General features: G+C 60.9%; 54 protein-coding genes and 3 pseudogenes (1 of these 57 only partly in view). 30 read left to right on the top strand and 27 right to left on the bottom strand.

Translation table 11 applies throughout. The annotated features are described in order from the left end of the window. On the bottom strand, positions 1 to 2168 hold the 5' portion of the coding sequence (locus ABIC03_RS36540) for a DUF3141 domain-containing protein (RefSeq protein WP_354065439.1). 58 nt of this gene lie to the left of the window's left edge; only the first 2168 of its 2226 coding nucleotides appear in the window; the start codon lies at positions 2166 to 2168; its stop codon lies off the left edge, out of view. Positions 2169 to 2639: 471 nt separating this feature from the next. Between ABIC03_RS36540 and ABIC03_RS39340 the strand changes: the two are divergent. After that, positions 2640 to 2726: pseudogene (locus ABIC03_RS39340) on the top strand (integrase); the annotation flags it as partial. Between the two features lie 67 nt (positions 2727 to 2793). Here ABIC03_RS39340 and ABIC03_RS36535 read toward each other — a convergent pair. Continuing rightward, positions 2794 to 3582, bottom strand: a complete 789-nt coding sequence (locus ABIC03_RS36535; protein ID WP_354065651.1) for a ferritin-like domain-containing protein — start codon at positions 3580 to 3582, stop codon at positions 2794 to 2796. Positions 3583 to 3701: 119 nt separating this feature from the next. On the opposite strand from ABIC03_RS36535, the gene ABIC03_RS36530 reads away from it, so the two are divergent. Then, positions 3702 to 4208: a site-specific integrase gene (locus ABIC03_RS36530; RefSeq protein WP_502916870.1), complete on the top strand. Its 507-nt coding sequence runs from the start codon at positions 3702 to 3704 to the stop codon at positions 4206 to 4208. A gap of 468 nt (positions 4209 to 4676) precedes the next feature. Next, entirely contained in the window at positions 4677 to 6329 is a 1653-nt protein-coding gene (locus ABIC03_RS36525) for a sensor histidine kinase (RefSeq protein WP_354065437.1), read from the top strand. 488 nt (positions 6330 to 6817) lie between these two features. Here ABIC03_RS36525 and ABIC03_RS36520 read toward each other — a convergent pair whose 3' ends face one another. Together ABIC03_RS36520 and ABIC03_RS39335 are read right to left on the bottom strand one after the other, a co-directional pair. After that, entirely contained in the window at positions 6818 to 7246 is a 429-nt protein-coding gene (locus ABIC03_RS36520; RefSeq protein ID WP_275173375.1) for a DUF992 domain-containing protein, read from the bottom strand. A gap of 409 nt (positions 7247 to 7655) precedes the next feature. Next, positions 7656 to 7850: pseudogene (locus tag ABIC03_RS39335) on the bottom strand (IS66 family transposase); the annotation flags it as partial. Positions 7851 to 8050: 200 nt separating this feature from the next. On the opposite strand from ABIC03_RS39335, the gene ABIC03_RS36515 reads away from it, so the two are divergent. Together ABIC03_RS36515 and ABIC03_RS36510 are read left to right on the top strand one after the other, a co-directional pair. Next, on the top strand, positions 8051 to 8260 hold the full coding sequence (locus ABIC03_RS36515) for a hypothetical protein (RefSeq protein ID WP_354065435.1): 210 nt from the start codon (positions 8051 to 8053) through the stop codon (positions 8258 to 8260). 122 nt (positions 8261 to 8382) lie between these two features. Then, positions 8383 to 8604 carry a hypothetical protein gene (locus ABIC03_RS36510; RefSeq protein WP_354065433.1) on the top strand — a complete coding sequence of 74 codons (222 nt, stop codon included), beginning with the start codon at positions 8383 to 8385 and terminating at the stop codon, positions 8602 to 8604. 184 nt (positions 8605 to 8788) lie between these two features. Here the strand turns inward: ABIC03_RS36510 and ABIC03_RS36505 are convergent, their stop codons facing one another. From ABIC03_RS36505 to ABIC03_RS36480, 6 genes are all read right to left on the bottom strand, one after another. Further along, positions 8789 to 9424: a response regulator gene (locus ABIC03_RS36505; protein ID WP_354065431.1), complete on the bottom strand. Its 636-nt coding sequence runs from the start codon at positions 9422 to 9424 to the stop codon at positions 8789 to 8791. A gap of 156 nt (positions 9425 to 9580) precedes the next feature. After that, complete coding sequence (locus tag ABIC03_RS36500; protein WP_354065429.1) at positions 9581 to 10207, bottom strand: response regulator; 627 nt, start codon at positions 10205 to 10207, stop codon at positions 9581 to 9583. Positions 10208 to 10272: 65 nt separating this feature from the next. After that, positions 10273 to 11466 carry a sensor histidine kinase gene (locus ABIC03_RS36495; protein WP_354065427.1) on the bottom strand — a complete coding sequence of 398 codons (1194 nt, stop codon included), beginning with the start codon at positions 11464 to 11466 and terminating at the stop codon, positions 10273 to 10275. A gap of 671 nt (positions 11467 to 12137) precedes the next feature. Beyond that, positions 12138 to 12950 carry an outer membrane beta-barrel protein gene (locus ABIC03_RS36490; RefSeq protein WP_354065425.1) on the bottom strand — a complete coding sequence of 271 codons (813 nt, stop codon included), beginning with the start codon at positions 12948 to 12950 and terminating at the stop codon, positions 12138 to 12140. A gap of 202 nt (positions 12951 to 13152) precedes the next feature. Then, the gene (gene arcA / locus ABIC03_RS36485; RefSeq protein ID WP_354065649.1) at positions 13153 to 14415 is read right to left on the bottom strand and encodes an arginine deiminase; all 1263 of its coding nucleotides are present in this window, start codon (positions 14413 to 14415) and stop codon (positions 13153 to 13155) included. A gap of 25 nt (positions 14416 to 14440) precedes the next feature. Next, a complete protein-coding gene (locus ABIC03_RS36480; protein ID WP_354065423.1) occupies positions 14441 to 15874 on the bottom strand; it encodes a basic amino acid/polyamine antiporter in 1434 nt (477 codons plus the stop codon). 491 nt (positions 15875 to 16365) lie between these two features. On the opposite strand from ABIC03_RS36480, the gene ABIC03_RS36475 reads away from it, so the two are divergent. Then, on the top strand, positions 16366 to 16869 hold the full coding sequence (locus ABIC03_RS36475; protein WP_007601211.1) for a DUF1269 domain-containing protein: 504 nt from the start codon (positions 16366 to 16368) through the stop codon (positions 16867 to 16869). 6 nt (positions 16870 to 16875) lie between these two features. On the opposite strand, the gene ABIC03_RS36470 is transcribed toward ABIC03_RS36475, so the two are convergent. Then, positions 16876 to 17589 carry a Bax inhibitor-1/YccA family protein gene (locus ABIC03_RS36470; protein WP_354065421.1) on the bottom strand — a complete coding sequence of 238 codons (714 nt, stop codon included), beginning with the start codon at positions 17587 to 17589 and terminating at the stop codon, positions 16876 to 16878. A 219-nt stretch (positions 17590 to 17808) separates the two neighbouring features. On the opposite strand from ABIC03_RS36470, the gene ABIC03_RS39330 reads away from it, so the two are divergent. The 13 genes from ABIC03_RS39330 to ABIC03_RS36410 all read left to right on the top strand — a co-directional run bounded on the left by ABIC03_RS39330 (position 17809) and on the right by ABIC03_RS36410 (position 32041). Continuing rightward, positions 17809 to 18063 carry a DUF6894 family protein gene (locus ABIC03_RS39330; RefSeq protein ID WP_502916921.1) on the top strand — a complete coding sequence of 85 codons (255 nt, stop codon included), beginning with the start codon at positions 17809 to 17811 and terminating at the stop codon, positions 18061 to 18063. A 152-nt stretch (positions 18064 to 18215) separates the two neighbouring features. Beyond that, the gene (locus tag ABIC03_RS36465) at positions 18216 to 19655 is read left to right on the top strand and encodes a basic amino acid/polyamine antiporter (RefSeq protein WP_354065419.1); all 1440 of its coding nucleotides are present in this window, start codon (positions 18216 to 18218) and stop codon (positions 19653 to 19655) included. Positions 19656 to 19685: 30 nt separating this feature from the next. After that, entirely contained in the window at positions 19686 to 19925 is a 240-nt protein-coding gene (locus ABIC03_RS36460) for a hypothetical protein (protein ID WP_354065417.1), read from the top strand. Between the two features lie 31 nt (positions 19926 to 19956). Next, positions 19957 to 21081 carry an AI-2E family transporter gene (locus ABIC03_RS36455; RefSeq protein WP_354065415.1) on the top strand — a complete coding sequence of 375 codons (1125 nt, stop codon included), beginning with the start codon at positions 19957 to 19959 and terminating at the stop codon, positions 21079 to 21081. 107 nt (positions 21082 to 21188) lie between these two features. Next, positions 21189 to 21692 carry a hypothetical protein gene (locus ABIC03_RS36450; protein ID WP_502917358.1) on the top strand — a complete coding sequence of 168 codons (504 nt, stop codon included), beginning with the start codon at positions 21189 to 21191 and terminating at the stop codon, positions 21690 to 21692. Further along, the gene (locus ABIC03_RS36445; protein WP_275173349.1) at positions 21693 to 22178 is read left to right on the top strand and encodes a DUF992 domain-containing protein; all 486 of its coding nucleotides are present in this window, start codon (positions 21693 to 21695) and stop codon (positions 22176 to 22178) included. Positions 22179 to 22328: 150 nt separating this feature from the next. After that, complete coding sequence (locus tag ABIC03_RS36440) at positions 22329 to 22886, top strand: HdeD family acid-resistance protein (RefSeq protein WP_354065411.1); 558 nt, start codon at positions 22329 to 22331, stop codon at positions 22884 to 22886. A 332-nt stretch (positions 22887 to 23218) separates the two neighbouring features. Then, positions 23219 to 23509, top strand: a complete 291-nt coding sequence (locus ABIC03_RS36435) for a hypothetical protein (protein ID WP_275173353.1) — start codon at positions 23219 to 23221, stop codon at positions 23507 to 23509. A gap of 54 nt (positions 23510 to 23563) precedes the next feature. Next, positions 23564 to 24808, top strand: a complete 1245-nt coding sequence (locus tag ABIC03_RS36430) for an efflux RND transporter periplasmic adaptor subunit (RefSeq protein ID WP_354065408.1) — start codon at positions 23564 to 23566, stop codon at positions 24806 to 24808. Further along, positions 24805 to 27957 (top strand): efflux RND transporter permease subunit, encoded by a 3153-nt coding sequence (locus ABIC03_RS36425; RefSeq protein WP_354065406.1) that lies wholly within the window; start codon positions 24805 to 24807, stop codon positions 27955 to 27957. The genes ABIC03_RS36430 and ABIC03_RS36425 overlap by 4 nt, the downstream gene beginning before the upstream one ends. A 160-nt stretch (positions 27958 to 28117) precedes the next feature. After that, entirely contained in the window at positions 28118 to 29482 is a 1365-nt protein-coding gene (locus ABIC03_RS36420) for a metal-dependent hydrolase family protein (RefSeq protein ID WP_354065404.1), read from the top strand. A gap of 129 nt (positions 29483 to 29611) precedes the next feature. Beyond that, positions 29612 to 31327 (top strand): alpha/beta hydrolase, encoded by a 1716-nt coding sequence (locus ABIC03_RS36415; RefSeq protein ID WP_354065402.1) that lies wholly within the window; start codon positions 29612 to 29614, stop codon positions 31325 to 31327. A 282-nt stretch (positions 31328 to 31609) separates the two neighbouring features. Then, positions 31610 to 32041 (top strand): integrase arm-type DNA-binding domain-containing protein, encoded by a 432-nt coding sequence (locus ABIC03_RS36410; protein ID WP_354065400.1) that lies wholly within the window; start codon positions 31610 to 31612, stop codon positions 32039 to 32041. Between the two features lie 192 nt (positions 32042 to 32233). Here ABIC03_RS36410 and ABIC03_RS36405 read toward each other — a convergent pair whose 3' ends face one another. From ABIC03_RS36405 to ABIC03_RS36360, 10 genes are all read right to left on the bottom strand, one after another. Beyond that, entirely contained in the window at positions 32234 to 32398 is a 165-nt protein-coding gene (locus ABIC03_RS36405; RefSeq protein ID WP_354065398.1) for a hypothetical protein, read from the bottom strand. 188 nt (positions 32399 to 32586) lie between these two features. Next, positions 32587 to 32949: a hypothetical protein gene (locus tag ABIC03_RS36400; protein ID WP_085401384.1), complete on the bottom strand. Its 363-nt coding sequence runs from the start codon at positions 32947 to 32949 to the stop codon at positions 32587 to 32589. Between the two features lie 134 nt (positions 32950 to 33083). After that, a complete protein-coding gene (locus tag ABIC03_RS36395; protein WP_354065396.1) occupies positions 33084 to 33872 on the bottom strand; it encodes a 3-hydroxybutyrate dehydrogenase in 789 nt (262 codons plus the stop codon). A gap of 79 nt (positions 33873 to 33951) precedes the next feature. Beyond that, positions 33952 to 34743, bottom strand: coding sequence for an acetoacetate decarboxylase (locus ABIC03_RS36390; protein ID WP_354065394.1), 792 nt, complete (start codon positions 34741 to 34743; stop codon positions 33952 to 33954). 31 nt (positions 34744 to 34774) lie between these two features. Then, entirely contained in the window at positions 34775 to 35926 is a 1152-nt protein-coding gene (locus ABIC03_RS36385; protein ID WP_354065392.1) for a DUF3734 domain-containing protein, read from the bottom strand. Between the two features lie 218 nt (positions 35927 to 36144). Continuing rightward, a complete protein-coding gene (locus tag ABIC03_RS36380) occupies positions 36145 to 36645 on the bottom strand; it encodes a hypothetical protein (protein WP_354065390.1) in 501 nt (166 codons plus the stop codon). A gap of 14 nt (positions 36646 to 36659) precedes the next feature. After that, on the bottom strand, positions 36660 to 39824 hold the full coding sequence (locus tag ABIC03_RS36375; RefSeq protein ID WP_354065388.1) for an efflux RND transporter permease subunit: 3165 nt from the start codon (positions 39822 to 39824) through the stop codon (positions 36660 to 36662). Beyond that, positions 39821 to 40894: an efflux RND transporter periplasmic adaptor subunit gene (locus tag ABIC03_RS36370; protein WP_354065386.1), complete on the bottom strand. Its 1074-nt coding sequence runs from the start codon at positions 40892 to 40894 to the stop codon at positions 39821 to 39823. The genes ABIC03_RS36375 and ABIC03_RS36370 overlap by 4 nt, the downstream gene beginning before the upstream one ends. Beyond that, positions 40891 to 41967: an efflux RND transporter periplasmic adaptor subunit gene (locus ABIC03_RS36365; RefSeq protein WP_354065384.1), complete on the bottom strand. Its 1077-nt coding sequence runs from the start codon at positions 41965 to 41967 to the stop codon at positions 40891 to 40893. The genes ABIC03_RS36370 and ABIC03_RS36365 overlap by 4 nt, the downstream gene beginning before the upstream one ends. Before the next feature lie 38 nt (positions 41968 to 42005). After that, entirely contained in the window at positions 42006 to 42836 is an 831-nt protein-coding gene (locus tag ABIC03_RS36360; RefSeq protein ID WP_354065382.1) for a sensor histidine kinase family protein, read from the bottom strand. A gap of 184 nt (positions 42837 to 43020) precedes the next feature. On the opposite strand from ABIC03_RS36360, the gene ABIC03_RS36355 reads away from it, so the two are divergent. Beyond that, the gene (locus tag ABIC03_RS36355; RefSeq protein ID WP_162479041.1) at positions 43021 to 43683 is read left to right on the top strand and encodes a TetR/AcrR family transcriptional regulator; all 663 of its coding nucleotides are present in this window, start codon (positions 43021 to 43023) and stop codon (positions 43681 to 43683) included. A 19-nt stretch (positions 43684 to 43702) separates the two neighbouring features. Here ABIC03_RS36355 and ABIC03_RS36350 read toward each other — a convergent pair whose 3' ends face one another. Further along, positions 43703 to 44353 carry a TetR/AcrR family transcriptional regulator gene (locus ABIC03_RS36350; protein WP_354065379.1) on the bottom strand — a complete coding sequence of 217 codons (651 nt, stop codon included), beginning with the start codon at positions 44351 to 44353 and terminating at the stop codon, positions 43703 to 43705. 8 nt (positions 44354 to 44361) lie between these two features. Beyond that, positions 44362 to 44799, bottom strand: a complete 438-nt coding sequence (locus ABIC03_RS36345) for a hypothetical protein (protein ID WP_245289054.1) — start codon at positions 44797 to 44799, stop codon at positions 44362 to 44364. Positions 44800 to 45260: 461 nt separating this feature from the next. Between ABIC03_RS36345 and ABIC03_RS36340 the strand changes: the two genes are divergently transcribed. Beyond that, on the top strand, positions 45261 to 45515 hold the full coding sequence (locus ABIC03_RS36340) for a hypothetical protein (protein WP_354065377.1): 255 nt from the start codon (positions 45261 to 45263) through the stop codon (positions 45513 to 45515). Between the two features lies 1 nt (position 45516). After that, positions 45517 to 45735 (top strand): hypothetical protein, encoded by a 219-nt coding sequence (locus tag ABIC03_RS36335; protein WP_354065375.1) that lies wholly within the window; start codon positions 45517 to 45519, stop codon positions 45733 to 45735. A 406-nt stretch (positions 45736 to 46141) separates the two neighbouring features. Here ABIC03_RS36335 and ABIC03_RS36330 read toward each other — a convergent pair whose 3' ends face one another. Next, on the bottom strand, positions 46142 to 46264 hold the full coding sequence (locus tag ABIC03_RS36330) for a hypothetical protein (RefSeq protein WP_283814490.1): 123 nt from the start codon (positions 46262 to 46264) through the stop codon (positions 46142 to 46144). A gap of 187 nt (positions 46265 to 46451) precedes the next feature. On the opposite strand from ABIC03_RS36330, the gene ABIC03_RS36325 reads away from it, so the two are divergent. Further along, positions 46452 to 46991 (top strand): PepSY domain-containing protein, encoded by a 540-nt coding sequence (locus ABIC03_RS36325; RefSeq protein ID WP_354065373.1) that lies wholly within the window; start codon positions 46452 to 46454, stop codon positions 46989 to 46991. A gap of 60 nt (positions 46992 to 47051) precedes the next feature. Then, entirely contained in the window at positions 47052 to 47243 is a 192-nt protein-coding gene (locus ABIC03_RS36320; RefSeq protein WP_354065371.1) for a hypothetical protein, read from the top strand. 569 nt (positions 47244 to 47812) lie between these two features. Here the strand turns inward: ABIC03_RS36320 and ABIC03_RS39325 are convergent. Beyond that, positions 47813 to 48151, bottom strand: a pseudogene (locus tag ABIC03_RS39325) (hypothetical protein); the annotation flags it as partial. Positions 48152 to 48405: 254 nt separating this feature from the next. On the opposite strand from ABIC03_RS39325, the gene ABIC03_RS36310 reads away from it, so the two are divergent. After that, on the top strand, positions 48406 to 48678 hold the full coding sequence (locus tag ABIC03_RS36310) for a hypothetical protein (protein WP_166517484.1): 273 nt from the start codon (positions 48406 to 48408) through the stop codon (positions 48676 to 48678). Positions 48679 to 48690: 12 nt separating this feature from the next. Here ABIC03_RS36310 and ABIC03_RS36305 read toward each other — a convergent pair whose 3' ends face one another. Next, on the bottom strand, positions 48691 to 49434 hold the full coding sequence (locus tag ABIC03_RS36305) for a LuxR C-terminal-related transcriptional regulator (RefSeq protein WP_354065367.1): 744 nt from the start codon (positions 49432 to 49434) through the stop codon (positions 48691 to 48693). A 967-nt stretch (positions 49435 to 50401) separates the two neighbouring features. Here ABIC03_RS36305 and ABIC03_RS36300 point away from each other — a divergent pair. Then, positions 50402 to 50743 carry an H-NS histone family protein gene (locus tag ABIC03_RS36300; RefSeq protein WP_354065365.1) on the top strand — a complete coding sequence of 114 codons (342 nt, stop codon included), beginning with the start codon at positions 50402 to 50404 and terminating at the stop codon, positions 50741 to 50743. A 614-nt stretch (positions 50744 to 51357) separates the two neighbouring features. Beyond that, entirely contained in the window at positions 51358 to 52458 is a 1101-nt protein-coding gene (locus ABIC03_RS36295; RefSeq protein ID WP_354065363.1) for a hypothetical protein, read from the top strand. Between the two features lie 218 nt (positions 52459 to 52676). On the opposite strand, the gene ABIC03_RS36290 is transcribed toward ABIC03_RS36295, so the two are convergent. Beyond that, complete coding sequence (locus ABIC03_RS36290; RefSeq protein WP_354065361.1) at positions 52677 to 53300, bottom strand: GNAT family N-acetyltransferase; 624 nt, start codon at positions 53298 to 53300, stop codon at positions 52677 to 52679. A 136-nt stretch (positions 53301 to 53436) separates the two neighbouring features. Here ABIC03_RS36290 and ABIC03_RS36285 point away from each other — a divergent pair, with 136 nt between their 5' ends. The 3 genes from ABIC03_RS36285 to ABIC03_RS36275 form a co-directional block, all read left to right on the top strand. Next, the gene (locus ABIC03_RS36285) at positions 53437 to 55311 is read left to right on the top strand and encodes an HAD-IIIC family phosphatase (protein ID WP_354065359.1); all 1875 of its coding nucleotides are present in this window, start codon (positions 53437 to 53439) and stop codon (positions 55309 to 55311) included. Further along, on the top strand, positions 55298 to 55540 hold the full coding sequence (locus ABIC03_RS36280; protein WP_354065357.1) for an acyl carrier protein: 243 nt from the start codon (positions 55298 to 55300) through the stop codon (positions 55538 to 55540). The genes ABIC03_RS36285 and ABIC03_RS36280 overlap by 14 nt, the downstream gene beginning before the upstream one ends. 324 nt (positions 55541 to 55864) lie before the next feature. After that, positions 55865 to 56526 (top strand): DUF4082 domain-containing protein (locus ABIC03_RS36275; RefSeq protein ID WP_354065355.1); only part of this gene is annotated, 662 nt, incomplete at its 3' end.

The raw sequence follows: 56526 nt of genomic DNA, 5'->3' as shown, positions 1-56526 counted from the left end.
TCGGCGTCGAGACCGAACAGCTGTGCGACACGCTGCAGGCGGCTGGCGCGCTCGCCTGTGATGTCCTCGCTGGCCGACAGCACCTCGCTCATCGTCGTGAAAGCCGCGCGACGTTGATTGACATCGTCGGGAAGCAACTTCGGGATAACGGCCAGCGCCGCCTCGCGATCGAGCAGCAGCATGAAGAACTGCTCGCGAACCAGCATCTTAAACTCGGCAAGCGTTAATCGCGCTCCGCTGTCGTCGCGACGAGCCTGACGCAACGCCTCGATGCTGCGTTCATCCACCATTCCTCTCGCCGAGCCGATATAAAGCAGGGCACGGATGGCCGCCTCGCGAAGCCCCCCTTCGCCAATCCTGGATCGGAGCTCGGCGATCCGTTTGTCGAGCATGGCACGGTGTTCGGCCGTCATCTCGCGCCGGTGCGACGGTTCAGCTTTCGGATCTATGCCGACCGCCGCCTGTAGCGCCGGCGAGCCGTAGACGTTGAGGAAGATCGCCTCGCTCATCGCTTCCTGCGAATCGCGCCAGCTGTCCAGCGCATGAACGATCTGCTTGGAGACCTGCTCCTGAAATGCCAGGAACGGATTGTCGTTCGAAACCGGCTTGCGGCTCTCTTCTAGCCCTTCCGCTGCCGACTTCACTGCTTTCATCCACGGATTTTGGCTGCTGAACGCCTCATACTGCGTCCGTAGCGGATGCAGATTGCGCATCATCTCCGCCGTCTGCGGCGCCACCATGCCCTTGATCCAGGGCTGCACGAACTTGCGGTAGGCAGCAAGATTGAGCTCCGAGACGCGTTTTGCCGCGGCAAAGCGCCGCTCGTCCTCAGGCGAATTGCCACCCATGGCCCGAATATCGTCTAGCGTCCGGGCCTCACAGCGCATCACCCACTGGCCCACAACGAGATCGGAACTAGTGGTTTCTTCGTCCTTGGCTTCGAACGTCGCTTCGTAAAGGCCGGGCGGGAGTACATCGATCAGATCGATGTTGCTGGAAAATTCAGCATGCTCCTTCTTGGCGACGCCACCTGAAACGAAGATGCCGAGATGGCCGACGTTCTCGTGAACTGTATAGACGATCGTCTGCCCATAGGCCCTGATGTCATCCACATCGGCATAGCATTCGAGGATCCAACCAAGCGCCTGCTGTGGCGGAGTGATGTTGTCGCCCTTGGAGCAGAACACCACGATCGGCGAACTGATGTTGCGCAGATCTACCTTCTGCCCGTCGGACAAGGTGATATTGCCGGCGGCCAAGTTGTTGCCGACGAAGAGTTCGTCGACAATGAACTGAATCTCTTCGGCGTTGAGATTGACGTGCCCACCCCACCAGCGCTCGAACTCGAGGTAGCGATCGGCTTCAGTATCGACCTTCGAATAGACATTGTACTGCTTGGTCCAGAGCGTGTTCGACGGGTTCTGGCCTTCGAAATTCTGGACCAGCCAGGCACCATCGAACTTCCCGCCGCCGAGATCGCTAACGAGCGCAGTTAGCCAGCTTCCGCCCAGCAGGCCGCCCGAATATCGCATCGGATTTTTGCCATGCACGCCCGCCCAGTACGCGAGCGGGGCTCCGGCGATGACCAATGGGCCGAACAGTTCGGGCCGCACCGAAGCCAGGATCATGACCGCCCAGCCGGCTTGACAATTGCCTATGACGCAGGGTTTCCCGTCAGCTTCCGGGTGACGACTGATCACTTTTTCGATGAACAGTGCCTCGGCACGCGCGATACGCTCGATCGTCTGGCCCGGCACCGGCTCCGGCAGGAAGCCGATGAAGTAGCAGGAATGCCCCGCCTTCATCGCGACGCCGATCTCGCTGTCGGCCTTGAACCCGCCGATGCCTGGACCGTGCCCGGCGCGTGGATCAATCACGATGAACGGCCGCCGCGTGGAATCGATCTCGACGCCGGCTGGCGGGACGATGCGGACAAGCGCGTAATTGACGGGTTCGTCCAGCTTGCGGCCATCCATGATCAGTTCGGCCGCATATTGCAGAACGTGCGGCGCGGTTTGGGCGACGTGCTCCCGATATTGGTCGCCGCGCCGGCGCATCACATCGAGGAAGAGTATGCTCCGTTGCCCGGCATCGACCATGTATTCAACCGCCGAGGCGACGAGACCGGACATCGGACCACCGGGCAATCCAGGTACTTCCATCTGCATGCTCCGACCTCAGTGTCGTATGAATGCATCCAAAGCCTGCCGCAGCTGCAGGCCCTTGATATAGGTCAATACTTGACGGCCGGTACGCCGGCCTAGTCGTGTCACGTCCGTCATCCCGCCCGAATGTGTCGAGTTGACTGCCCAGATTCAGGCCGCCCGCCTTTTGCGGTGCCCTTGATACAGATCAAACGGGCAGCCGACCGCCCCGTTCATAGACGAGCCTCAGGCCGACGCGTTCTCCGGCCTCCGAACCGAGACCTCGCATGTCGGACATCGCTAAATACAGCGTGATGGAGCGCTTGCGGGACGGCAGCACGGCCCGAATCCGAGCGCTGCGGCCGGCCGACGCGGCCGCTGTCCTCGACGCGCTGGATCAGACCAGCGACAAGGAACGCGCCTTCTTCATGGATGTCGACTTTAGAAATCACGTCGCGCTAGTGTCCGAAGTCAGGCAACCCGGGGCGGTTCACTTGCGAACGCGCCGGTATCGACGGCCTGACGTTTCACGATCTGCGCGGCACGGCCGTGGTTCGCCTTGCGATCGCGGGCGCCAGCGTGCGTGATTCATCTCGCTGCCGTCTTCTCGTTCTGCTCAGAGTCCTGCGGGCTGGCCGACAATCGCCCCTCAGGCGACATACTTGAAGCGCGGGCCTCCGTGCAGTCCCTGGTGTGGACCTGACTCGATCGGCGCGCCCAGGACGTCCTTGATCGCCTGTTCAAGTTCGTCGCGCATCAGACCGATGGCGTCCTCGATTTGCCCGGGAGCGCCATCAAAGACGCCTTGCAATGCGCGCAGCAGCTTGGAATAGGCTGCGTCGCAAGCATCCGCCAATCCGCCGACTTTCCCATCGAACTGCTGAAGCGGGGGGTCATCGACCATCTGGATGACGTCTCTCGCATCATCAATGGCGATGGTTTGCGCGGGATCAAAGCTGAATTTGAGTGGAGATGCCGGATCCGGCATGATCTTCATCCCCTTCGCCAGTTCCTCGAATCTGTAATAATGGGCAACGCCGGTTGCGCTGGCCGGCGAGGTCGGCGTGCCCTCCCCTTGCTCCACGATCGTGTTGATTGCCACCACGGCACTATCGACGTCGGTGACTGCCACCGCTCCGAGTGGCCCGGCCACCTGCCTGCTGGGGTTTCCCGTGAAGATGGAATTACCTTGCCGCACGATCTCCGCGCGGATCGCTGCATAGAATTGTCCAATCGTCCTGATCTGCGGCGGGAACCCAAACAGTACGGTTTTGACCGGAATCTTCAGGGGAGTCTCCGGCTCTTCGATCACCATGAAGGTCTGCTCGACCAGATTCCTGGAATAGCGCTTGAGGTGCACCACCAAGCTCGACTCGATTCCCATCGGCAGATGGTCCGTATAGCTTGGGACGAATGATGCGTTCGCAATTTGCGGCACCCCGCCGATTGCATTGAGGATGTTGCAGGCGAAACCAAGGCAAGAAGAAGGCCTTCGATATTCCGCTGTCGCGACAGATGATCCTTTGCCTCGTCCGCGCAATCCGGTTCGGCAGACAGATGTATCCTGGGCAAGCACAGGAATTGGTCTTTCCGGCCGACAGCGGATCGGGGCATTTAGCGGAAACAAAAGAACACCGGGACATGCTATCGAAGTGGGGCAACGACCTCCGCCAAGCCTTCCGTACGATCGCAGCATCGGCAGGTGTCTCGGAAATCGACGCCAAGCTGCTGATGAACCATGCCATTCCCGGAGTAAACGGAGGCTACATTACGCGGCACAAGCTTCTCGAAGATCATCTGCGAAGCCAGCAGCGGGCGATCAGCAGCGCCGTATTTTCTGCGTTGGGCGCATCGATGATTCAAGAACGTTCGTTGCAGGCATGGCTCGGAAGAGGTGGCAGCCGACTGGGACTCAACGGGCCCCTTCCGATAGAAAACAAGGTGCAGCTGTACCGGCTGCTCGAATTGAACAGGGATCAATCTGGATCTCTGCGCGCTGAAATTTCGACGGTTCTGCGCTGGCGTATGGATCGGTCCAATCCATCATGGGCAAGTTTGAGCTAGCTCCAGCTAATACGGTCCATGCTCACAGTGCCGACAACCACGCCTGCGCACCTTCGGCCCACACTGGCCGATCGGCACCTGAGAATCGCTGGTTAATCGCAGACAAGACGAGGACTCCCTGCCCGCCAGCTTCAGCTTCTGGAGACGTGCTCCAGCTTGGGACGCCCCAGTGCTTTTCCAGATCCGACTTTCCGGTAGCCCTCTTTCGTCTGTCAATCGTCTGGTCGAGCCGTTACGGTTCCTATTCAATCGGAGAACGGAGCACTATGCGCTTGGCGGTACCATGGCGACCTTTTTTTGCGCGGACCTTCACTGCTGCGCTGGCCATTGCATGGTTGCTGGCGACCCCGTGTCAAAGTCAAGCGGCTGGTCCAACGCCGAAACGCATTCTGATGCTGCATTCATAGCTTCCAGCCGTGGACCGACTATTCCGAGGCCCTTCGCGCCGGAATAAGCCAACGTCCTTTCGTGACCTTTCAGGACCATTCGCTTCTGAATGCCCGGACGGCCAGCGACAAATCAGACGCAGCATTTGTCGACTACCTTCGTGCGCTCAACCATGATCAGCAGCCCGACCTTATCATCGCTATCGGCTCGCCCGCCGCGAATTTCGTGCAGGCGCACCGGAAGGATCTTTTTCCGACAACCCCTATGCTCTTCACGTTGGTAGAGCGTCGCCGGGTGGACCTCGACAAGCTGACCGAATACGACACGGTGGTGGCGGTTGCCAACAACGACGTCGCTTTTTTTGATAACGTCGTGCGCGTCCTGCCCCAAACAAAGACCATCGCCATTGTTGTGGGAGCTTCGCCGGGCGAAACATTTTGGCGGAACGAATTGGCCAAATCCACCGCGCTGTTTGCCGACCGCGTGCAGTTCCGGTGGTACGATGAGCTTTCCTTTGAGGATATGCTCAAAGACGCGGCCAACCTCCCGCCACACAGCGCTATTTTTTGGCTTGGCTTGACTATCGATGCGGCGGGAGTGGCCTATGAAGGCAATAGCGCGTTCTCACGGCTTTTTGACGCCGCCAACGCACCGATCTTTTTCCACGATTCGATCTTTTTCGGTAAGGGCATCGTCGGCGGTCCAATGCAGGTCATTGCCGGGCAGGGCAAGAAGGCCGCGGAGGTCGCCCTCCGCATTCTTGACGGTGAAAGGGCCGGCGACATCAAGCCGACATTCGTCGTCCCGGCAGCGCCTATGTTCGACTGGCGACAAATGCAGCGCTGGGGAATTTCCGAGAGCCGTCTGCCGCCTGGCAGCACCATCTACTTCCGCGAGCCGTCGGTGTGGGAACGGTATTGGTGGCAGATCTCGTTGGTCACCGGCGTTATACTTTTGCAAGGCGGGCTTATATCGACCCTGCTTCGCGAGCATCATCGACGTCATTTGGCGGAAGTGCAGTCCCGGCAACGCATGGCCGAACTGGCCCATGTTAATCGCTTCTCGACGGCGGGCGAATTGACCGCAACAATCGCGCACGAAATCAACCAGCCGCTCGGGTCCATTCTGACTAATGCCGAGACAGCGCAGTTAATCTTAAAATCTCAGAACCCTGACATTTCGGGGCTGGCCGAGATTGTTGACGATATCTTGCGGGATGACCGGCGTGCCAGCGAAGTCATCCGGAGGATGAGGAGCCTCCTTAAGAAGGCACCTTTCGAGCTGAAAAAACTGGATCTCAATGATCTTGTTCGTGAGACCATCGAATTTCTTTCGATGCTGGCCGTTGGACGAAAAGTGGAGCTGATTGGACAGATCATGCCGGAGGCGCTTCCGATCCTGGGCGACCGCATCCAACTTCAGCAAGTCATTCTGAACCTTGTCGTGAACGCGATCGAGGCGATGAAGGACACTCCTAGCGAAAGCCGCATCATCAGCATCGAGACCTCGCGCGCCGAGGGCTCTGCCGAGCTGTCCGTGTCGGATCGCGGATCGGGCATTCCAAAAGACGAATTAAAGGAAGTCTTCGAACCCTTCTTTACCAGCAAAGCGGAAGGCATGGGCATGGGCCTGTCCATCGCCCACACTATCGTTGAAGCGCACCAAGGGGTGATAGCCGCAAAAAATCGAGATCACGGCGGTGCAACGTTCACGATCAGACTTCCTCTTGTTTAATCGGGCAGGACGGTCGGAATCAACACAAAGGCCCTCCTTGCGGACGGCACTTAGATGCCCAAGGCTCCAGTTGCCGAATTCACTAACCATTGGACTGGCGTGGAAATGAAACGCGAGGACTTATTGGCGAGGTTACAAAAGTTGGCCGTCGCGGCTGCTTTGGGGATGCTTGGATCCGAATTGGTGATCACAGCCGTCTCCGCCCAATCATCGGCAAATTGCCGTGCCTAGGCCGAGGACTACTCTCTGCGCTACTCGATGCACGCAAGGTCCAATTTCAGAATCGGGGACCGTCGCGCTGGCGTTAGCACGTTGGCCGCCCATAGGTCCCGCGCCGCTCAACGGTCCACGCTCTTTGACAACGCCTATGCACGTTGCAAGCGCGGCCGATGGCGTAATGGGCATCGGCACGGCAGTCGATCCGGGGGACTCGGTGCAGCAGGCTATTCTCTCTTCGAGCGATCCAGGTGGAAGAACGAAAGTGAAGCCTAGTAGAGCCTTAGGCCCGCTACGCCCAACGCCAGATTGATGCCGAATACGCCCTCGACCGACAGCGGTTGCAGCGAGATCGTGCGGTTGGATCCTCCTATAAGCACATTAGCGCCGAGTCCGATACCGAGCGACGCGTTTCCGCCTGCCCCTACGAAGGTCCCTTGCAACGCGCCTGGACCGATATGGCTCGTCGGCGCAAAGACTCTCCAGAATAATCTTCCCGCGCCGGTGACGCCTACATCCAAGCCAAGGCGAGTTATCCTGCCCCTATAGCGATACAACTGGCCTGCATCTGCGCGGAAGACACAATTCATCCGCTGTCGTGAGCCAATCAGCAATCCAACTCTCGGCCTAGTCTCGCAAGTAAGTCCACCCACTCGGACCGGCTGTCTTTGCGCATGCGCCGGCGTGGCGAATTCGAACATGCATATCGCCAGCAAGAGAAGACTTTTTATCATCAATCTCTCCAAAAGCAGGGTCGCGGTGACGCGGCACGCAACTTCTGTCGTGGTCTGTCGTTAATCTGGTTGATTGGAGCTCAATGTTGTCGTCCCAGATCGACGCAGTAAAAGAGCCTTGAATGTAGCGCCTTGCCTGGCTCGGTCCATTCGGCAAAACCCTGAACAAGTATGTGGGTCTTCACAAGCTTACGCATGCGGCGAAGACTGTCTGACTGACGCATGCGCGCGGGGGCCCGGTTGGCGATGACGCGCTGCGTGAACGTTAGGCAGCTTGGTGATCGTTGGGTTTGACGCGGGAGCTTCCATTCGCAGGGCAGGACTTTCTGCAGACGCGAATCGGGAAGATCTGCGATCCGGGCGAGGACGCCGACTGAAAGAGGGGCACGACGGCGAAGGTTCCGTGGCCGACCTGCTCAGCGAGCGTCGACAATGGGGTCGCTGATTTCGCTCTTAAGCGCGCCGTCTGGCGCTTGCCGCGCGGCATGATATGGAACGGCGCCGGCGGCTGGGTGATCTTGTCGTGGAAATTGAACTTCCCGCGCACGGTCTCGATGACCTTGAACCGGCGCGGATAGCGAGCCTTCCGGCATGTCCCACTCCAAACGGGCGGACCGCGCTCCCGAGGATGGCATTTCAGGGCAGGTGCACGCGCTATCGAGTTGATCTGACCACGGCAAGCCTACAGCACCGACAAGGGTAAATACCGATTTCGCGGCACACCTGGCGCGTTAACGTAACACGGACAGGTACCGACGCAGGAAGTCCATCATGGCTGCCAACACTGCTAACGGCCCGCTACTTCTCGTGAAGAAGCTCGGGGGCGTCATGCTCATCCTTTTCGGCATCATCGGCATTGCCGTTGGTCTTGAATATCGTACCACCGGATTCTCGACCGGAATAACTGGAGCAGGTATTGTAGCTCTTCTCTTGGGCATGGCGCTTCTCGCGCTCAAGATCATCCGTCGTAACGCCAGTTAGTCGGTCATCTCGTACCCGGTGTGGCGCCCCGCGATCCGCCATGATCGCCGCGACGCGCATCGCGTCGATATGACGGTCCAGGAGCAGAGCGACCGGTGGATCTCTCGAAGGGGAGGAAAAGGATGGATCAACGCCAAGTGGACGCGTCCGCGATCATGATCGCACTCACGTGTTTTACAGCCCCCATGGCTGCTGCGATGCTCGGATATACCGCTCATTACAATTTTGGGCTGACTAGACAGGAAATCCGCACCTTAGCGATAATCGGCGCAATCAGCATTGCAATTGCTGTTGCCACGCTAGTGGCGATCGATTTTTTCTATCGAAGGCTGCGCAAACCATGATCCATCCCATGAGGTTAGGCATCCCTGATCGCGCTGGTGATTTTGGTTCCCAGCCCAGTGAGACGGTTCGACGCCTGTGAACAGCCGCTTCACATTGGATTTGCCTGCGAACGGAACAGCACAAAGCAGCCCAAGCGGACAGCCACCCACCGGACTCGGGCATTCAGGACAACGGCGGAGTCCCTTAGGGCGCCACGAGTTTCTTCCGAATGGCATAGCGGACTAGTTCGGCCGTGGAGGACATCCCTAGCTTGCGCATGGCCGATGCACGATGGGTCTCGACGGTCTTTACGCTCAGCTGCAACAGGTCACTTATGGATCTGTTGGTGTGCCCTTCCGCAATCAACTGGACCACGCTCTGCTCGCGCGACGTTAGTAGGGTGTCTGACCTGCCCTGCCTGTTGAGCTGATAGTCGTGGAGCAACTTCTCCACCAGAGCACTGGTGAAGTAGGGCCTGCCGTCGAGCAGCGCTTCGATTGCGGAAATCAGATGCTTCTTAGCATCCGACTTGAACAAAAAACCGCGGACGCCTGCCAGAATAGCTTCGGTCAGCAGTTCCTCGTCCTCATGCATCGTCAAGATCAGCACTTCCGTATGCAGATCGAGTGCCTTCAGCCGGCGGCTGACCTCTAAACCGTTCATGAGCGGCATCGAGTAATCGACGATCACGGCGTCCGATCTCGTCTCGACAGCCAAACTGACTGCTTGTTCACCGTTCGTCGCTTCGCCGGTGACAATCCAGTTGGATTGCGTTTCAACAATCGCGCGAAGTCCCGAACGTACGACCGCATGATCATCCGCAATCAAGATGCGTTTCATGGCGCCGTTCTCGATTCCGGCCGCACCCCTGGAGACGCTCAGTGCGGCAAGGTCAGACGATCATGCCGCTCATGGTTCTAAGCGCCATCCTGCAAAACCCTGAGCCTGCCACCGCGAATGTACCGACGTGGCGGTCCTCAAGAACATCATACGCAGTCATGCCTCGACCAGATGCGAACGAACAGCGTACCGAACCAAACCTGCGGCTGAGTTCACCTCCAGCTTGCGCATCGCGGCCGCTCGATGAGCTTCAGTCGTCTTGACGCTGAGGTTCAGGATCGCGCTAATGCCTTTGTTGCTGTAACCCTCCGCCACCAGTTTGACCACAAGCTGCTCGCGTGGCGTAAGCCTCCGGCGCCCATCTACGCCCTCGCCGCCGTGATCGAGCTCGTCTCGACAGCTTTCGCTGCAGAACCGCTTGTGCGCCAGAAGTGCGTCGACGGCCGCCAACAGCAATCTGTTGGCATCCGACTTCGCGAGAAACGCGTGGGCGCCTGCCTCAAACGCCTGCTGCGCCAGCAGACCCGACTTGTGGACCGTGAAGATCAACACCTCCGTCTGCAACGGATAATCCCTGATCCGCCGTGCGACCTCCACGCCGGTCATCCGCGGCATGGAGAAGTCGATGATGGCCACATGCGGCCGGCTTTCGATTGCCGCCGTCAATGCCTTGCTACCGTCGTTCGCCTCGGCAACGACTTCCCAATCGGCCCGCTGTTCGAGCACCGCTCGCAAGCCCGATCGCACCGCTTCGTGATCATCCGCGATAAGAATGCGTTTCATGGCAGAGCACTCCAATGTCGTTACGCAGTAGCCACCCGCCACCGGTAACCCTTCTTCTTCTTCTCTCAGTGGGCCCCTGCGCGGACCCTCACGGAGGTCGTTGCCCTTCGCCGGCTATCCGCATTCGTCGCGAGCTCACGCGGAAGTACCGCGCGCAAGATGGTGCCGGGGCGCCGTGATGCCGGATCGGATCTGATGTCCAGCGTCCCTCCAATCTGCTCGAGCCTTGCCCTCATCGCCGGAATCCCGACGCCGATTGAAGTCGCCCTTGCTCGTTGCTTGCCGTAGTCTGCGCCAAACCCTTGCCCGTTGTCGCTGACCGTCAATCGAAATTGGTTATCGACCGCGTCGATGACGATGCTCACTTCTGTCGCTTGCGCATGGCGAAATATGTTCGTGAGCGCTTCCTGGACGATCCGCAGCAATGTCCGCTGCTTCTCGTACGGGAGACGATCGACCTCGGGCACGATCCTGCTCGTGACCCGCAATGAGGTCCGAACCGCAAATCCATCGGCGTAGTTTTCTATCGCGGCTTTAAGCTTGTCGACCGTCAGAGTTCGGGGGTGCAGCAGATACGAGAAGGCACGAATTTCTCTGAGGGCCTCGTCGATTGACGCATCGATGTCATCGCAAAGCCGTTCGGCGTCGACCGTATCGCTGATGCTTCGCCGGATCCGCATCAGGCCGAGGCTCGCGGCAATTAAATGCTGACAAGTCGAATCGTGGAGATCGGAAGCAATCCGTTGCTGGATTCCCTCCTGGATGGACGCCAAATCGAGGTCGACATGCGCGTTGTCCGATCCGTGGGTCGCGGCGTCGGGTGCGCTATTGTGCACGCGACGATGGCTCCCGATCAGCCGGTTCGCGCCACTGCCGGCCGGATCCACGACGGGAACAATCGTCGTTTCCATATTTTGCAGCGGGCCCGCAAATGCGAGACGGTGGCGAATCTTCACTTCCGCTCCTTCTGCGAGACAGGCGCGGAGAGCTTCGCGGGTAGATCTGGCGTCGTCCCTGCTCATGCACTTGGACACGTCCATCTCCCGGACGTCGTCGGCCGAAATGCCAAGACGCGACTCGAAGGCCGGATTGATCCCCTCATAGACGAAGCGTCCGCCAGGCAAAGGGCGCACGACGAAAAGAAAATCCGGTGAATACATCCAGTACAGGCGGTCGCTGGCTTCTTCAAACCCGAGCGGCAACCACCCTGTACTGCTGGTTCGAACTGATTCGCGGGCGGGAAAGCTACGGAGCTTCACGGTACGCACTCACTTTGCTGCGGCAACATCCGACATTGCAGATCAACATCGAGACGCGCCGTCCTGCGCGCGCGAGGCGTCCATTGTTAATCAGAGTACGGACGCCCTTGCGGGCCCGCCGGATTATACACCGTCTGGTCGACTGTACCAGAGGTAGTAATTGTCATAGATTAAAATCGCGGATCCATGAGGTGGAACCTGGAGGTGGTCGAATATGAAACTCATTCCAGACTAGGCAGCACTGGATTCAAATGAAGTGCAACAGATGCTAAAGTATCGCAGAAAGCCTTCACGAACTTCTTGTGGCGACAACAGCTCCCCGATGCGCAATCAGCGGCTACCGAGCCTCGTGAAGTCGTTCTCGGGTACCGCCACGGCAATCCGACCGCACCTGGGTCCGTGCGCTACCGGGCTCCAACTCCGCTCGCGCTGGATTTCTTTTTCTTTCCCGCCTTCGCGCTCGGAGCGGGTTGTTGAGGCGGCGAAAGCACCAGCGGATGAGACGGCACCTGGAGGCGGTTAACGCCGACATCATCCCTCAGTGCATCGGTATCCAGGCGCTGGCTCCGGTCAGCAGAATCGCGGGGATCCGCGGAAGCCACGGAGGCGGCCGTTAGACCAACGATGATTCCCACCAATACACACCCGCATCTCGTCATCTTCCCAGCCCTTCAAAACGCGAAATCAAGTCGGGGACCAACCCTGAGATCCCTGTACCGCCGCTCCGGAACGTTCGATGTTCGCGCCTCGTACAATACACTGGTGGTGATCGACACGTTGCTGGCGAAACTATACCTCAGTCCGACGTCCGCTGAGTAGATCTGATCCTGTCGGCCCCTGTTAAGCCCGTCCGTGAACCAAAAGGCTTCGAACAATGGCGTGCTCACAATCGACCATTTCGGGTCCAGCTTGACTTCGATACCCAGCACCGCGTCAAAGCGCCAGCGGCGGGTTTCCGCAAGATCGGAAAACCGGTAGGTCAGGAGCAACAGTGGCGACAGCGTGACATTGTTCACGCGGAAGTCGCGCGCTACCGATCCCATCACGTCGTGGGACGTGAAAGCAAGATCGCGATAGACACCGTCGAAATCGTACCGGTTCTCATAAATAGCGGAGAAGCGCCAGCCGTCCCAATTCTCGGTCAAGCGCGCTCCCATTCGCGCCACTGCGGCGTTGCCGTCCTTCTCGGTCGCAAAGGCCTCGTATTGGGCGCGAGCATAAAGCCGGTACGAGAGGTCGTTTGTAAGGTTCCCATCCAGCCTGAGGCTGACGTCGGGCTCATAATAGAGATCCGACCTGCGGTGGCTCCGGCTGAACAAGGCATTGTCAGTGAAGGTTGGCGCAACGGAGCCAACGACGCTCCATGACGGAGCGGAATAATACGGCACAGGACCGCTCGCCCTCAGTTCGGTGAGATCAACATCCGCCGCCCGAGCGGCTCCAAACAACCCAACAACCAGACAAAGAACCGTCAGCGCGCGCATGGTGTCCCCCGATGGCTTCCGCGTACACCAGGAATCACGGCAGCGTGGGCGGTGATTGTGGCGTGTTAATGATCAGTAACTAAATCTGTGATTGAGGCGGCTGATGCCGTCTGCGGAAGCTCTCCGGAGACTACCCGGCAACAGCCAAATGCCACGCGGCTTCGACGCCCTGCCTTCAGAGCCGGAGCACCCGCAAGGTCGGCTAATAATCCACCGCGTCCCTGGTGATCGGACAGGTCATGCAATGACCGCCTCCCCGGCCGCGTCCCAGTTCTGCACCGACTATGGTGATCACCTCGATCCCCTCCTTGCGCAGCAAGGTGTTGGTGTATGTGTTGCGGTCATAGGCGAACACCACGCCCGGAGAGGCGCAGACCAGGTTCGTACCACTATCCCACTGGGTCCGCTCGCGCATATACGCGTTGCCGCCGGTTTCAATCACGCGCAACTTCTTCAGGCCGAGCGCTTCCGCCACGACATCCACGAACGGCTTTTCATCCCTGCGTAGATCGAGGCCCGCGGAATTGTCGGCGGGCCGGTAAGAAAAGGCCGCGATGCTGTTGACGATATCCGGATAGAGCAGGACGCAATCCCGATCTGCGAACGTGAAGACAGTATCGAGATGCATCGCCGCGCGCAGCTTCGGCATGGCCGCCACAATCACACGTTCGGCCGCTTTTCTCTTGAACAAGGCTGCGGCAACCTGGCTGATCGCCTGCCGCGAGGTGCGCTCACTCAATCCGATCAGAACGTTGCCCTTGCCGATCGGCATCACGTCGCCGCCTTCCAGCGTCGCGAGGCCGTGATCGCGCGTCGGATCGCCCCACCAGACGTTGACCTTGCCGGCGAAATCCGGATGGAACTTGTAGATGGCTGTGGCGAGGATCGGCTCTTCGTGTCGCGCTGGCCAGTAGAGCGAATTCAGCGTGACGCCGCCATAGATCCAGCATGTGGTGTCCCGCGTGTACAAGGTGTTGGGAAGCGGCGGTAGCAAATACTCGGTCATCCCGGCTGCTTCGCGCACCAGCTTGAGCATCTCGCCGCCATGGGCATCCGGAAAGTCGTGAGTCGATACTCCGCCGATCAGAGTTTCCGCCAACTCGCGCGGATTGAGACTTTCCAAATAGCCGCGCAGCTCGTCGATCAGACCGAGACCGACCTGATCGGCAACAACTTGGTTGTCCAGGATCCACTTCCTGGCCTCGGGGATCGCGACCGTCTCGGCGAGCAGATTGTGCATCTCGACGACTTCGATCCCGCGGTCACGCATTTTCTGAACAAAGTCGAAATGGTCGCGCTTGGCATTGTCCACCCACAGCACGTCATCGAACAGCAGAGTATCGCAATTGGAGGGCGTAAGGCGCTGATGGGCCCGCCCTGGCGAGCAGACCATCACCTTCCTCAGCTGGCCGACCTCTGAATGGACGCCGAAGGGAGCCGAGGTGTCCGATGTCTGCTTTGCCATGGGAGTTCTCCCGGGAGTTGCCTGCCTAGATGGTGATGTAGCCGGTGGCCAGTCCGTGTATTCCAACAGCAGCGCCGAGGGCGGCTGCAATGAAGAGGCCCCACTCGATGGCTGTAAAGACCCGCGCCTTCTGTTCCAGGCGCGCCCAGAAATAGAGTGCAGTGCCTGGCGCGTAGAGGATCAAGGACAGCAGCAGGAACTTCATCCCGGCGGCATAGATCAGGAACAGCGTATAGACCAAGGCGGCGCCGGCAAAGATCATGTCGCGCTTGCGATCACGGCTGCTTTTCTCATAGGTCTCGCCGCCACGGACGAGCAGGAGCCCGTAGGCTGCGACGAGGAAGAACGGAATGAGTGACATCACGCTCGTGAGATTGAGCATAAGCGCAAATGCATCCTGCGACCAATAGGTGCTGATGACGAAGAGCTGAACGATCACATTGGTGAGCCAGAGCGCCGCAGCCGGCACCTTGTTCGCATTTTCGGTGCCGAACAAAGCCGGCATATCCTTCGTTCGTCCGGCGGCGGAGAGCACCTCAGCGCAGATTAGCGACCATGCAAGATAGGCCCCCAATACCGAAACCAGGAGCCCGATGCTGACGAAGATCGCGCCCCAATGCCCGACCACCGCCTCCAATACCGTTGCCATGGACGGCTGTCGCATGCCGGCGATCTCGGCGCGGGGCAGCGCGGCATATGGCAGCATGGTCACGAGCACCATCAGGGTCGTAACGATCGCAAACCCTAAAATGGTCGCCGCGCCGACATGCGCCCGTTCCTTGGCATAGCGTGAATAGACGCTCGCGCCCTCGATGCCGAGAAAGACAAACACCGTCACCAGCATGGTCGCGCGAATCTGGTCGAACAGACTCTTGTCCGGCATCCCCTCGCCGCCCCAGAAATTGGCGCGGAAAAGATCGGCTTTGAACGCAAAGACCAGGATAGCAATGAAGACCAGGATCGGCACGATCTTCGCAATCGTGACGATGGTGTTGATCGCCGCGGCCTGCTGCACGCCGCGAAGAATCATGAAGTGAAACAGCCAGATTCCTATCGAGGCGACGATGATAGCGGTGACCGTATTGCCGTCTCCAAAGACAGGAAAGAAGGCGCCCAAGGTCGACTTGATAAGGACCCAATAGGATACGTTGCCGATGCAGCTGCCGATCCAGTATCCGAACGCCGATAGGAAACCAGGATAATCACCAAATCCCTCTTTCGCATAGGCATAGACACCAGCATCGAGCTCTGGCTTTCGTTCAGCCAGCGTTTGGAACACCCGCGCGAGCGTGTACATGCCGCCTCCGGCTATACACCAGGCGAGGACCGCTCCGAACGGACCAGTGGCGATGCCGAATGTTCTCGGGAGCGAGAAGATGCCCGAGCCAACCATCGATCCGACCACCATCGCGGTCAACGCGAACAGGGAGAGCTTCTGGACTGACGGCGTCCCAGTCATGTGAAGACCTCGCGATAGTGCGGGTGCGCAACATCCTGGCCGATCGACTTGCCGGCACTTCACCATGCACCTCGGGCGGAGCCTGGAATATCAGGTGAACTCCTAATCCCGGGACAGGATTCCCCTCGCCGGAGACCAGCGGCTTAGCCGACCGATTGAGCGGAAGTCCCTACCCGCCCCTTCTCTCCGAACCAGCTCACATACAATGTCGGCAGCAAGACCAGCGTCAAAACGGTTGCAACCAGCAGACCGCCCATGATTGCGACGGCCATCGGGCCCCAGAACACTTTTCGGCCGGGATAAGGTCAGCCTCAGGCGCCCCTCCAGCAACAGCGATCAGGAACATTCATCCCCACGCCTCAGGGTTTTCTCCGATCCCAAGCCGACCGATCGAAAGCTAGTGTTCGAAAGCGCGTTCCGCCAGTGGCACGGTTGCACCGGGTGGCGCATCGTGTTGGCCGCGGCGGAGCTTGATCCAGCAGGAGGTTTGCATGTCCGATCTAGTAGCGATCGTGTATCCATCCGAGGCGAAGGCCGAGGAAGTGCGTCAGCGGCTGCTCAAGCTGCAGAAGGAATACCTGATCACCATCAGCGACGCAGTGATCGCCGTGAAGACGGATTCAGGCGGCATCAAGCTCAATCAGCTCGTCAACACGACGTCGATGGGCGCGGTGACCGGCGGTTTCTGGGGACTTCTGATCGGCATGATCTTCCTCAATCCGATCCTCGGTGTCGCCGTCGGCGCAGCTTCCGGCGCACTTGGCGGCGCACTGTCCGATTTCGGCATCGACGACTCCTTCATGAAGGAATTATCAGTATCACTTCACACGGGCAACGCCGCCTTGTTCGTGCTGATCAAGAATATGACTGCGGACAAGGTCTTGAAGGAGATCAAGGACGCCGGAGGGACCGTGCTGAAGACGTCCCTCGACGATGCCAAAGAACAGGCTCTGCGCGACGCACTCGCAAGCGCCGCGGAGCGGCCGGCGGCCTGAAGCCACTTAGCGGCGGTTTCCGGCCAGACGCAGCAGCATCATGAACAGGTTGATAAAGTTGAGATACAACGACAGCGCTGAAATTACCGACTTGCGGCCTCTGGTTGTTTCGTCGTCCCGACTGTCATGCATCGCCTTGATCCGTTGCGTGTCGTAGGCCGTCAGCCCGGCAAACACGCCGACGCCCACAATGGAGATCAGCCAGTCAAGCCCGCTGGATTGCAGGAACAGATTCACCAGGGTGGCGATGATGATTCCGACAAGGCCCATGAACAGGAAGATGCCGAGACCGGATAAGTCGCGCCTTGTGGTATAGCCAAAGACGCTGAGCGCCCCGAACGCCGCCGCGGTGATGAAGAAGACGCGCGCAATCGAGGCGCTGGTGTAGATGTGGAGCAGCGTCGAGAGCGACACGCCGACCAGCGCCGCATAGATGAAGAACAGCAGACGCGCGATCGACACCGACAGCGTATTGATCCGTGAGCCGATGAAGAAAACCAAACCCAGCGGCGCCAGTATGAAGACCCACATCAACGGGCTCTGCAGCAATGCAGGACTGGTGAGCTGATAGGTGAGCCACGCGACAACAGCCGTTAGGCCGACGCCGGCAGCCATATAGTTGTAGATGCGCAGCATGTAGCTACGCAGTCCAGCATCGACCGCGATAGCATCGCCGCCGCCCGCTCCCGCCATCGTCACGTTCGGATCATAGTTCGACATTGCCTGTCTCCTGCCAGAGCTCGCTAATCAGGTCATGCTATCTCTGGGTATCAGTAGACGGCATCGGACAATCACCCGAGAGCTGGCAAGGACAATCACCCTATCGCACAGCTTTTTCGGTACTGCGCACCTGAGCACGGTGATTGCGAACCGGTAATCGAAATCGCCGGAAGTGTCCTCCTTTGGTCGGAGAGGCATTACGTGTTTGTCACTTGGAAAATGGCCGCGATCCGGCCTAATCCGGCCGGTATGCGCTTCTACTTTCATATCGTCGACAAATACGGTCTCTCGCCCGATGGGACCGGATGCGAGCTCGCCAATCAAGATGCAGCGTCCCTGCATGCCCGATGCATAGCAGCTGAACTCGCGAAGGCGGGCGAGTTCTGCCGTTTCAGCGTCGTGCTTTTGGCGACCGCTTCCGGGCCATCATCCAGTCCCGGTCAAATCGCGACTGCCCCTCCCCCAAAACCTTGAGGGCGATGCCCAGCCTTATAGTACGTCAATTTCCTGCCCTCGCTCCCTACAGAGAATCCCGGATGTGCGAAGGGGAAAGCCACGTCTAAGGTCCTCTCCAATGCGGCGGGCATCAATGCCCGTCGCATCCCGGATTGGAAGGCCATCCCGTCATGGCTCCCCCGCCGAATGCGGCCGACCAGAAACTCTCGCGGAATGCTCTCATCGCGCTCGTGATCGGCTCGATGGTGGGGTCCGGCATTTTCGCACTACCTGCGGCGTTCGGACGAGCCACGGGCGCGCTTGGAGCAATGATTGCCTGGGTTATCGCGGGCAGCGGCATGCTGATGCTGGCTTTCGTGTTCCAGACGTTGTCACACCGCAAGCCCGACCTCGATGCCGGGATCTATGCCTATGCCAGAGCCGGATTTGGCGACTACATCGGCTTTGCTTCAGCCGTCGGGTACTGGATCGGTTGCTGTCTTGCGGACGTCGCCTGTCTCGTCTTGATCAAGGCAACGCTCGGGCAGTTTTTTCCCATGTTCGGCGACGGGACAACTCCGGTGGCGATCGCTTCGGCGTCTGTCCTGCTGTGGGGAGTACACATCTTGCTGCTGCGCGGCATCAAGAGTGCAGCCACGCTCAATACGATTGCGACCTACACAAAGATCATCCCGATTTTGCTGTTCATTGGCACTGCCGTCATTGCTTTTAATGGCGATCTGTTCGGCGTTAATTTCCACGGAGCGGAGCAGTCGGATGCGTCGAGTGTGTCTTCTCAGGTTCGCGGCACGATGCTGCTGACCGTGTTCGTTTTCGTCGGCATTGAAGGCGCGAGCGTCTACTCCCGCTACGCTCGGCGTCGTGCCGACGTCGGGTTCGCAACCCTCGCCGGGTTTCTGACGGTGCTGGGCCTGCTCGTTCTCGTGACGCTCTTGTCCTACGGCGTGTTGCCGAGGGCTGAACTGGCCGATCTTCCGACGCCATCCATGGCTGGCGTGATGGAAGCAATCGTCGGCCGCTGGGGCGGCGTATTCATCAGCCTGGCGCTCCTGATCTCGGTTCTCGGCAACTACCTATCTTGGTCACTGCTGGCGGCCGAGATCCTGCATTCCGCGGCGATCCACCGCACCATGCCTTCCTTTCTTGCCAGGGTGAATGCGCACAAGGTCCCTGCCGGCGCGCTCTGGCTCACAAATTGCGTCATCCAGATCTTTCTGCTGGTCGCCTGGTTTGCGGAGTACGCGTTCACACTCGCGTTGAAGATGACGAGCGCGATGACGCTAATCCCGTATTTCTTTGTCGCGGCGTACGGCTTAAAGCTTGCCTGGTCGGGCGAGACCTACCGCGCGGGCGAGCGCGCTCGCACCACCGACTGGATCCGATCGGCTATAGCAACGATCTATGCAGCTGGCATGATCTACGCAGGCGGACCGAAATTTCTCTTGCTGTCGTCCATCCTGTATGCACCCGGCACTCTGCTGTTCCTGCTTGCGAAACGCGAGCGCAAGGAAGCAATCTTCAAGCCATTCGAAGCTATGCTTTTTGCAGCGATCACGATTGCCGCGTGCGCCGGCGTTTACGCACTCGCAACCGGAGCCATATCGATTTGAATCTTTGTCCCTAGTTGCATGGAGGCGAATATGAGCACACGAGCCATCTGTGGCGCCTTGATCATGTGCGGATCGATGGCGGTCTGCGCCTTTCCAACCGTGTCGCTGGCCCAGTTGACTGAGACCGGCGTGTCTGCCCAAAGCGGCGCCGGCGCGTCGCCACCGGAGAAGGCAGCTCACAGCACCAATACGAACCCGACGAAGCACCGCTACTGGCGTCATCGCGGCGGAAAGCATCCGCACTTTGGCAGCCGGCGCATCCGGACCTAGGTGTCAAGGCGACGGCGATTGAACCGATACCATGAACGAGTCCAGGACAGCACCGGAGAGACTCTGCGAGATCGCTCCACGCGATGAGGCCGCCGTCGTGCCGGAGAACGGCACACGGCGCGGCATTCTCGCAACCGGGCTCGGCCTGGTGGCCGCCTGCGTCTTGCTGTTTCTGGTGTGGCAGACGGTCTCCAGTCTCCTGCTGATCTTTGCAGGCGTGTTGTTCGCCGCGTTTCTGGATGCTTGCGCAAGAGCCCTGGCGGCCGTCCTCCCGCTCAATCGCGCCGCACGGCTGACGCTGGTTCTGTTGCTGTTCTCCGCTCTGTCGGGATTTGGACTGATCTGGGGCGCGGGAAAGCTGCCGGAGCAGACGCGTCTCTTGCTGAAGGTCATGGACAACCAACTCGACATCCTGCAGCAGCATCTTCTGTCATACGGCGTGGATCTGCTCGGTCCGGAATGGGGCCGCGACTTTGCGCAGTGGCTGTTCACGGATCAAGGCCGGTTTCTCAACCATGCTCAGTTCCTGCTTGGCGGAGCGTCGAGCCTTCTGACCAGTGTCCTGGTGGTCCTGTTCCTCGGGATCCTCTTTGGTTTCGACCCAACCAGCCACCGTGAAAGCCTGATCATGCTGGTGAAGCCCTCCCAGCGCCAACGGACGAGAGCGATCATGGACGAGATGGGTAATGTCATGCGGCTGTGGCTCGTCGGGCAGTTCATCCGCGTCATACTCATGACGGTGTTGGTCTGGGCCGCACTCTATCTCATCGGATTGCCCGGACCCTTCGTGCTCGGACTGCAGGCGGGCCTGTCGAATTTCATTCCCTATGTCGGACCAATCGTAGCCGCAATACCGATCGCGCTGGTCGCAATGCCGCTCGGCAGTTCCCTGCTGATCTGGGCCGTCCTCATTTACTCGATCATCCAGTCGGTCGAAGGCTATGTGATCGGTCCGCTGATCCAGCGTCAGGCCGTCGAGATCCCTCCTGCCTGGACGTTGGTCGCCATCGTCCTGCTCGGTGCGCTGTTCGGCGTCCTGGGCATCGCGCTCGCCATGCCCCTGGTGGCGATCGGCCGTGTCGCAATCATCCGATTCTATGTCGAGGACTACCTCGGCGACGAGTTCAAGCAGACGTTCAACAGCGGTGAATCGTGAGTGAGGAGCCTATGAACCAGAGCGGTGCGCCACGGCAGGAGGGTACCGATCCTCCCTCGCCTCAATCGACAATGGCTCGATTCCTGTGGCAGCAGCTTCCTTGTGTCGTGGCGCTGGTGCTTGCCATCGCGGGCGTCGCCTATACCAACGTTTCCCACCAACCTCTCGTCGGCTACTGGGAATTCCTGGCGCTTGCCATCTGCATCGTGTGCGTCGTCACCAAATGGCCGGAAACCCAAGGCAAGGAGGCCCGGCTCCGCTTGATCTGGACCCAGGCGCTGCATTGGGTCGCCGTGCTGGTCACGATGAACATCATTCTGATCTCGGGCGTTCAGCAATTGCTTCCGACCCCGGCGACCGGCCTTGTCCTGCTGACTTTGCTTGCGCTCGGCACGTTCCTCGCTGGCGTCAGCCTTCTATCGCTGCAGATCTCTTTCCTCGGCCTTGCCATGGGCATTGCCGTCCCGGCGATATCCTGGCTGAAGCAGTCCGTCTTTTTCTTCCTGCTGGGCGCAGTGCTGCTGATCGGACTCGGCATCACATTCTGGCTCCGCCAGGACAGCCGACCGAGGAGCGCGCTCTCCGATACCAACAGTCAAGTGGAGGCCTGAATGCGAATGATCCGGTTTATGGCAGTCTTCGGCGCGTCCGCGTTGCTATGCGGCGCAGCCCTGCCGGCGCGCGCCGAAACGTTCAGGGTCGGCCGGCTCCTGTGCTTCAGCAACCCGCGCGTCGGGCTTGTGCTCGGATCGGTGCAGTCGTTGCGCTGCACATTCTTTGCGAGAAATCCGCCGAGGCAGTTCATCTATGAGGGACGAATCCGGCGTGTCGGCCTTGATATCGGCGTGACCAGCGCAGGCACCTTGTCTTGGGCCGTGCTCGCCAAAAACTCGCGGATCGGATCCGCCACCTTGCGCGGCAACTATGTCGGCGCGAGCGGCAGCTTTGCGTTCGGCCCCGGGCTCGGCGCGAACGTCCTGATCGGTGGCTCGCGACGGAGCGTGATGTTGCAACCCCTGTCGATCGAGCGATCGATCGGGATCAACCTAGCGGCTGGCGTCACTAACCTGACGCTGGGTCCGCGCGGCCAGCGATAGCTTGCAAAGGCGATCGAGCACACAATCGCTCCGCTCGGGCCCACGAGAACATTCCCGCCCCATCGCTCAGGGTTTCGTCGGATGTCGACAGCGCGGGTTCGACGCTAGCATCCCAGGCGTGCCGATCATCACGCAGACCAGGAGGATGGGATGACAGTCTATGACGACCGCTCCGACATCGAAGCTTTGGGCGCTCCTCCGCTGTGGGTCTGCGCCCTTCTCGGAATCGTGATGATCGCCGCCGGTTTCGCAGCTCTCAGCGACGTGGCGTTCGCAACCATCATCAGCGTGAAGTTCATCGGACTGACGGCCATCGCGGCCGGCGCGTTCGAGATCATCCATGCATTCTGGACCAAGGGATGGGGTGGGTTCCTGTGGCAGATCCTGCTCGGCGCACTCTACGCCGCGTTCGGCCTTGTGCTGCTTACCCAGCCCGCCTCGGGTGCCTTGATCCTCACCTACCTCCTCGGCGCGGTGCTGTTCGCCTCAGGCGTCATTCGATGCGTGCTGAGCTTCGCCCATTGGCGGCAAAACGGATGGATGATGCTGATCTCGGGCATTTTTGGGCTGCTCGCCGGCGTGCTGATCTTATTCGGCTTTCCGACCATCAGCGTCTGGGCCCTCGGATTTCTGCTTGGCGTCGATCTGATTTCGCACGGCCTCGCCTGGCTGCTTTACGCTCTTCAGGCGGCGCGGCGAACCGCCTAACAAAGGAGAAGAAACATGATGGACACACCGAGCCGTCGGGCTTTCCTTGGCCTTGCTCAGAATGCCGTCGCTGCCGTGGCGATCGGCGCCATCGGCGTTCGTTTCATTGAGGCCGCGGACGCAATGCCTATTGCTCACGATCTCGGCCAGACCAGCGAGCGATCGAATCACCTGACGCAAGCACAATGGGGACCACCCCCTCGCCCAGGCTGGGGTCCGCCGCGATCGCCGCGGCGCCGGCGTCGCTGGGTGTGCTGGTGGCATCGCGGTCGTCGCCGTTGCGGATGGCGGTGGCGCTAACAACGCGTCCTCGCGCAATCCGCGGTCGACAGATGCGCCGCGAAGCCGGCACCAGTCCCAATCAGACGAAGGAGGCAGCCTTGCGCATCACGAATAGATGGGTCGTTGGGACCTTTCTGGCAGCTCTTCTCGTTGCGGCAACCTGGTATTGCGTGGCGGTATGGCAGGCAACGCCGTCCATGCCGCTTTACCGCAACGTCATCCTGGGAGGCGCTGCAATCCTGATGCTGGTCACCGGCTGCGGCCTGATCGCGCTGATGTTCTACAGCCGCCGCAAGGGCTACGACGAACCCGCGCGCAGCAATCGCATGCGGCGGGAGTAGCGAGGCGCCGGTGAAGCACTGACCCGGCTCCAGATCCGTTGCAAGGAGCGGACAATGAACTTTGCTGGCGTCTCGATCAGCCTGCCGGGGGCAACTCTCCTGATGATCATCGCCGGCGGATCGGCCCAAACCCAGTCGACTTCGGCCGCGCCACCCGCGGTCGGCATCGTGGAAGCGGCCAGGCGGCCGATCACCGAGAGCAGTGAATTTCTCGGGCGGATCGAGGCGATCAATCGGGTCAACCTCGTTGCTCGCGTCACTGCATTTCTGGAACGGCGCCTGTTCGAGGAAGGCGCCGAGATCAGCAAAGGCGATGAGCTCTATCGGCTTGAGCGCGGCCCCTTCGAATCGGATCTCGCATCGAAACAGGCGCAGGTGTCCCAGCTTGAGGCCACACTCGAAAATGCCAAGCTGACAACCGAACGCGCGCGGACCTTGCTCGGAGGCCCTGCCGGGCAACAGTCCACCTACGACGCAGCAATCGCGAACCAGCGCAGCCTCGAAGCCCAGGTGCGAGCCGCGCAAGCAGGGGTCCAGGCCTCTCAGATCAATCTCGATTACACAGTGATCAGCGCGCCGATCGCCGGCAAGATCGGACGAACGGCGGTGACGGTGGGCAACGTCGTCAGTCCAAGCTCGGGGGTACTGACCAGCATCGTCAGCCAAGACCCGATGTATGTCACCTTTCCCGTGCCGGTGCGTCAGGGACTGGAGCTGCGCGAACGATACGCGCCGCAAGGCGGTTTGGAAGCCGTGGTCATCAGGCTGCGACTGCCGAACGGGCGAATGTACGGAAAAACCGGCAAGCTGAACTTCGTCGACAATACCATCGCCCAGAGCACTGATACGATCACCGTGCGTGGCGAGATCGCCAATCCGATCCTGCGGGCGCCCTCGGCGGCCGGTGTCTCCGTTCACGAGTTGACCGATGGCGAGTTCGTGACCGTTGTGCTTGAGGGCGTTCAGCCGGTCGAGGTGCTGGTGATCCCTCGCTCGGCCGTGCTCTCCGATCAGCAGGGCAACTATGTTCTCGCTGTCGGCGCCGACAACGAAGCCGAACAGCGTCGCATCCAGCTCGGGCAATCGACCCCGACTGTCGCGGCGGTGATCGCCGGACTTGCGGCCGGCGATAAGGTGATTGTCGAGGGCCTGCAGCGGGTTCGTCCCGGCCAGACCGTGTCGCCAGGACCAGCCAGCGCGCTGATCCTGTCGAGCATGAAAGCCGCCGCAGATGGCACGGCTCCGCAAACGGATCACGGCCCCTCCGGCAAGGCTCGTCCGGCGGATAACAAACCATGATGTCCGCCGTCTTCATCGATCGTCCGCGGCTTTCGATGGTGATCGCATTCATCATCACGATTGCCGGCGCACTGGCGCTGGCGCAAATCCCGGTGGCGCAATTTCCAGACATCGTGCCGCCACAGGTCGCGGTCGCCGGCATCTTCCCTGGCGCGTCCGCCGAGGTTGTAGAGAGCAGTGTCGCCAGGCCGCTGGAGGCGCAGATCATTGGAAGCGACCGCGCACTCTACATGAAATCGACTAGCGCCAATGACGGCAGCTACACACTGACGGTCTCGTTCGCGCTTGGTACCAACCCCGACATCAATACCGTCAACGTCAACAACCGCGTGCAGAGTGCTCTCTCGCAATTGCCCACCGAAGTACAGCAGCAGGGCGTGACGGTGCACAAGCGTTCCTCGTCGATCCTGCAGTTCCTCGTACTCTACAGCGGAAATGGCCAACAGGACCCGCTCTTCATCACCAACTATGCAATCATCAACGTGCTTGATGCGATCGCCAGCACGCCGGGGGTCGGCCAGGCGAACCTGTTCGCGAAGATGAACTACTCGATGCGGATCTGGTTTGACACGCAGCGGCTCACCAGCCTCAATCTCACGCCGTCGGACGTCATTGCCGCGATCCGTACGCAAAGCGTCCAGGCCCCGGTCGGCCGCATCGGCGCGCGCCCGATCAGCGACGACCAGCAGTTCCAGTTCAATGTGCAGACTCTGGGCAGGCTCGCCACAGTCGATCAATTCACCCAAATCGTGCTGCGCGCCAATCCGGACGGTTCATCGCTGCTCGTGGGGGACGTTGCACGTGTCGAAATGGGCGCGCAAAATCTCGACAGTGAAGCGCGGATCGATGGACGTGCGGCCGTGCCGATGGCGATTTATCTGTCGCCGGGTGCCAATGCGGTGACCACCGCACAGGCGGTGACAGCGACGATGCAGCGGCTGTCGCAGCATTTTCCCACCGGGCTGAGCTACCTCGTCCAATACGACTCAACGAGCTTCGCGCGTGCCACCATCGCGGAAGTGTTGCAGACGCTAGGCGAGGCCTTCCTGCTAGTCGTGATCGTGGTGTACCTGTTCCTCGGCAATCTCCGGGCCACCGTGATCCCGGCCGTTGCCGTTCCGGTGAGCCTGATCGGCACCTTCGCCGTGCTGCTGGTGCTCGGATATTCGGCCAACACGGTGTCCCTGCTCGCCATGGTGCTCGCCATCGGCATCGTGGTGGACGACGCTATCGTCGTCGTCGAGAACGTCGAGCGGGTTATGGAGGACGAGCCCTCGCTTTCCCCCGCCGAGGCAAGCAAGAAGGCTATGGCACAGATCATGGCGCCGATTATCGCGATCACGCTGGTACTGCTCTCCGTGTTCGTGCCGATCGCTTTCATTCCCGGCATTTCCGGCACGCTGTTTCGCCAGTTTGCAGTGACAATCAGCGCCGCGATGATGATTTCGGCACTGAATGCGCTGACGCTGTCGCCGGCGCTGTGCGCGCTGTTCCTGCGCCACACCGGGCCGCGGCGTGGCCTGATCGGTCGTGTGCTTGGCGGCATCGACTGGTTGCGGGACGGCTACAGCAGCGGCGTGCGCCGCTTGGTGCGGAAGGCGGGGCTCTCGCTCGTGCTGATTGCCCTATTCGGCGCCGGCATCTTCGGCATGTCGCTGATCACGCCGACGGGTTTCCTGCCCGAGGAAGATCAGGGAGCCTTCTTCACCTCGGTACAACTGCCGGACGGTGCGTCGGTGGCACGAACCAGCGAAGTCACCCAACAGCTCGAACATATCTTGAAGCAGATGCCCGCCGTCGATCACGTCCTTGCCATCATCGGCTTTTCCCTGCTCGACGGCGCATCCGAACCGAACAGCGCGCTGGTGGTCACTCGCCTGAAGCCGTTTGCCGATCGCAAGGCAGCAACAGATTCTGCGCGAGCGCTGATCGGCCAAACCTTCGTCGCTGGCGCGCAGATCCGCCAAGCCAATGTCCTGCCGTTCAATCTGCCGCCGATCATCGGGCTCTCCACCGGCGGTGGTTTCGAATACCAGCTCCAGGCATTGGAAGGACAGAGCCCGGCCGAAATCTCCAGTGTCACGGGTGCGCTGATCGGCGCCGCCAACGCCGACCCACGGCTCACGCGCGTCTTTTCGACCTTCACGGCGACAAATCCGTCGATCTATCTCGACATTGACCGCCGCAGGGCCCAGGCGCTCGGAGTGACAATCAGCGACATCTTTACGGCCCTACAGGCGACGCTCGGCGGCATCTACGTCAACAACTTCAATCGGTTTGGCCGCACCTGGCAGGTCAACGTTCAGGGCGAAGCGCTCGATCGGGCCGATATTTCGGACATCTGGCAAATCTACGTGCGTAACGCCAACGGCCGAATGGTGCCGATCAGATCGCTCGCCGGGATCAAGATCGTGACCGGACCTCAAGTGATCACCCGCTACAACAATTATCGCTCAGTGGCGGTGAACGGTAGCCCGGCGCCCGGTGTCGCCTCAGGTACCGCCCTCACAGCGATGGCCGACGTCTCTCATGCCGTACTGCCTGCGGGCTACGGTTTCGACTGGACCGGCACCGCCTATCAGGAGCAACAGGCCGCCGGCCAGACCGGAATTGTGCTCACGCTTGCCGTGCTGTTCGCGTATTTGTTCCTGGTCGCGCTCTATGAGAGCACGATTATCCCGATCCCGGTCCTGTTGTCGGTCTTGGTCGGCGTGCTCGGCTCCTATGTCGGCATCAAGGTCGCTGGCCTCAATCTCGATCTGTACGGTCAGATCGGGCTCGTGGTGCTGATCGCACTCGCCGCCAAAAACGGCATCCTGATCGTCGAGTTTGCGAAGGAGCAGCGTGAGGCGGGCGTGGCGCTCGAGCAAGCCGCGATCCAGGGCGCACATATGCGTTTCCGCGCAGTGATGATGACTTCCGTTGCCTTCATCCTTGGTCTCCTGCCGCTTGTGATTGCGACCGGCGCCGCCGAGCTCAGCCGCAGGGCCGTCGGCACGGCCGTGTTCGCAGGCATGCTTGCGGCGAGCTCTGTTGGGATCTTCCTGGTGCCGATGCTCTACGTGACGTTTCAGCGCCTGCGCGAGCGGGCAAAGGGGAATTCCAAAGCAACCCGTGGGCCGACATCACCGATCGATGAGACGGTCTAGGCAATGGCAAGCAATCGAAAAGGCTGGCTGATCGCCCTTCTCGGCCGTGGTCCTCGTCGCGGTCGGTTATTTCGACCCAGCCGCTGTCCGCAAAGCGATCAATAGGGCTGAACTTCGAGGCCAGAGTGACCGTTAGGCCCACAAAGCAGGAGGTAACGACATGCTCTCCAAAGTCGTTGTGCGGATGCAAAAAGCCGCGCGCGTGGCGGCCATTCTTGCGTCATGCGCCGCTCTCGGTCCTGGGCTGGCGCAGGAGCGCTCTGCCGTGACGGTTTTTGAGAACGTGCGCATTTTCGACGGGAAAAACCAGACCCTCTCCGCTCCGTCGAATGTCCTCATCCGAGGCAACACAATCGAGCGTATTGCGATCGCTCCCATTCCGGTCGATCGTTCCCCGGACACCCGCACTGTAGCAGGCGGCGGACGCGTGCTGATGCCCGGGCTCAGCGACATGCATTGGCATGCGACGATGGTTCGTCCAGCCCCTGCTCAAATGCTTTCAAGCGACTTGGGTTACACGATGCTGCTCGCGGGCGCGGAAGCCACTGCTACGCTGATGCGCGGGTTCACCACCGTCAGGGACATGGGCGGCCCAGCTTTCGCGCTGAAGCGCGCCATCGATGAGGGGGTCGTTGCAGGCCCTCGCATCTATCCGTCGGGGGCCATCATCACAGTCACCGGCGGCCACGGCGACTTCCGTGAGCTCTGGGAGCTGCCGCAAAGTCTCGGCGGAACGAGCCGCGTCGAGCAGCTTGGTGGAAGCATGATCGCGGATAGTCCCGACGAGGTTCGCAAGCGCACGCGCGAACAGCTCATGCAGGGCGCATCGCAGATCAAGCTGACGGCAGGCGGCGGCGTTGCCTCGCCTTTCAGTCCACTCGATGTGACCACCTTCAGTGAGGCTGAGCTGAGGGCCGCCGTCGAAGCAGCTACCGATTGGGGAACCTATGTGGCGACGCACGCCTATACGCCAAACGCCATTCGACGCTCCGTTGCTGCAGGCGTCAAGGTGATCGAGCATGGTCATTTGATGGATGAGCCGACCGCACGTCTCCTTGCGGAGGAGAAGATCTGGCTGAGCACACAGCCCTTCGTGGACCTTGGCGGCGCAGCCATGCTTCCTGCCGCGCAACAAGCGCAGATGCGCCAAGTGGTTGCGGGCACCGACACCACGTACGGATTTGTCAAAAAATACAAGATCAAGACGGCCTTCGGGACTGATATTCTCTTCTCCAAGGCGTTGGCTGAGTATCAGGGTCAGGGTATCGTGGATCTCACACGTTGGTTCACTCCGGCGGAAGCATTGGCAATGGCGACTTCGGCAAACGGAGAGTTGCTGGCGCTCTCCGGCGCGCGCAACCCCTATCCCGGCAAGCTCGGAGTGGTCGAAGAAGGCGCGTTGGCGGATCTCCTTCTCGTGGACGGCAATCCCCTGGACGACATTCGCCTCATCGCGGATCCGGAGAATAAAATCTTGGTCATCATGAAGGATGGCATCATCTATAAGGACGTTGGTCCGAAATGACCCTCTCCTGACTGGGCGGGATGTTTCGCGCGCGCTGCCGGCTTTGCTCGCACCCGCAATTCACGTCCGCAGGTTCAATTGCCGCTGTGGGCTTCCCGATCACAAGCCCGCATCGGAGAGAGGGGCCAAATGAACATCGTCAAGAGTCCCGCGCAGATTGTCTGGCGGTACGTGGCATCTCTCTCAGGTGTTGGATTGGCGTTGGGAGCATTGTTCTTCGCAGCCGCGCTTACGCCGACGCTCGTCCCAAGAAGCTATTTGATCCAGGGAGTCCTTGCCGGCACCTGCTTTGCGATCGGTTACGAGCTGGGCGTGCTCTGGCGCTGGCTATGGCGCTATCTCGAACTTCCCGAGCCATCGCCACGAATCCGATCGGCGGCCAACGTGGCGGTTGCGGTCGGCTGCTTCGTCACGGTCATCTTGTTTCTCTGGCGGGCGGCGGAATGGCAGAATTCGATCCGTAGCGCCATGAACATGGAGCTGGTTGAAACCGCCCATCCCGCCAAAGTCTCCGTGATCGCGCTCATCACGTTTTTCGCACTGCTTTGGCTGGCGGAATCGTTCAAGCTGGTAACCAGTTTTGTCTCCGGCCGGATCCGGCGGTTCATTCCTAGGAAGATCGCGAACTTCGTCGGCCTTCTCGTGGCCGTCCTGCTGATCTGGTCGACCGCCAACAATCTGCTTATCCGCGCCGCCTTTAGCGCGTTGGATTCTTCGTTCCGGGAATTTGACGCCCTATTTGAACCGGAGCGACCTCAGCCGGGCGAAGCCACCAGAACGGGGAGTGCAGCGTCGCTGGTGAAATGGAATGAGCTCGGCCGTGCCGGACGGGAGTTCGTGGCTTCCGGACCGACCGCCGCGCAGATCGCCGCATTCACCGGCCGTCCCGCCCGGGATCCGCTCCGCGTCTACGTGGGATTGCGCGGCGCAGACACCGCGCGTGGGCGCGCGGAATTGGCGCTTGGCGAGCTCAAGCGCCAGGGAGGCTTTGAGCGGTCCGTGCTCATCGTCGTTACTCCGACGGGAACCGGCTGGATCGACCCGGCTGCAATGGATACGATCGAGTATCTCGCCGATGGCGACGTTGCCAGCGTTGCCGTGCAGTATTCCTATCTCAACAGTCCCTTGTCCCTGCTGTTTCAACCGGAATACGGCGCGGAAGCCGCACGCGCCCTGTTTGCCGTGATTTATGGGCACTGGACGACGCTGCCGAAGGAACGCCGGCCAAGATTATATCTGCATGGCCTTAGCCTCGGCGCCATGAACTCGCAAGACTCCGCTGAGTTGTTCGAGACGATCGGCGATCCGATCGCTGGAGCTCTCTGGAGCGGCTCACCTTTTACGAGCCGGATCTGGCGCTCGATCACCGCGAACCGCAATGCCGCCTCTCCTGCCTGGCTGCCGGAATTTCGTGACGGCCGCTTCGTGCGGTTTATGAACCAGAACGGGCCGACGGTCGCCCCCAGTACGCCGTGGGGGCCGATGCGCGTCGTCTTCCTTCAATATGCAAGTGACCCGATCGTGTTCTTTGACTATCACTATGCCTACCAGCGCCCGACCTGGATCAATGCACCGCGGGGGCCGGACGTTTCGGCGGAACTGCGATGGTATCCGGTCGTGACTATGCTGCAGATCGCCGTTGATATGGCGGTCGCAACGGGCACGCCACTCGGTTATGGCCATGTCTACGCGCCAGAACACTATGTCGATGCATGGGTTGCCCTGGCCGATCTCCGAAATTGGTCGGCCGAGGCACTTGGAAGACTTAAGATTCATCTCGGAAGGGCGGCGAACGACTCTGCCGGCGCCAGCGGCGACAATCCCTACTTCGACAGGGGAGGATAATGGCCGCTCGCGTTGCGCTCTGTTGGCCGTGGGCTAAAGAAGACCGTTTGAAGAATCAGATGCTCAAACGGCCTTGGTGGCTAAGGCATTGATTTGGTGGGCGCACCAGGGCTCGAACCTGGGACCCGCTGATTAAGAGTTCAAAACCGGCGCCCCTCTCCAACATTTCTGAATGTGCGCCACACTACGACAATGTCCAAGAAGGCCTTTTATTTATAGGGACTAACACCTCGGCTCGCCAAAACCGTTTGAAAACCGTTTTAGCAGTTCTCGTCCGCCCTCATGACCGACATCCGCATTGCTCTCAGCGACAAGGCCATCGCTCAGTTACCAGCTCCAGAAGATGGATGGTATTTGGCTCGGGACACCGAGTTGAAAGGTTTCTTCGTGGTCGTCGGGAAGCGAAAAAGGACCTTCACTGTTCACGGTGATCTTAGGCAGCGAGGAAGGCGGGCGTCATCCATCAGAGGGTCCATTGGAGATGCCAGCGAGTTGACCACCCGAGCGGCCCGCGCGATTGCCAAAGAATATCTTGCTCAGATCAGCAAAGCGCAGCACCCAAAAGCGAGGCAAGACTCAAGGGCCGAACAAGGCGAGACCGATAGGAATGTTGCTATAGCGGTCACGTATCCGACTGAGACAGCGATCGACGTCCCCCGGATCGTTCACATCATGAAGAGACGGGGTTCGAGTCGGAGACCGCCACATTGCTAAACCCAATACTGTGGAGGCGCTGTTTTACTTACCGAAGGCAGCTCAAAGCGTCATCCGATGTTGAGGATCGGGGGTGCCAAATAAGATGAAATCCGAGAAGCACGAAAAGGTCCTCAATCTGCGCCCACGTTGAACGACAGCAATAATCCGGCACTAAGACGTAGTTTGCCAACACGCTCTCGGGATGGACCTTCAGCGAGCTGCTCTCGCAACTCGAAGGTCGGCGCGAAGTTCGTCGGCCTTGACTCGAAGCTCCGCCTGCACCTCCCCCGCTTTGCCATCGAGAAAGGTGAGCGTAGCTTCCATTTCGTCGAGCCGCTCCTTAGCCCAGGACTGAAAGTTCGCTTGCGTGCTCATCGCTCGTCTCCATCGGTTTCATCGATGCGATCAGCGTACGCACCCTGCGCCTGCTCCACCTTGACCAGGATCAACTAGCCTCGCCGCTCCGCGTCCATTGCCCCGCACCGGCGCGAGGCGCCGGTTCGCAAACGCAGCGCCGATGCAGGGTCTGAGCGGTTTCGGAGCCAAATGCCGTACCTTGCTTCCTACCCGTTTCGTTGAGCGGTCCAATATCCCGAGCAGCGCGCGCCTGCTGCGTGGCCACTCCAGCTCCCGCGGCCGGCGTCTCGCGTCAGCCTCCCGGAGCCTGCCGCATATTTGTCGTGGACCGTAACCGAGGCGTGAACCGCGCCCGAACGTCCGACGTGGCCGGCAAACTTCACCAGATTGGGATGCGTGACGAAGCCGTCGTTTATGTTCACGGTAAAGCTGTAGGTCGGATCACAGCTGCCGCGCTGCGTGACGAAAAGTAGATTCCAGGATCCATCGTAAGAGGTTCGGGCCTCGGCGGCCGTCGCCATGGTAAGGCACGCAAAGCCGACGACACTCGCGATTAATCGCTTGTTCATGATCTTCTCTCCACATGATTTGTTGATGTTGGTACTAAGGGGTCATAGGTCGGAGCACCGGCGCTTGATCAAACGCAGGTGTTCGCGAGCAATTCTTCGCGAACCCCCTCTCGGTCTCTGACGTTTTTCTGGGGCTATGCGGCCGTCCAGCCGCCGTCGACGGAAAGGTTGGCGCCGGTGATCTGGGCGGCGTCCTGGCTGCACAGGAACAGCGCCAGCGAAGCTACCTGTTCCACCGTGACGAATTCCTTCGTCGGCTGGGCCGCGAGCAGAACCTCGCTGATCACCTCATCCCTCATCATGTTGCGCGCCACCATCGTGTTCGGGATCTGCTTCTCCACGAGCGGTGTCCAGACATATCCGGGGCTGATGCAGTTGCAGGTGATCTTGGACCGGGCGAGCTCCAGCGCCACCGTCTTGGTGAGTCCGACGATGCCGTGCTTGGCGGCGACGTAGGCCGACTTGAAGGGCGAAGCGACGATCGAATGCGCCGAGGCCGTGGTGATGATCCGGCCCCAGCCGCGCTTCTTCATGCCGGGCACGGCTGCACGGATGGCGTGGAAGGCGGACGACAGGTTGATCCCGATGATCGCATTCCACTTGTCGACCGGAAACTCCTCGACAGGGGCGACGTGCTGGACGCCGGCATTGTTCACGAGGACATCGACGCTGCCGAAGGTGCTTTCCGCCAGCGCGATGAGCTCGGCGATCTGGTCCGGGCTGTCCATGTCCGCAGCCGAATAGACCGCCTTGACGCCAAATTCCCTCTCGATCGCCGAGCGCTCGTTCTCGACATCCGCCCGCGCCCCCATTCCATTGAGCACGACGTTGGCCCCGGCGCCAGCGAAAGCACGAGCATAGCCTAGACCGATGCCGCTGGTTGAGCCGGTCACGACTGCGACTTTACCTTTCAGTATACTCATTTGGTCTTTCCTTCTTGTGAGGTGCTGCGGCTCCTCGCCGCGGTGTTGCCGGACCTACGCAGCCCGTCGAGACCGTCACTCAGGTGACAAGGGCTCGCTCGTAGCTCCCGACCGGACGTCGGACCGGCTGCTGCAGATAATCGTGAACGACCTTGCCCAATCCCAGCGTAAGGTCTGCGCGGATGTGAACCGCGGACACGATCTCGAGCACCGGCAAATCGGACACCGGAGCGAGGGCATGGGGCGTCAAGGAGAGAGCGGCGGGTCCGGTCCACGCGCCTTTCAAGACAAGCTGCTCGAGGTGATATTCGACGAGCTCGCAGATCCGCGGAGTGCCGTCGACGTGCGGAATGATCTTGAGCAGGAAGTTCGGCTCCTGCAGCGCGGCCTTCACCTGCGCCACGTCGGCTTCGCGGTGCTTGTATCCCATCGTGCCGGTCGCTACCCGCAGCGGACCGTAATCCAGCGTACCGATCAGCGTATCGAGCTCGGTCCGCAACGTTGGCTGGCCGAGCTTTTTCGGAAAGCCCCAGAGCTCCCGGCCGCCCGCGATCGGTCCCTCATCGTTCAGGAACATGCAGTGGGTGTAGGCGCCCTTGCGACCGCGGAACGACACGGGGATGACTTGGCCGCTCTCGGCATAGTCGCCGAAACCGTTGGAATCCGGCATGCGGATGAATTCGTACTTGACCAGCGCTTCGCGTTCATCGAGCTCAAGCGGAGCCGGAACGACCGATCGCAGCTTCGCCGGATCGGTGCGATAGGTGATGATCAGGTATTCGCGGTCGACGAAACGATACGGTCCCGGCGGATAGGCCGGATTCGTCAGCGGCATGGCGAACGCACGCCTCACGACTTCACTCTCGCGCATTTGAATTGTCCTGTGATTGGGAAGAGCCGGCCTATTCGCGACCGTCGTGCTCAAGATCGAACGTGGAGACGCCGTCCGCACTCGTCGGGCGCGCCAGCACCTCGGGATGCCGAAGGGTGCGCAAGGCGTCGTGATAGCCGGCGCGCCAATGATCCTGCATCGACAGACGGGAAAACTCGTAGTCCTTGGAGTGGCCTTCGTAGTCCCGCGCGCGATAGATCAGGTGGACCAGGCTGTGCACGTTGTTGGAGGCAGCGGTCCTGAGCAGTTTGACGTCCTCCTGATCGCGCAGGTCTTCCGGCAGCCTGCTCAAGAGAGCCGCCAGGTCTCGCTGCAACCGGTGCAGGCTCTTGAACTGGTCCGTGCTCGCCCGCGTGCGACTGGAGTATTGGATCTCCTTCTGACGAGTGATCACTTCCGCCATGTTGCCCGGGATCTGGCCGCGCGCGCTCCAGAGGTCGACCTGAAACACAAGCGTGTCCTGACGGGCGCCGCACTCGATCACCCACTGCAACGGAGTGTTGGATACGAGGCCGCCATCCCAATATTGTTCGCCATCGATTTCGACCGCTGGAAACCCCGGTGGCAGCGCCCCGCTCGCCAGGATGTGCTCCGGCCGGATGGTATGGGTGGCAGTGTCGAAATAGACCATATTGCCGGTCCTCACGTTCACGGCCCCTGCGCTGAACCGCGTCAGACCGGCGTTGATGCGGTCGAAATCCACGAGACGCTCCAGCGTCGTCTTCAGCGCGCTGGTGTCGTAGATGCTGGTGGCGGCAAGCGTTCCACCCGCTTGAGGCCACGGCGCGAACGGCCGCGCGGAAAAGAATCCGTTCGCCCCGAACACTGCAGCAAAGCCCGCATTCACCTGATTGAGAAAATTGCGAGTGTGATCGCCGGTCATCAGATCGGTGAACGGCGCGTCCAGCGTCACCTGCGTCCAAAACTCGCGAAGCCGATCGACCCGAACGTTCGGCGGATTGCCGGCGATGATCGCGGCATTGATCGCCCCGATCGAAATGCCCGCGATCCAGTCGGGATGGATATCGGCTTCGGCCAAGGCCTCATAGACGCCTCCCTGGTAGGCCCCCAAGGCGCCGCCGCCCTGCAGCAGCAGGGCGATGCAATCGAACGGCAGACGCCGGTCGGCGGTCGCGAGATTTTGTCGAGGCTGAAAGTTCATGGTTCTTGCCCTTGATGTTCGGTTGTTCAAGCCGGCGGCTCGTTCCGCCGGCCGGCCCGCATAGCCAATCATTTAACGAACTATACGGTATAGTTTATTAAATGGTCAAGACACTCGCGTTCACATGCGCGTGCTGGAGCTGATGGGTGCGGAGTCGTCAGCCACGCCGATCTGTTCGGCGGGCCGACGCGACCCCAAAGGACGGACTTTCGTGGTCGTCAGTCGCAGACCAGAACGCGACGGTGGCGCGTGTAGGTGTAGTAGCAGTCGCTGTCGGACGAGTAGCCGCGTCCGTACGCGTAACCCGCAGCGGCTCCCGCGTAAGCGCTCGCCGCATACGCACCGCGATAGCCGTACCGCGATCCATCGTAACGGCCATAGCCCCCGAAGCGGCCGTAGCCGGCCGATGCGGCACGGGTGGCGTTCGCCGGTCCGCCCTTTCCGACGCCGGCAAGATCGCCGCGCGGCGCAGGTCCGGCACCGAGACGAGGCGCCCCGCCGGCGAGGCCGGCACGCGGCGCAACGCCGGGTCCCATCGGAGGACGAGCCGCAAAGGCCGGAAGGCCCCCGGCTGCGAGCGGCGGCGGACCGCCGGCTGCAATCGGCGGAGGTCCCGCCATCGGGGGCGGCGGCGGAAACTGCGCGAACGCGGCGTGCGGCGACAGCGTCATTATTGCAAGCGCCGCGGTGAGCGACAGCATCAGTGTCTTTCGTGTCATGTTTTTTTGCTCTCTCAAGACTGCGTTTCGAGGACGGGCGTCGGCGTGGACGCGGAGACGTGTGCCGGCATCGGCGCGTCGGGACGGAGGGTGTCGTGCGCAGGCACGGCGGGCTCCTCCGCCGAACTTTCGTGGTCGAGATCGGGCTGAATGCGGAACCAGGCCACATACAGAGCCGGCAGGAACAACAGAGTCAGCAGGGTGCCGACGATGATGCCGCCCATCATCGCGTAGGCCATCGGGCCCCAGAAGATCTCGCGCGCGATCGGGATCAGTGCGAGACTTGCGGCGGCGGCGGTCAGCAGAATCGGCCGCATGCGATGCTCGGTCGCCTCCACCACGGCGTTCCATGCCGGGCGCCCCTCTTCCCTGAGATCCTCGATCTGGACGATAAGGATCACCGAGTTTCGGACCAGGATGCCGATCAGGGCCAGCACGCCGAGAATGGCGACGAAGCCGAGGGGTGCTCCGCTCGGCAACAGAGCCATGACGACGCCGATCACGGCGAGCGGGGCGACCGCGAACACCAGAAACAGACGATGGAAGCTCTGCAGCTGGAGCATCAGCACTGTCGCCATGACGAACAGCATGAGCGGAACGATGGCCACGATCGGCGCTTGGCTCTTGGCGCTCTCCTCCACCGAGCCGCCGAGATTCACCGAATAGCCCGCCGGCAGCTCCTTGGTGAACTCCGCCACCTTCGGCGCGAGCTGATCGACCACCGTCTTGGGCTGCGCGCTGCCGACGACGCCCGCCTTCAACGTGATGGTCGGGATCCGCGCGCGCCGCCAGATCGTCGGCTGCTCGAGCTCGTAGCGCAGATTAGCCACGGCCCCGAGGGGCACGGACTGACCGCCGACGCCCGTCAACTGCAGATCGCGCAGAGTGTCGATGGACGCTCGTTCCGCCGCGGTCGCCCGTCCCGTGACATTGACCAGGTAGATGCTGTCGCGCACCTGGGTGATCGGCGTGCCCTCGAGCACCGAATTCAGGGTCGTGGCAATGTCCTCAGAGGTCACGCCGAGTTGGCGCGCCTTGTCCTGGAGAACGTCCACCTTGACGACCCGCGCCGGCTCCATCCAGTCGAACACGACGTTGCCCAGATCGGGGCTGCTCCGGACGATCCCGGCAAGCTTCTGCGAAAGATCCCGCAGCTTGCCGATGTCGGGCCCGCTCAAGCGGTACTGCACGGGACGCCCCACCGGAGGACCGACCTCGAGCAGCTTGACGTAGGTGTCGGTGCCGGGGAACGTCTTCTTCAGGTACGCCTCGAACTGCGCCTTGACCTGGTCACGCGCCTTGATGCCGCCCTTGGTCACGACCACCATCTGGCCGAACCAGGTGTTCGCCGTCTGCACGTCGAAAGACAGGACGAAACGCGGCGAGCCGGTCCCGACATAGGTCGACCAGTGATCGACCGAATGGTTGTCCTGAAGCTGTTCGCGCTCGAACCGCGCCATCTGCACGTTGGTGTCGGCGATGGAGGCGTTCTGCGGCAAGTTCCAGTCGATCACGAGTTCGGCGCGGTCCGAGGACGGGAAGAACTGCTGCTGCACGAATTGAAGACCGAACAAGGCGACCAGGAAGGCTGCGGCCGTCACCGAGATGGTCGTCCAGCGATGATGCATGCAGAACAGAAGCAGACGCGCAAACATCTGCGCCACGCGGCCCTTCTCTCCATGATGGCCCTTCATTTTGGCGGGCAGGATCGTGACGCCGAGCAGCGGCGTGAACAGCACCGCGACGATCCAGGACACGATCAGGGAGACGGCGATCACCACGAAAAGCGTGAAGGTGAACTCACCGGCATTGCTGCTGTTGAGCCCGATCGGGATGAACCCGGCTACCGTGACCAGCGTGCCCGTCAGCATCGGAAACGCGGTCGACGTATAGACGTGGGTCGCGGCCTTCTCCAGGGGCTCGCCGATCTCTAGCCGCGCCACCATCATTTCGACGGCGATCATGGCGTCGTCGACCAGCAGGCCCAGCGCGATGATCAGCGCGCCAAGCGAAATTCGCTGAAGCGAGATCCCGGCATAGGCCATCACGACGAAGGTGATGGCGAGCACCAGCGGGATCGCGACTGCGACCACCAGGCCTGCGCGCAAGCCCAGGCTGAGAAAGCTGATGCCGAGCACGATGATCACGGCCTCGAACAGCGCTTCCGTGAAGCCGGAGACGGCATGCTCGACGATGACGGGCTGATCGGCGACCTGGTGAACGCCGACGCCGATCGGCAGGTCGGCGATGATCCTGGTCATTTCCTCCTTCAGCCCCTCGCCGAAGTGAAGCAGGTTGGCGCCAGACTTCATGCCGATGGCAAGCGCGATCGCGGGCTCGCCGTTGTACCTGAACAACGTCTTGGCCGGATCCTCATAGCCGCGCGTGATGGTTGCGACGTCAGTCAGGGGAAAGAAGCGGTCGTTGATGCGGAGGTTGACCGCCTTCAGGCTTGCCTCCGAGGTGAACTGGCCGTTCACCCGCACGCTGATCCGCTCCGGCCCTTCCTGGAACACACCGGAGGGCGCGACCGCATTCTGCCCCTGCAGCGAAGCCATGATGGCGTGGACATCGAGGCCGAGGGCCGCGATCTTCCGGGTCGAGAATTCGAGATAGATCACCTCGTCCTGCGCACCGAGAATGTCGACCTTGCCGACGTCCGGCACGGTCAGCACCTTGGCGCGGATGTCTTCGACGTGATCGCGCAGCTGACGCTGGCTCAAGCCGTCGCTGGTGAACGCATAGATGTTGCCGAACACGTCGCCGAAGCGGTCGTTGAAGCCGGGCCCGATCACCCGTTGCGGAAACTCTCCCTTGATGTCCGCAATCATGTTGCGGACCCGGATCCAGGTCGGCTTCACGTCGGCGGCCTTGGTGGTGTCACGCAGATAGACGAAGACGGTGGTCTGGCCGGCGACGGTGACGCTCTTGGTGTAGTCGAGCGATTCCAGTTCCTCGAGCTTCTTCTCGATCCTGTCGGTGACCTGCCGGGTCATCTCCGCAGGCGAGGCACCCGGCCACTGCGCCTGGATCACCATGGTTTTGATGGTGAAGTCTGGGTCTTCCTGCCGGCCCAGCTGAAGGTACGCAAACAGTCCCGCCGCCATGAAGGCGATCATGAAATACCAGACGAGCGAACGATGACTGAGCGCCCAGTCGGAGAGGTTGAACGACTTCATGGCTTCTGATCCTGTTCGATGCGGACTTGCTGTCCTTGCTTGAGGCTGTGGATTCCGGCGGTGACGACGCGGGCGCCGGAGGCAAGACCGCCGATGACCCGGAGACCCGCGGGATCGGCAACGACATCGACCTTCTGCAGCGAGGCGGTGTTGGCGGTCTGATCGACGACCCAGACGAAATTTGCGCCCTCCTTGGCGAGCAGCGCCGAGGCAGGAACGTGCAGGGCCCGGGGTTGAGCCCTGTCGAGTCTGGCGGTCACGGTCGCGCCAAGCCGAAAGCTGTCGGGCGGATTGTCGAGGGCAATCCGGACGCGCCGCAGTCTGGTGACCGCATCGGCTTGGGGCGCAATCTCCCGGACGGTCCCCTGCACCTGAACAGCGGGAAGAAGCTGTAGGGAGACCGTGAACGGCAGCCCGATCTCCAGCGGCAGCGGAAAGTCCTCGCCGATATCGACGACGGCTTCGCGAACGTCCGGCCTTGCGATCGTCACCACCGTTTGACCAGGGGACACCACCTGGCCGACTTCCGCGCCGATCGCGGTGACCACGCCGGCGAAGTCGGCCTTGATCTGCGAATAGCCGAGCTGCTCCATCGCTTTGGTTAGATTTGCCTGTTCGCGCGCTACCGTTGCTTCGCCGCCGGCGCGCGCCTGTTCGGCATTGTCCAGAGTCTGCTTCGTGGTGGCGTCGGTGGTGATGAGCGTCCGCTGCCGTTCCTCCGTCGCTCGAACCGTCGCGAACTGCGCCTCGGCCTTGGCCAGCTGCCCTTTGGCGGCGCGAACGGCCAGTTCGAGGGCCGTCGCGTCGATGGTGCCGATCGTCTGTCCCTCATTGACGAGATCACCGACGTAGACGGGACGGCTCGTCAGGCGTCCCAGTACGCGGAAGCCGAGATTGGTCTTGTAGCGCGGCTCGATGACGCCCACCGCGACCGTATCGGCGGAATGATCGGCCTGGAGAAGCATCGATTGGACGGGACGGGTGGGCTCAGGCGCCTTCGCCTCCGGCTGACATCCGGCAAGCGCAAGCGCGCATGCCAGCGTGCCGGCGATGGTCACGGGGCTCGTCATGAGTGATCTCCTTCGTAAGTCACGGGCTGGCCCACGCTCAGGAGTTTGCCGCCGTCCACCACCACTCGCTCGCCGGGCTCGAGACCCGCCTTGATCAACACTTCCCCGGCCTCGTAGCCACCGACGATCACCGGCTTCAGGGAGGCGATCCGCGTCGCCGGATCGACGGTCCAGACCGCGGGTCTGGTGCCCGCCGCCATCAAGGCGCTCCATGGCAGGGCGACCTGCCGCTCGGCCTTTACTTTCACCGTTCCCGCGACGGCGCTTCCAAGCGTCATCGTGGGGGGCGGAGCCTTGATCGCCACCTTCACCCGAATGGTCGAACTCCTCGGATCGACGGCCGGAGAGATCTCTCGAACCTGGCCGTTCGCGGTCACGCCCGAGTCGGCCACCAGCCTCAACGAAACGTCGCCACCGTCGGCGTTTCCAAGAAACATCGACTCGTACACATCGAAGACCGCGTCCCGCTCGCCATCTTGTGCCAACGAAAAGACCGGTTGCGCCGCCTGCACGACTTGGCCCGTTTCCAGGTTGCGGGCGGTGACGACGCCGTCTGCCTCGGCCCGCAGCGCGGTGTAGCCGAGGGCGTCTTTCGACGTCCCCAGCAACGCTCGCGCCGATTCAAGCGCGCCCTCCGCGGTTCGCAATCCTTCCTGCGCCTGGTCGTAGGCCGTGCGCGTGGTGAAACCGCTTGCGATCAGCGACTTCTGGCGCTCGAAAGTCGTCTTCGCCACACGCAGCTGGGCTTCTGCGGCCAGCACCGCGGCCGTCGCGGCATCGACATCGGCCTCCTGCTCGGCGGGATCGAGCAACGCCAGCACTTCGCCCGCCTCGACGTGGGTCCCGACTTCGACGAAGCGCGCGATCACACGTCCGCTGACACGGAACGACAGATCGGCGCGGAAGCGAGGCTGGACCTCCCCGGTCAAGGTGAGGGAGGCTTGCCGATCCTTCGGCTGCACGATTTCCGTGCGCACGAAGGCGGCGCGGGCAGCGGGAGCGGCCGCGTGATCGTCGCAGCCTGCAAGCGCGGCGGCGACGAGCGCGAGCGTCAGTCCGCCGACGGGCCTCATCAAGCTCTTGTCACGGACGAATTTGGGACAGGGAGGTTTCATAGCGCGACCATGCGGTTGGAGGATGCGAACAGCTGACCCAAGGCATCGGACGGTTTCGGATCCGGCTTGGCTGCGACGGGTTGATTGGCTTGGTGCGAGACGGGGGCAGGCGAAGGAACAGGCGCGGGGTCGGCCGCCTTGGCCTTGACGGGCCGAGTCAACCTCATGCGCCGCGTCGCCATCCCCCAATTCGTCTGCCGCTCGCGCTCGGTCAGCGGAAACGAGAGAACGATCGACGTGAACTCGCTGCCGAAACCCTGCTCGATCCGACCGCCCAGGCTCCTGGCCAGGTCGTTGTCGGTCCGAACCCGCCGTCCGGAATCCGACCGCGCCGAACGCGAGCCGTTGTCGAGAACGATGCAGTTCACCAGTGCGCCGCGGCGGGTCAGCTTGACCTTGATCTCACCGGCACGCGCATCGAAACAGGCGTGTTTGGCGGCCGTCGCGATCAGGTCATGGACGATCAGACCAAGCCGCCAGCACCGCTCCGACTGAAGGGGGACGCACTCGGTGTCGAAGATCAGCTGGATCTTCATGCCGTCCAGTCGGGACCGGCGCATCGCGCAGCCCAACTTGCGGACGTGCGCTGCGGCATCGACGAGGGCTTCGCCTTGAGGCCGTGCGAGCATCAGATGCACTTCGGCATGTCCGTGCAGCAGGGAGGCCACATCGCTCAAGGCGGCCTTCGCTTCGGCCCCTTCGGCCCGGACGATGGCAGCCGAGACCAGATCGAGCGCCGAGGCGACGCCGTCCGCGACCCTGTGGTGCGATTCCCGCAACAAGACGCCTTCCGGCAGACGATGCGAATCTTGGCTCAAAACCGGCACTGCGTTCTCCTGAAGTGGATCGGATGATCGGCCGCGGCGCGCAGGCTTTTGCGGCCCCGATCATCCGAAGGCGCTGCAAAGCATTAATCAAACTATACCGTATATTTTCTTTTTCTTGCCTTTCCGTGCCGCCTATGTCAAGTGGCTTCTGCGTACGCACAGACTCGTGATTGGGAGACCGTCGATGACGAAGAAGACCACCCCGAAACGGGGCCGACCGGCGAAGGAATTCGCCGGCGACGTCCAGGCTCGGATCCTCGATGCGGCCCAACAGCTTTTTCTCGACAAGGGCTATCGCAGCGCGAGCATCGACGACATCTCCGAGCTGGCCCCTGCGAGCAAGCCGACGATCTATGCGCATTTCCAGGGCAAGGAGGCGCTGTTCGCGGCGGTGGTGGCCCGGACCATCAGCGGACTGTCGGATTTCGAAGGCTTCGAGCCGGAGGGCCGCACCCTGCAGGACAAGCTCATGAGCCTGGGCACCGCGATCGTGGAGAAGGTCATCGAAGAATCTCTGGGGATGGTTCGCGCCACCATCGCGGAAGCGCAGCGTTTCCCGGAGTTGAGCCGCAACGTCCACGACGCCGCGCGGGATCGTTCCGTCGGCGCCATTTCTCAGCTGCTGAACGAGACGACCCAGAAGGTCGCGCGCGCACCGAAAGGTCCCTTCACCGGAAAGCGCAGCATCGCCACCGCTCAGATCTTCCTGGATCTGATCCTGCTCCCGATGCTCTTCCGTTCGCTGGTGGGGGAAACGCCGAAAGACCTGCGACGGGAGTTGCCGTCTTTCGTGCGGGAACGCGTCCGGTTTTTCCTGTCGGCGTGCGAGGCGGATTGGACGCCTTGAAGCGGGCCTCCGCCGGACGCTAGGCCCGGCACGTCGCGCGGTAGTGCAGCGGCTGGCCGGCGACCTGCGCCGGCGCGGCGCTGCGGAGCGCGCCCGAGCAGAAGCTCATCATCTCGTCGAAGGCCGCCCTACCAGCCATCGTTCTCATGCGCGACGGATCGAGGTATGCACCCATCGCCTCGCACGTGCAGCGGGCCAGCGCCGTCGGGCTTCCTGCCCGGAATTCGCCACTCGCCTGCCCGGCCGCAATGATCGACCGGACCAGGCCGCGAACCCTGTCGGCGTGAGACAAGACGACCGGCCAATTCGCTTGTCCTGCGGCAACCACCAGTTCGTGCAGCCTCGCATCCTGCGCCAGCCTATGTTCATGACGCTGGGAGATCGTCCAAAGAGCGGCTTCCAGACGCTTTTCACCGGAGACACCACTGCGGGCCTCGATTCCCGCATCGGCGCACACCTCGCCGAGGAGTCCTGCCACCACGGCCTCCTCGACCGCTTGGCGGGAAGGAAAGAACCGATAGATATTCGCCGGGGACATGGAGGCGCTGCGGGCAATGTCCGCAACGGTCGTCTTCCGATAGCCGACGGCCCGGTACAGTCGAATGGCGGCCTGCACGATTCTTTCGCGAGGGCACGGCGATCCGCCCGGTGATCCCTGGGTGTTGTTCATCTTCGGGCTCAATGCGGCGGAATTGCCTGCACCTCGCGCCGGCAAGCCTCGCCGAATTCACGCAGCGGATCCATCTCCTCGAGGAAGCCCGGCAGGTCGACGAACGAGGTGTTCGGTGCCAGGTAAGTCTCGATGATCAGCCGTCCCGCCCGCTCTGCGGCATGGACCACCTCGTCGTCGGACAGTATCCGCATTCGCCCGATCAGCGCATAGAGATTCACCAGTGCCGGAATCTCGGATTTGTCGCTGGTCAGCGCGTCCGCATACAGCCGGGACGCCTCCTCGATGAAGCATCGATACAGCTTTTCACGTTTGACGAACGCGTGAGCATGATGGCGTTCGCGGACCCTCCGACGACGGGTCGCCCACCCCGTGACGATGGTGGAAATCGCTCCGAAGGCCGAGCCTCCGAACGCGGCGAAAGCGGGGAAATAGATCGTGTTCATGCGATCACTCCTCATCTTTTGCGCCGCGATGCCGACGCGCTTCCATCGTTCTGATCGAGGCTGCGGCGGCTGCCTGGTCGAAGACGGCCCCGCAAGCTTCGCTCAGGTCCGACCTTCTTTGCCGGAGACAGGCTTCCACACCGGTGGGGTCGGGAATGTAGCCGATGCATAGGCGAAACGCGTCAGGCGCGCAGGCGGCCCTTTGCGCGGCCGTGCCGCGGTCCTCCTGCGCGAACGCCGCACTGGCCACTGAAACTAACGTCACACCGACGAGCGCTGCTCGCTTCCTAAACATATCCGATCCCTTTCACCGATTGATTCATTCGACGGCGCAGCGTCGCTCGGCCCGAAGCCCCGCGGCCGAGCAGCGCGAACACGCGCTTGTGAGTCTCTGCACTTGACACTTTCGCGACCCATGCGGTATGCGAAATATACGGTATAGTTTATTTAATGGTGGAACGATGTCAAGCCTGCTGTTGACGCTCGCAAGGGAAAATCCCTGGCCCGGAATCGCACTCGCATCTCTCAATTTCATCGTCGCCTTGTCGCTCGTGGGCATGAGCCTGCTGCTGACGGTGACCATCGGGGCACTCGCCTGGCTTCACGAGCTTGCCGACCGGGAGCCCGCGCCCCTGCGATGTGGCGAGCCGACCGGGCTCCGGATGCCTTCGACGACGCTCGGTTGCACCCCACGACAATCCTGGCGGAAATTCTGACATGCTCGGCGTGATCGAAGTTTTCGACGTCATGCACCCGGATCCGGCCACCGGCCATCCAGTGTGGACCGGCCTCACGGGCACGCGCACAGCCCTCAAGCGGGACGGGCACGAGATCGATCCAAAAGCCATGGCCTATTGCCCGGTCGAATGGATCGACGAGCGCGGGTATCTCGATGTCCAGCTCGCGCGCCGGCATCCGCGACCCTGGGGCATCTGACAATGAGAAGGTCTCGTGCCATGTCCAGGATCGAGCTGCCATGAGCAGGCAATCCATGCTGTCACGAAGTGCGAGCGGCCTCGTCGAACCGGAGCTACCCCTGCGGGGCTATTTTCTCTGGGTCGGAGGCGCGCTGCTCTTGCTGCTTCTGGCAGCCGGTTGGGCGCTGCCTGCTCCTGCGCCGAGCCCACTCACGGACTCGCGTTCTGCGCTGCCGCCGATCCGGATCCGCTCCGACACCAAGGCACCGGAGGCGGTCGTCATCGATACCAGCGGGTTCGGACTGCGCGCGAGGGCTGCCGAGCATGACATCGCTGCCGAAGCTCCATCCCGGCTGCCCGAAACTCACCTCGAAAGTAGTGACGGCAATCCAACACAGCCGACTGATCTGCGCCTTCGGCAAAGCCTAGCGCAGTCGCAGCCCGACGTTCACGACCACACAGGCCAAACCGCCGGTCGAGAGGAGATCGGGGCGCGAGAGCGTAAACTCGCTCGAGCGCATCCCGTAAAGCGGCGGCACGATCTGCATCCTGCTTTCGCAAACGGGCTTGGTGCCTGCGGTTCATCGATCCGCGAGCGCCGCCATTGCCGAACCGCATGGTCGCCGAACTAATCACCCAGCCATTTTTGAATGAACACCAAAGGACTATCCGATGCCAAAAATGCAGTTGCTTGCCCTCATGGTTTGCTCCGCCGCCCTGACCGGGACGGGAGCGATGGCCGACATCACCCAAGCTCCTTCCGACGCTGCACAGCAAAGCGCTGCCGCGCAGGACGATGTCGACGAAGCGGCCATCCGCCGAGTGATCGAGCAGTTTCATACCACCCGCGTGCCGCTGGATCAGGCGATGACGATCGCCGAGCGCTTGCACGACGGCTCAAGGACCGCTGACGTCAACTTCGAGATATCCGGTCCGCCCGTTTACCGCGTACGCACGGTCAAGAACGAGCATATCTACGAGAACGTGATTGATGCGAGCACCGGGAGCGTGTCGCAGCGCGAGATTGCATCGTCATTGAAGGAACTCGATCGAGAAGATCTCGCCAAGGTCGTCGCCCTGAAGTGGATCAAGCAGGACCTGTCGGATGCGGTGCGGGTCGCGGAGAAAGCGGCGGAGGGAAAAGCGCTCGCTGGCGGACTGATGAAGCAGGACGGCAAACTCAATTTCGTTGTCGTCGTCGCCACCGGGGATCGCTTGAAGGAAGTGCTGCTCGAGCCGCCCAAGATCGGACGCCGGGAGTTAACTCCCCGCTGACCCGCTGCCGGGCCATATGCGATCATCGACACCGGGCTTCCGTTCGGACGGTCGCCGATCGTGACGCGCTCATACTCACTCTACGACCGCATCGTCCGCGATCTGCTCGCGATCTATGAGCGTAAGCCGCTGGACGCCAAATGCGCCGTCGACAGCCTGATCGTGGCAGTCTACGGCATAGTGTCGTTTCCAATGTACACGCGGACGATGGACTGGACCGATCCAATGCCGTTGGTCGAGATGGCCGTTTAGGTCCATGTTATCGGCATGTCGGGATCTAGACTCTGAGCTCGCGCGCCGTCCGAGATAGCGCGACCGGCGCAGCTCGCGCTGATGGTTCTCTTCTCGATCCACCCGGTCCCTGAGACTCTCAAGTTCTGCGAGTTGGGAAGCAAGCGCTTCGAGACGCTGGCGAAGAACAGCAGCGGGGTTGTCCACTCGAGCGCAGATTTTCATGTGAGGTCTCCTTGCAATATGTCCGCGAAAATTCCGCCAGCTTCGACGGTGGGCAAAAAATATGCAATCACAGGAAAAAGCGACTAACATTCGGCATGCTGCCGTCGCCGATAACGATGCGGCGGCGCGTTATAAGAGAGTACTCATGTGCCCAGGCGCGCGGCACGCTCCATTGGGCCAGGCTGCTCAGCATGCGATAACAGCGGGTCGAGCTGTTTTTAATGCTCGGAGCGGGTTGCGCTCGAAAGTCGAGTGGCGGCTCGCTCGCACTCGGGATTGTGGCTCCGCTCGTCGTCTTCATCTGCACAATCGACCCCTCCATATGCGGTCGGATTTCCGGAGTTCCCTCCCGTCGCGAAAGGTCCTTTTCCATCGGCCGCTCCGCCGGACCCGCCGCCACCACCGGATGGCCCTCCAGCAACAGATGCCCCACCACGCCGCCCCCCAGGTCCGCCACCGCCTCCAGGTGCCCCGCTGCCAGAGGACCCCGACACTGCAGAGGATGGGCGATCGTTGTCGAAGAACGACTGGCCCCTGTCGTCGTCATGCGTTGCTCCGTTCTGTCCGCCTGAACGCGCGATGGCCGTCGAGGTCAGCGAGGTCGACAGCAGCAGCGTCATGACGGGCGGTGTCACGGCCGCGAATCTTCCGCAGGTTTTCAGGAACGCCCGCCGGTCGTCATCTTCATTGCCACCTTGGGTCACGCTGCGCCCCTCGATTTAAATCGCTTTCATTCATTCGTATTATATATTAAATAGACTTTCAACCAAAACTTTTGTTTGAAAGGTGGAGATTGCGAAGCGTGCGCCACCGGCAGATTGCCAGCATTTCCATGGCCTCGGGTTTGCTACCCCCCGGCGCCGGAGCCCCGATCTGGAGTCTCAAATAACATTAATAACATTAATATGCATATATCTGATTTAACGTGGTTAAGGGCAGCGCACGACGGATGATGGCCATGCCACTGCAATTTCACCGGCCCATCGAAAACATGGAGATCTGGAGCGCGAGCGGCGATGGCTTCTCGTTTGTGATCAGCCTGGAGAGCCCTACCGGTCCAGGCTTTCACGGACGCTCCGGGTACCTGGCGAGTTGGCGACCACTCTACGAGAACAATGGCGCGATCAAGATCAGCGGGTCGCCCTTCCGAACCTTGGCCGAGGCCGAAGGAGCCTGCCGCAACATGGCCGAGCATCTGCGCGCCGCAACCGATGCTCACCGCCCAGCATGATGCGATGTCCAGCTAACGCGTACGTTCCGGAAGGACATTGCTGCGCTTGACGTCCTCGTCGTTTCGAACCGCCGGATCCTGCTGTAGTAGGCCGGAAGGGTCGAGTTCACGTGCGGCCGCATGTTGCCCGTTTTGCGAAATTGCCAATGCCGCGAGAACTGTTCGATTGCTGATATCGAGCTTCTGAAAGATGTGGTGAAGGTGGACTTTGATCGTACCGTCGGTAATGTTCAGGAAACGCCCAATCTCCTTGTTCGACAGCCCCTCCGATACGAGTCTCATGATCTGCCGCTCCCGGTCGGTCAGCTGCGTCGGAGGCTTCTCCTCACCGGTGCGAGACTCCCCACGGCGCGCGCCACCACTGCACGGCGACCGCGGTGCTGCCGGTCCTTCCGCAACCTTCCTTAGGGTCGCGACCAGCATCTCCGGCTCAGCATCCCTCGTGAGGGCAAGGCAGGCGCGGCCCGCGGCCAGCGTCTGCAACCTTTGATCGCCGGCCTTTTCAGCAAAGAAAATGACCCGGGTACCCTGGCCGGCGGACTTTGCGAGAGCTAGAATGTGCGACCGACTGAAATTGGGCATTGCAATATCGACCAGTGCGATGTCGGGCACCAGAAGTCGGATCGCCCCAATGCAGCTTGCAGTATCGCCGCAGGCGGCCACGATCGCAAAATCGTGCTGCGTCTCAAGGACGCTGCTGATCCCCTGCAAGACGATCGGGTGCCGATCCGCGATGACGACTCTGATCCGGCGCATGCTTCCCTTGCCTATTCCTGATACCCCGCGTGGCAGTTTTTATTCCTACATTCGCCTCAAGACGCGCGGGAAGCACAACCAATCCGATCTGCCAAAACGCCGCACTGTCGATTTGTCACGGCGCATCGGCAACGCATGATGGCCACACCATTGTAACTCGCTTTGAGAATGCGTGCAGCACCGTAGGATTCCGGTCCTCCATGGAAAATCCGAAGCAGCCAATTCATCGACAAAAACAGCGCCTTCTCAGCTGGCTACGATCTGCAAAACTCTCCCGCGGATCTGGCGGCCCAGTATGTGGCTGCCTCGTCAGGATTGGTTAACCGCGATCAAGCTCATCACCGACCACTTATTACGAACGATATATAGTCACATTCACGATTCAAATCTAACATTCGACAAACTTGACCGGAGCGAGGCAGCTGGAAAAGCCTCGACCCATAACACGAAGAGGAGGCTCAAAAAGTAATACTATTCATCCAACATCAATACGAGTGGAAATTTTCCAACCATTAATCAGACGTCTCGAATGACAATGGCTCTGCTTCGGCAGTAGCACCGATGAAAACCTCGTCAGCAAAGTTCGCGCGACATTTTCGCCAACCCGGCAAACTTCAATCTGCGTCACGGGTCATCGCTGGTAATGAGTAGGTGGTCACATGTATTCTTCGGCTGTTTTGCGACAAACGCATGAATCTCTGATCGTTCAATTCACCGAATTGCAAAATTTACGTAGTCGCGTGTCGATGGCCGAGCAGCGCCTGCTCGGCCCGATGCGGAGGGTCCGCCGGCGGAGACCGGCTGGGAGGCGACCGGCCGGTCGAAGGCACAGGCCCGGCTGGTAGCGCCAGAAGCACCGCACTGCACACTAGAGTTCTGTGCGCGGGCCGATCAGGCTTGCCCGACGGGGCTTTGACCTGATAAGCCCCCCTCCTATTTCGAATCGGAAGTAGTGGGGACGGCTTCCATGGGGAACGACGAGTGGGCATCCACGGCCACAGCCGAGCTGTGGCGGCTTTACGATGAGGTGACGGCTGTTCTTAGTCGGAGAATGATTGCGGAGAAAGCCAAGCTCGAAGAGCGGCTTCGCAGGATAGAGGGAACTTCCGGGACCCCCAACGAGGAACGCGCGCGCCGCCCCTACCCGCCGGTGCTGCCGAAGTATCAAAATCCGAAAAACCCGTCCGAGACCTGGTCCGGTCGTGGCAAGCAACCCCGCTGGCTGAAGGCGCAGCTCCGAGCCGGCAAGAAGCTGGGCGATTTGTTGATTAACCGCTCGTCCATCCACAAGCGCCGCCGGACTGGTTGAGCACGGCCCGGCCCGACGCCGTACACACCGCGACGGCGCGGCCGTCCATGGACTACGAAATCTAGCGATCGCGATCCTCTTTAGGACTGCCGTCACCGCCGCCGTTGCCGTAGCCACTATTGCCATGCACAATACGGCCTCTGAACTGGCTATGGCGGCTGAAGTCAGAGAGGTAGACAGCAACAGCGTCATGGCTGGAGGGGTAACGGCAGCAAATTTTCCGCAGCTTTTCAAGAACGCACGACGGTCTTCGCCGTCGGCGTCAAGGTGGTCATCAGTGCCCTCCTCCAATCGTCGCTGAGGTGAAAATAGGGCAGAATGGACATACTGCAAGTTAACTTTTTGATTCAGAAATTTCAAATGCCGACCCGCCGTCACGGCATAATGCTCACCGGCCATTACTAGCTATGAGGCTGCATTACCGCACCGTCTCGGGCCCAGCGGTCGTCATTGACATTAAATCGGCAGTAATATAATTATAAATGCATTAATTAACTCGGAAGCAACCTTCGCTCATAAAACCCTTTCGGCGCACAACGAGCTCAGGGCAGCTCGACCACATATGCAGCGCACAAAGCATTGCTCTCGCCAAGTGTAAAAACGAAAGTCAGTTCATGACCGGAACCGGGACCGGAGCAGCATTCGGGCAATTGCGGTCTGGCTTCGACACGGCTTTGCGACCAGGATTCTCGCTGCCGCGTCTGGGAGCCTTGATGAGCCGAGCGCTCACGGAAACGCTCTTAGACCTGTCGGAATTAACGGTTCTCACTGAGGCCGCGACCGGCGCATATGCCGTGACCGCCGTGCTGGCAGCGATGGCTGGAGCCAGGCACGTCTATGCCTTCACGAAACCTACGCGGCACGGCACACCGGGCGATGCCAGGCGACAGACTCTGGAGCTTGCAGATTCGGTCGGTGTGGCCGATCGCATCGACGTCTTGGAGCAGATCACCCCGGGTATTCTCAATCAAACGGATATTATAACCAACAGCGGCCATCTTCGGCCTCTTACCGGTGCGCTAATCGATAAGTTACCAAAGGAGGCCGTTATCGCCTTGATGTTTGAGGCTTGGGAATTTCGCGCCAACGACCTCGACATGCAAGCGTGCTTGCGGCGCGGAATTCCGATTGTCGGCGTGAACGAACGCCACCCGGCAGTCGATGTCTTCTCGTTTCTCGGTCCACTGAGCGTAAAGCAACTTCACGATTGCGGTTTACCCGTTTACAAGAATCGCATTGGTGTGCTGTGTGACAATGACTTTGTTGGCTCGCTCCGCGCCGGTCTCGCGAACTCTGGAGCGAGCGTGGAAACCTTTGACAGCGTCCAAGCTGTGTATCGCGACGAGTGGGACGCAATCATCGTCGCGCTGCGACCGGCGGCTCAGCCTCGTATCGGTTCGCCGGAAGCAACGCACCTCGCTGCTTGCGCGCCCGCCGGCGGGGTTATCGTGCAATTTTGGGGCGATATGGATCGAACCGTATTGTCAGCAAATGGATTGGCCGTTTGGCCAACAGCGCCTCCCGCATTGGGGCACATGGGCATTCTCCTCTCGGAGATTGGCCCTGAACCGATCGTGAGACTGCAGGCAGGCGGCCTGCGTGCTGCCGAGTGCGTTCGGCGCAGTAGACCTATTTCGACTGACGGATTCGCGCAAATCGTTACTGAGCCCCTGATCGAGCTTTCGCCGATTCACACCCCGCCCTCGCCTCGATAAAGCGTCGCCGAGGCGAGAAACACTACAGCGCATGTCAAACCCGTGCAGCAGTCAACGATACGATTTCTGTCGGGCGCCACGCAGGCGGGAAGAAGCAAAGGGTCCGTGATCCACGTGGGGCGATGGGGTGCTCCAGAAGACAGGCAACACCTAATTCCAGCGCGAAATTCGTCGCCTCCAGAAGCGGGATGCCTCTGCTGGCCTAGCTGGTAGGGCAATTACTCCTCTCGCGCATCGAGGAGCAGCGCCGACCAAACCTGTTTCAACCGCGGATAATCTTCGCGCGACATTCGAAACGTGATTACATCGTCGCCGTTCCACCAAGCCTGGGACGCAATCTTTTCGACCTGGAAACCGAGGCGAATATGCAAGCTCTTCGAGAGAACGTTTTTGCTTTGCACGTTGGCCACGACGACCGAAAGCCCTAGTTCCGCAAACGCAAACGTGAAAAGCAGATCGAAGACCTCGGCCACAAAGAGACGCGCACCAGGATCGACGATCAAGCGCGCCACCTCGCCGCGTTTCGCCGCGAAATCCACGTTTGCAATGGCGATGCTGCCAGCCGGCTTTTTCGACCGCTTGAACTCGGCAATGAGATAGTAGTCGTCCGCCCGAGCCTGGTAGGTTCGGAAAAACTCTTCCTGCTGGGTCAACGTCAGCTTTTCGCGGGTCATGAACTTGCCGAGAACGGGATCATTTCGCCAGGCGACGATTTGCGCGGAGTCGTCCAGCCGGATCTCTCGCAGGGTCAGGTTATTCCCCTCGGGAAGCCGTTTGAGATTCTCAGTCTTGGTAGAAAGCGTGGCCAAGCCCAGCCGCTCCAATCCCACATGCGCCGTCATCTATTCATTATACCTTAATTCGAGTAATTTAAATATATTTAATTGACCAGAAAGCTAGCGTTATTTAAGGTGCGTGACAATTAAATGATAATGATTTCCTTAATGGAGGCCCGCTATTCTCGCTTCTGCTCCCGTCTTGCCGGACCAGCACTTAAACGATGCCGAGCTCAAGTCCTTGGCGCTATCCGGCGACGCCGCGTTCTGGGGACATCTTGCCGCCCGCTCGCGGCAGGCTGCGAGCTTTTCCGAAATATTCTATCTGTCGACACTTCGGAAGAAGGCGAAGCGACATACGACCGAAGGTGTCCAGCCGAGACTCCGCCTCGCATTGATCGGCGGTTACAACCTGTACCCATTGCACGAATTGGTTGAACACCTTCTGGCCATTCGTGGAGTTGAGTGCGAACGCTTCCTCGGCGACTATGATAATTTCGTCTCGGAAATGCTCGACGGTTCGAGCCCACTGTACGCTTTCAAGCCGGATCTCGCCTTCATTCTGCCGAACGCGAGGCACTACCGGTTTTCCGGTTCGCTCCTCGATGCCGTGGAACATCAGCGCGCAGCTGCAGTTGACGCCGCGGAGCACCTCCTCAACCTCGCGCAGACTTTCATCGAACGCTCAGGTGCGTCGGTGATTCTCGCCAATCTTCCGCTGCCCAGTGACCTCGATCTCGGTTCGTTCCGTTCACGCACGCTTGGCGCCGATTGGAGTTTCCGCAAGGCGGTAAACCTTGAGCTCGGGCTCCGGGCCCCGGCCGGGGTGCAAATCTGCGACGTCGAGTTTCTCTCGGCACGCCGAGGGATCACGGCCGCGGAGGATGCGCGAGGGTGGTACGAATCGAAGCAGCCCGGTTCACCTGATTTTCTAGTGGACGTCGCGCAAGAGCTAAGCCATTTGATCGCCTCCCGTAAGCAAGGTCCCAAAAAGGTGCTGGCCGTCGATCTGGATCACACGCTATGGGGCGGCGTGATCGCGGAGGACGGCATCGAGGGAATCGAACTTGGCGACTCGTCTCCCCGCGGCGAAGCTTTCAAGGCTTTCCAGAAGTACCTCCTTGCGCTTTCCGAACGCGGCGTCCTGCTCGCGGTATGCAGCAAGAACGACCATGCGCGCGCGATCGAGGTCTTCGAGAAGCATCCAGAGATGGTTCTCCGCCTGGAGCACTTCGCAGCCTTCAAAGCCAATTGGGATCCGAAGTCCGACAACCTGCAGCGTATCGCGGATGAACTCCGCGTTGGCCTGGACAGCTTCGTCTTCGCCGACGACAACCCCGCGGAGATCGAGATTGTGCGCCAGTTTCAGCCCCAGGTCGACGGCGTGCTCCTGGGGCCAGATCCCGCCGAATTCATCGGCCGCCTCCAGGCCGGGCGCCATTTCGAGCCTCGGAACGTTACAGAGGAGGATCTCGAACGGACGACGCAGTATAGGCAGGAACGGCGACGTACGGAGCTCGCGGCGAGCGTGACCGACATGCCAGCCTATCTCGCCTCGCTGGAGATGAGAGGCACGATCAAGGAGTTCGACTCGCTCGACCTACCCCGCATTGCCCAGCTGATCGCGCGCAGCAACCAGTTCAACCTGACGACCTTGCGTCGATCCGAAACCGAGATCCAGGGGCTCTTAAGACGACCGGACTACCGGTGCTTTACGATGCGGCTTGAGGATCGGTTCGGTGATACCGGGCTCATCTCTGTGGTCATTGCAAAGATCGAGGGCGGCGTCTTCGTTCTCGATACCTGGCTCATGAGCTGCCGCGTCCTTAAGCGCCAGGTCGAGGACGAGATCATGAATGAGGTTTTTCGCCTTGCAGAGGTCGCCGGCTGCGCAAGAGTGCGCGGCATTTATCTTCCGACGGCCAAAAACGGGATCGTTGCCAGCATTTACGAGGAGTTTGGCTTCGTGCACACGGAAGACTCCGCCTCCCGAAAGGAGTTCGAGCTCGAGGTGGAGAAGTATAAGAGGCGTTCGACAAAGATCCGCGTAACCCGGAGGGCTTATGAAGCAAGCTGAAGTACTAGCGAAGTTGCAGGAGGTCTTCGACGGCATCTTCCTTGAGAAGGTCGCGGCCAAGCCCGAGCTGTCGGCGGCCGACGTCGAGGAGTGGGACTCCCTCATGCAGATCTCGCTCGTCATCGCCGTCGAGCAGAAGTTTCGCGTGCGATTTCGCGTTGGCGAAGTCGAAACGGCCCGGAACCTGGGTGAGTTCGCCGACCTGATCGCGAAACGGTTGGAACCATAAGAGCTGCGCATCGCGAGCGTCTTCGGGGCTGGCAACGAAGTCCGCAGCCGCTTCATTCAAATTGCGGGCGCCTCTTCCCCCCGGGATCGAGCGACGTGGATAGTGCACGGTCCGTGACGCGCGCCCGCTTCCTTCAAAATTCAAGAGAAGTTGACCAGCGTTACTTCCCAGCAGCTAAAAACAATTTCTATTTAATTGCCTTTTATGTTATTTAAAATTATTAACTCGAATACCACGGCAACCACGCTGTCGCTGCACCTCGCGCAGGTCGGCCGGCAAGTTTAGACCCTAGCCAAATTCCTTGACTAGCCCGGGGAGTACAACGTGGCTGTCACCACCACTCTGCTCACCACCCAGACACCGTCCATCACCAATGCCACCGACGGGACAGGGGCGGATTACGAGCTGGGGATGCGCTTCACCAGCGACACATCCGGCGTGATCCAGGCGATCCGGTACTACAAGGCCTCGAACGAGACCGGCACCCATGTCGGCCACATCTGGTCGGCAACGGGCCAGGAGCTGGCGACGGTCACGTTCACCAGCGAAGGCGCATCGGGCTGGCAGCAGCAGGCGCTCGCCACGCCGCTCACCATCGCGGCCGGTACGACCTACGTGGTCTCGGTCAATATCAACAGCTACTACGTCTCCACCCCGCAGGGCTTCGCCTCCGGCATCAGCAACGGCGGCCTGAACGCACCGGCCGGCGCCGGCGTCTTCGACTACAGCGCGGGCGTCTTCCCAGCCGCCGTCTACCAGAATACAAACTATTTCCGCGACGTCGTGTTCGCTGCGGGATCGTCCAAACCCAACAATCGCCCCGGCACGGTAAGCATCAGCGGGACCCCGACACAGAAACAGATTTTGACCGCCGCGGTGAGCGATGCGGATGGAGTGCCGAGCGCCGTCACCTATCAATGGCAGCAAAGCACGAACGGCACCACATGGAGCAACATCACTGGCGCGACGGCGAGCACGCTGACCCT

This window comes from Bradyrhizobium sp. RT6a (assembly GCF_040547675.1).
Taxonomy (GTDB): domain Bacteria; phylum Pseudomonadota; class Alphaproteobacteria; order Rhizobiales; family Xanthobacteraceae; genus Bradyrhizobium.
The sequence above is the reverse complement of the archived record's forward strand: the minus strand, read 5'-3'. Positions and strand labels throughout refer to the sequence as shown.

Bases quoted from the DNA above. Each gene is read 5' to 3' on its own strand.
- ABIC03_RS36530 (WP_502916870.1), top strand. From the start codon at position 3,702: ATGTATCCTGGGCAAGCACAGGAATTGGTCTTTCCGGCCGACAGCGGA.
- ABIC03_RS36520 (WP_275173375.1), bottom strand. From the start codon at position 7,246: ATGTTCGAATTCGCCACGCCGGCGCATGCGCAAAGACAGCCGGTCCGA.
- ABIC03_RS36515 (WP_354065435.1), top strand. From the start codon at position 8,051: ATGGCTGCCAACACTGCTAACGGCCCGCTACTTCTCGTGAAGAAGCTC.
- ABIC03_RS36510 (WP_354065433.1), top strand. From the start codon at position 8,383: ATGGATCAACGCCAAGTGGACGCGTCCGCGATCATGATCGCACTCACG.
- ABIC03_RS36505 (WP_354065431.1), bottom strand. From the start codon at position 9,424: ATGAAACGCATCTTGATTGCGGATGATCATGCGGTCGTACGTTCGGGA.
- ABIC03_RS36500 (WP_354065429.1), bottom strand. From the start codon at position 10,207: ATGAAACGCATTCTTATCGCGGATGATCACGAAGCGGTGCGATCGGGC.
- ABIC03_RS36490 (WP_354065425.1), bottom strand. From the start codon at position 12,950: ATGCGCGCGCTGACGGTTCTTTGTCTGGTTGTTGGGTTGTTTGGAGCC.
- arcA (WP_354065649.1), bottom strand. From the start codon at position 14,415: ATGGCAAAGCAGACATCGGACACCTCGGCTCCCTTCGGCGTCCATTCA.
- ABIC03_RS36480 (WP_354065423.1), bottom strand. From the start codon at position 15,874: ATGACTGGGACGCCGTCAGTCCAGAAGCTCTCCCTGTTCGCGTTGACC.
- ABIC03_RS36475 (WP_007601211.1), top strand. From the start codon at position 16,366: ATGTCCGATCTAGTAGCGATCGTGTATCCATCCGAGGCGAAGGCCGAG.
- ABIC03_RS36470 (WP_354065421.1), bottom strand. From the start codon at position 17,589: ATGTCGAACTATGATCCGAACGTGACGATGGCGGGAGCGGGCGGCGGC.
- ABIC03_RS39330 (WP_502916921.1), top strand. From the start codon at position 17,809: ATGGCCGCGATCCGGCCTAATCCGGCCGGTATGCGCTTCTACTTTCAT.
- ABIC03_RS36465 (WP_354065419.1), top strand. From the start codon at position 18,216: ATGGCTCCCCCGCCGAATGCGGCCGACCAGAAACTCTCGCGGAATGCT.
- ABIC03_RS36460 (WP_354065417.1), top strand. From the start codon at position 19,686: ATGAGCACACGAGCCATCTGTGGCGCCTTGATCATGTGCGGATCGATG.
- ABIC03_RS36455 (WP_354065415.1), top strand. From the start codon at position 19,957: ATGAACGAGTCCAGGACAGCACCGGAGAGACTCTGCGAGATCGCTCCA.
- ABIC03_RS36445 (WP_275173349.1), top strand. From the start codon at position 21,693: ATGCGAATGATCCGGTTTATGGCAGTCTTCGGCGCGTCCGCGTTGCTA.
- ABIC03_RS36440 (WP_354065411.1), top strand. From the start codon at position 22,329: ATGACAGTCTATGACGACCGCTCCGACATCGAAGCTTTGGGCGCTCCT.
- ABIC03_RS36435 (WP_275173353.1), top strand. From the start codon at position 23,219: ATGCGCCGCGAAGCCGGCACCAGTCCCAATCAGACGAAGGAGGCAGCC.
- ABIC03_RS36430 (WP_354065408.1), top strand. From the start codon at position 23,564: ATGAACTTTGCTGGCGTCTCGATCAGCCTGCCGGGGGCAACTCTCCTG.
- ABIC03_RS36425 (WP_354065406.1), top strand. From the start codon at position 24,805: ATGATGTCCGCCGTCTTCATCGATCGTCCGCGGCTTTCGATGGTGATC.
- ABIC03_RS36420 (WP_354065404.1), top strand. From the start codon at position 28,118: ATGCTCTCCAAAGTCGTTGTGCGGATGCAAAAAGCCGCGCGCGTGGCG.
- ABIC03_RS36415 (WP_354065402.1), top strand. From the start codon at position 29,612: ATGAACATCGTCAAGAGTCCCGCGCAGATTGTCTGGCGGTACGTGGCA.
- ABIC03_RS36410 (WP_354065400.1), top strand. From the start codon at position 31,610: ATGACCGACATCCGCATTGCTCTCAGCGACAAGGCCATCGCTCAGTTA.
- ABIC03_RS36405 (WP_354065398.1), bottom strand. From the start codon at position 32,398: ATGAGCACGCAAGCGAACTTTCAGTCCTGGGCTAAGGAGCGGCTCGAC.
- ABIC03_RS36400 (WP_085401384.1), bottom strand. From the start codon at position 32,949: ATGAACAAGCGATTAATCGCGAGTGTCGTCGGCTTTGCGTGCCTTACC.
- ABIC03_RS36395 (WP_354065396.1), bottom strand. From the start codon at position 33,872: ATGAGTATACTGAAAGGTAAAGTCGCAGTCGTGACCGGCTCAACCAGC.
- ABIC03_RS36390 (WP_354065394.1), bottom strand. From the start codon at position 34,743: ATGCGCGAGAGTGAAGTCGTGAGGCGTGCGTTCGCCATGCCGCTGACG.
- ABIC03_RS36385 (WP_354065392.1), bottom strand. From the start codon at position 35,926: ATGAACTTTCAGCCTCGACAAAATCTCGCGACCGCCGACCGGCGTCTG.
- ABIC03_RS36380 (WP_354065390.1), bottom strand. From the start codon at position 36,645: ATGACACGAAAGACACTGATGCTGTCGCTCACCGCGGCGCTTGCAATA.
- ABIC03_RS36375 (WP_354065388.1), bottom strand. From the start codon at position 39,824: ATGAAGTCGTTCAACCTCTCCGACTGGGCGCTCAGTCATCGTTCGCTC.
- ABIC03_RS36370 (WP_354065386.1), bottom strand. From the start codon at position 40,894: ATGACGAGCCCCGTGACCATCGCCGGCACGCTGGCATGCGCGCTTGCG.
- ABIC03_RS36365 (WP_354065384.1), bottom strand. From the start codon at position 41,967: ATGAGGCCCGTCGGCGGACTGACGCTCGCGCTCGTCGCCGCCGCGCTT.
- ABIC03_RS36355 (WP_162479041.1), top strand. From the start codon at position 43,021: ATGACGAAGAAGACCACCCCGAAACGGGGCCGACCGGCGAAGGAATTC.
- ABIC03_RS36350 (WP_354065379.1), bottom strand. From the start codon at position 44,353: ATGAACAACACCCAGGGATCACCGGGCGGATCGCCGTGCCCTCGCGAA.
- ABIC03_RS36345 (WP_245289054.1), bottom strand. From the start codon at position 44,799: ATGAACACGATCTATTTCCCCGCTTTCGCCGCGTTCGGAGGCTCGGCC.
- ABIC03_RS36340 (WP_354065377.1), top strand. From the start codon at position 45,261: ATGTCAAGCCTGCTGTTGACGCTCGCAAGGGAAAATCCCTGGCCCGGA.
- ABIC03_RS36335 (WP_354065375.1), top strand. From the start codon at position 45,517: ATGCTCGGCGTGATCGAAGTTTTCGACGTCATGCACCCGGATCCGGCC.
- ABIC03_RS36330 (WP_283814490.1), bottom strand. From the start codon at position 46,264: ATGCAGATCGTGCCGCCGCTTTACGGGATGCGCTCGAGCGAGTTTACG.
- ABIC03_RS36325 (WP_354065373.1), top strand. From the start codon at position 46,452: ATGGCCGACATCACCCAAGCTCCTTCCGACGCTGCACAGCAAAGCGCT.
- ABIC03_RS36310 (WP_166517484.1), top strand. From the start codon at position 48,406: ATGCCACTGCAATTTCACCGGCCCATCGAAAACATGGAGATCTGGAGC.
- ABIC03_RS36305 (WP_354065367.1), bottom strand. From the start codon at position 49,434: ATGCGCCGGATCAGAGTCGTCATCGCGGATCGGCACCCGATCGTCTTG.
- ABIC03_RS36300 (WP_354065365.1), top strand. From the start codon at position 50,402: ATGGGGAACGACGAGTGGGCATCCACGGCCACAGCCGAGCTGTGGCGG.
- ABIC03_RS36295 (WP_354065363.1), top strand. From the start codon at position 51,358: ATGACCGGAACCGGGACCGGAGCAGCATTCGGGCAATTGCGGTCTGGC.
- ABIC03_RS36290 (WP_354065361.1), bottom strand. From the start codon at position 53,300: ATGACGGCGCATGTGGGATTGGAGCGGCTGGGCTTGGCCACGCTTTCT.
- ABIC03_RS36280 (WP_354065357.1), top strand. From the start codon at position 55,298: ATGAAGCAAGCTGAAGTACTAGCGAAGTTGCAGGAGGTCTTCGACGGC.